Annotated in this window: 42 protein-coding genes; 18 read left to right on the top strand and 24 right to left on the bottom strand. The window is 65.3% G+C overall.

The window, feature by feature from the left end; translation table 11 throughout:
• Window positions 1-660 precede the first annotated feature (660 nt).
• The gene (locus APY03_RS16275; protein WP_068678223.1) at window positions 661-1,014 is read left to right on the top strand and encodes a phosphoglycerate kinase; all 354 of its coding nucleotides are present in this window, start codon (window positions 661-663) and stop codon (window positions 1,012-1,014) included.
• A 38-nt stretch (window positions 1,015-1,052) separates the two neighbouring features.
• Here the strand turns inward: APY03_RS16275 and APY03_RS16270 are convergent, their stop codons facing one another.
• Window positions 1,053-2,369: a hypothetical protein gene (locus tag APY03_RS16270; protein WP_146039404.1), complete on the bottom strand. Its 1,317-nt coding sequence runs from the start codon at window positions 2,367-2,369 to the stop codon at window positions 1,053-1,055.
• Window positions 2,370-2,460: 91 nt separating this feature from the next.
• Here APY03_RS16270 and APY03_RS16265 point away from each other — a divergent pair, with 91 nt between their 5' ends.
• Both APY03_RS16265 and APY03_RS16260 read left to right on the top strand, forming a co-directional pair.
• The gene (locus APY03_RS16265; RefSeq protein WP_232081158.1) at window positions 2,461-3,063 is read left to right on the top strand and encodes a PIN domain-containing protein; all 603 of its coding nucleotides are present in this window, start codon (window positions 2,461-2,463) and stop codon (window positions 3,061-3,063) included.
• Window positions 3,064-3,157: 94 nt separating this feature from the next.
• Window positions 3,158-4,135 (top strand): SIR2 family protein, encoded by a 978-nt coding sequence (locus tag APY03_RS16260; protein ID WP_146039405.1) that lies wholly within the window; start codon window positions 3,158-3,160, stop codon window positions 4,133-4,135.
• A 135-nt stretch (window positions 4,136-4,270) separates the two neighbouring features.
• On the opposite strand, the gene APY03_RS16255 is transcribed toward APY03_RS16260, so the two are convergent.
• Both APY03_RS16255 and APY03_RS41535 read right to left on the bottom strand, forming a co-directional pair.
• Window positions 4,271-4,978 carry a hypothetical protein gene (locus APY03_RS16255; RefSeq protein WP_068678221.1) on the bottom strand — a complete coding sequence of 236 codons (708 nt, stop codon included), beginning with the start codon at window positions 4,976-4,978 and terminating at the stop codon, window positions 4,271-4,273.
• Window positions 4,979-5,293: 315 nt separating this feature from the next.
• Window positions 5,294-5,746: a hypothetical protein gene (locus APY03_RS41535; RefSeq protein WP_157103412.1), complete on the bottom strand. Its 453-nt coding sequence runs from the start codon at window positions 5,744-5,746 to the stop codon at window positions 5,294-5,296.
• A gap of 326 nt (window positions 5,747-6,072) precedes the next feature.
• On the opposite strand from APY03_RS41535, the gene APY03_RS16250 reads away from it, so the two are divergent.
• A complete protein-coding gene (locus APY03_RS16250; protein ID WP_232081159.1) occupies window positions 6,073-7,143 on the top strand; it encodes an ArdC family protein in 1,071 nt (356 codons plus the stop codon).
• Window positions 7,144-7,377: 234 nt separating this feature from the next.
• Here the strand turns inward: APY03_RS16250 and APY03_RS16245 are convergent, their stop codons facing one another.
• Window positions 7,378-7,935, bottom strand: coding sequence for a recombinase family protein (locus APY03_RS16245; protein ID WP_068678219.1), 558 nt, complete (start codon window positions 7,933-7,935; stop codon window positions 7,378-7,380).
• Between the two features lie 218 nt (window positions 7,936-8,153).
• Here APY03_RS16245 and APY03_RS16240 point away from each other — a divergent pair, with 218 nt between their 5' ends.
• Window positions 8,154-8,873 carry a hypothetical protein gene (locus tag APY03_RS16240; protein ID WP_068678218.1) on the top strand — a complete coding sequence of 240 codons (720 nt, stop codon included), beginning with the start codon at window positions 8,154-8,156 and terminating at the stop codon, window positions 8,871-8,873.
• Here APY03_RS16240 and APY03_RS16235 read toward each other — a convergent pair whose 3' ends face one another.
• Window positions 8,874-9,734 (bottom strand): hypothetical protein, encoded by an 861-nt coding sequence (locus tag APY03_RS16235; protein WP_146039407.1) that lies wholly within the window; start codon window positions 9,732-9,734, stop codon window positions 8,874-8,876.
• A gap of 356 nt (window positions 9,735-10,090) precedes the next feature.
• Here APY03_RS16235 and APY03_RS16230 point away from each other — a divergent pair, with 356 nt between their 5' ends.
• From APY03_RS16230 to APY03_RS16220, 3 genes are read left to right on the top strand one after another with little or no spacing between them, the layout of a single operon-like run.
• A complete protein-coding gene (locus tag APY03_RS16230) occupies window positions 10,091-10,357 on the top strand; it encodes a hypothetical protein (RefSeq protein WP_068678216.1) in 267 nt (88 codons plus the stop codon).
• Window positions 10,354-15,849 carry a beta strand repeat-containing protein gene (locus APY03_RS16225; protein WP_083944401.1) on the top strand — a complete coding sequence of 1,832 codons (5,496 nt, stop codon included), beginning with the start codon at window positions 10,354-10,356 and terminating at the stop codon, window positions 15,847-15,849. The genes APY03_RS16230 and APY03_RS16225 overlap by 4 nt, the downstream gene beginning before the upstream one ends.
• Before the next feature lie 33 nt (window positions 15,850-15,882).
• Complete coding sequence (locus APY03_RS16220; protein ID WP_068678214.1) at window positions 15,883-16,062, top strand: hypothetical protein; 180 nt, start codon at window positions 15,883-15,885, stop codon at window positions 16,060-16,062.
• Window positions 16,063-16,102: 40 nt separating this feature from the next.
• Here the strand turns inward: APY03_RS16220 and APY03_RS16215 are convergent, their stop codons facing one another.
• The 3 genes from APY03_RS16215 to APY03_RS16205 are packed head-to-tail and all read right to left on the bottom strand — an operon-like array spanning window position 16,103 to window position 18,089.
• Window positions 16,103-16,681, bottom strand: a complete 579-nt coding sequence (locus APY03_RS16215; RefSeq protein ID WP_146039408.1) for a hypothetical protein — start codon at window positions 16,679-16,681, stop codon at window positions 16,103-16,105.
• On the bottom strand, window positions 16,678-17,403 hold the full coding sequence (locus APY03_RS16210; RefSeq protein WP_068678212.1) for a hypothetical protein: 726 nt from the start codon (window positions 17,401-17,403) through the stop codon (window positions 16,678-16,680). The genes APY03_RS16215 and APY03_RS16210 overlap by 4 nt, the downstream gene beginning before the upstream one ends.
• A complete protein-coding gene (locus APY03_RS16205; protein WP_083944400.1) occupies window positions 17,400-18,089 on the bottom strand; it encodes a hypothetical protein in 690 nt (229 codons plus the stop codon). Before APY03_RS16205 ends, APY03_RS16210 begins: the two co-directional genes overlap by 4 nt.
• 98 nt (window positions 18,090-18,187) lie before the next feature.
• On the opposite strand from APY03_RS16205, the gene APY03_RS41530 reads away from it, so the two are divergent.
• Window positions 18,188-19,366 carry an ankyrin repeat domain-containing protein gene (locus APY03_RS41530; RefSeq protein WP_068678211.1) on the top strand — a complete coding sequence of 393 codons (1,179 nt, stop codon included), beginning with the start codon at window positions 18,188-18,190 and terminating at the stop codon, window positions 19,364-19,366.
• 10 nt (window positions 19,367-19,376) lie between these two features.
• On the opposite strand, the gene APY03_RS16195 is transcribed toward APY03_RS41530, so the two are convergent.
• Window positions 19,377-19,601, bottom strand: coding sequence for a hypothetical protein (locus tag APY03_RS16195; RefSeq protein ID WP_068678210.1), 225 nt, complete (start codon window positions 19,599-19,601; stop codon window positions 19,377-19,379).
• A gap of 69 nt (window positions 19,602-19,670) precedes the next feature.
• A complete protein-coding gene (locus APY03_RS16190; RefSeq protein ID WP_197913154.1) occupies window positions 19,671-21,200 on the bottom strand; it encodes a type IV secretory system conjugative DNA transfer family protein in 1,530 nt (509 codons plus the stop codon).
• A 577-nt stretch (window positions 21,201-21,777) separates the two neighbouring features.
• On the opposite strand from APY03_RS16190, the gene APY03_RS16185 reads away from it, so the two are divergent.
• The 3 genes from APY03_RS16185 (at window position 21,778) to APY03_RS16175 (ending at window position 24,170) form a co-directional block, all read left to right on the top strand.
• Window positions 21,778-22,110: a hypothetical protein gene (locus APY03_RS16185; protein WP_197913155.1), complete on the top strand. Its 333-nt coding sequence runs from the start codon at window positions 21,778-21,780 to the stop codon at window positions 22,108-22,110.
• Window positions 22,107-23,747 (top strand): relaxase/mobilization nuclease domain-containing protein, encoded by a 1,641-nt coding sequence (locus tag APY03_RS16180; RefSeq protein WP_068678209.1) that lies wholly within the window; start codon window positions 22,107-22,109, stop codon window positions 23,745-23,747. Before APY03_RS16185 ends, APY03_RS16180 begins: the two co-directional genes overlap by 4 nt.
• 66 nt (window positions 23,748-23,813) lie before the next feature.
• Complete coding sequence (locus APY03_RS16175; protein ID WP_083944398.1) at window positions 23,814-24,170, top strand: H-NS histone family protein; 357 nt, start codon at window positions 23,814-23,816, stop codon at window positions 24,168-24,170.
• A gap of 132 nt (window positions 24,171-24,302) precedes the next feature.
• On the opposite strand, the gene APY03_RS16170 is transcribed toward APY03_RS16175, so the two are convergent.
• Window positions 24,303-25,820, bottom strand: a complete 1,518-nt coding sequence (locus tag APY03_RS16170; RefSeq protein ID WP_068678208.1) for a Fic family protein — start codon at window positions 25,818-25,820, stop codon at window positions 24,303-24,305.
• Between the two features lie 156 nt (window positions 25,821-25,976).
• Between APY03_RS16170 and APY03_RS16165 the strand changes: the two genes are divergently transcribed.
• A complete protein-coding gene (locus tag APY03_RS16165) occupies window positions 25,977-27,614 on the top strand; it encodes a peptide chain release factor 3 (protein WP_068678207.1) in 1,638 nt (545 codons plus the stop codon).
• Window positions 27,614-28,405, top strand: a complete 792-nt coding sequence (locus tag APY03_RS16160) for an HAD-IIB family hydrolase (protein WP_068678206.1) — start codon at window positions 27,614-27,616, stop codon at window positions 28,403-28,405. The genes APY03_RS16165 and APY03_RS16160 overlap by 1 nt, the downstream gene beginning before the upstream one ends.
• A gap of 73 nt (window positions 28,406-28,478) precedes the next feature.
• Here APY03_RS16160 and trxC read toward each other — a convergent pair whose 3' ends face one another.
• Window positions 28,479-28,916 (bottom strand): thioredoxin TrxC, encoded by a 438-nt coding sequence (gene trxC, locus APY03_RS16155; protein ID WP_068678205.1) that lies wholly within the window; start codon window positions 28,914-28,916, stop codon window positions 28,479-28,481.
• 81 nt (window positions 28,917-28,997) lie between these two features.
• On the opposite strand from trxC, the gene APY03_RS16150 reads away from it, so the two are divergent.
• A complete protein-coding gene (locus APY03_RS16150; protein ID WP_068678204.1) occupies window positions 28,998-29,843 on the top strand; it encodes a GNAT family N-acetyltransferase in 846 nt (281 codons plus the stop codon).
• 101 nt (window positions 29,844-29,944) lie between these two features.
• Window positions 29,945-31,159 carry an NO-inducible flavohemoprotein gene (hmpA, locus tag APY03_RS16145; RefSeq protein ID WP_068678203.1) on the top strand — a complete coding sequence of 405 codons (1,215 nt, stop codon included), beginning with the start codon at window positions 29,945-29,947 and terminating at the stop codon, window positions 31,157-31,159.
• Between the two features lie 62 nt (window positions 31,160-31,221).
• Here hmpA and APY03_RS16140 read toward each other — a convergent pair whose 3' ends face one another.
• The gene (locus APY03_RS16140) at window positions 31,222-32,178 is read right to left on the bottom strand and encodes a tripartite tricarboxylate transporter substrate binding protein (protein ID WP_068678202.1); all 957 of its coding nucleotides are present in this window, start codon (window positions 32,176-32,178) and stop codon (window positions 31,222-31,224) included.
• Window positions 32,179-32,376: 198 nt separating this feature from the next.
• Window positions 32,377-38,436 carry an excinuclease ABC subunit UvrA gene (gene uvrA, locus APY03_RS16135; RefSeq protein ID WP_083944397.1) on the bottom strand — a complete coding sequence of 2,020 codons (6,060 nt, stop codon included), beginning with the start codon at window positions 38,434-38,436 and terminating at the stop codon, window positions 32,377-32,379.
• A gap of 167 nt (window positions 38,437-38,603) precedes the next feature.
• On the opposite strand from uvrA, the gene APY03_RS16130 reads away from it, so the two are divergent.
• Both APY03_RS16130 and APY03_RS41525 read left to right on the top strand, forming a co-directional pair.
• On the top strand, window positions 38,604-39,716 hold the full coding sequence (locus tag APY03_RS16130; RefSeq protein WP_068678201.1) for an ABC transporter substrate-binding protein: 1,113 nt from the start codon (window positions 38,604-38,606) through the stop codon (window positions 39,714-39,716).
• Window positions 39,717-39,887: 171 nt separating this feature from the next.
• Window positions 39,888-40,676, top strand: coding sequence for a hypothetical protein (locus tag APY03_RS41525; protein ID WP_232324294.1), 789 nt, complete (start codon window positions 39,888-39,890; stop codon window positions 40,674-40,676).
• 46 nt (window positions 40,677-40,722) lie between these two features.
• Here APY03_RS41525 and APY03_RS42495 read toward each other — a convergent pair whose 3' ends face one another.
• The 10 genes from APY03_RS42495 to bioD all read right to left on the bottom strand — a co-directional run bounded on the left by APY03_RS42495 (window position 40,723) and on the right by bioD (window position 49,870).
• Entirely contained in the window at window positions 40,723-40,869 is a 147-nt protein-coding gene (locus APY03_RS42495; protein ID WP_174262765.1) for a hypothetical protein, read from the bottom strand.
• 107 nt (window positions 40,870-40,976) lie between these two features.
• A complete protein-coding gene (locus APY03_RS16120; protein ID WP_068678199.1) occupies window positions 40,977-42,671 on the bottom strand; it encodes an MFS transporter in 1,695 nt (564 codons plus the stop codon).
• A 140-nt stretch (window positions 42,672-42,811) separates the two neighbouring features.
• Window positions 42,812-43,456, bottom strand: coding sequence for a 2-hydroxychromene-2-carboxylate isomerase (locus APY03_RS16115; protein WP_068678198.1), 645 nt, complete (start codon window positions 43,454-43,456; stop codon window positions 42,812-42,814).
• Entirely contained in the window at window positions 43,453-43,710 is a 258-nt protein-coding gene (locus APY03_RS16110; RefSeq protein WP_068678197.1) for a DUF1289 domain-containing protein, read from the bottom strand. The genes APY03_RS16115 and APY03_RS16110 overlap by 4 nt, the downstream gene beginning before the upstream one ends.
• Window positions 43,707-44,198, bottom strand: a complete 492-nt coding sequence (locus APY03_RS16105) for a YbaK/EbsC family protein (RefSeq protein ID WP_068678196.1) — start codon at window positions 44,196-44,198, stop codon at window positions 43,707-43,709. The genes APY03_RS16110 and APY03_RS16105 overlap by 4 nt, the downstream gene beginning before the upstream one ends.
• A 39-nt stretch (window positions 44,199-44,237) precedes the next feature.
• On the bottom strand, window positions 44,238-45,158 hold the full coding sequence (locus tag APY03_RS16100) for a hydroxymethylglutaryl-CoA lyase (protein ID WP_068678195.1): 921 nt from the start codon (window positions 45,156-45,158) through the stop codon (window positions 44,238-44,240).
• Between the two features lie 23 nt (window positions 45,159-45,181).
• Window positions 45,182-46,111, bottom strand: coding sequence for a 2-hydroxyacid dehydrogenase (locus tag APY03_RS16095; protein ID WP_068678194.1), 930 nt, complete (start codon window positions 46,109-46,111; stop codon window positions 45,182-45,184).
• 9 nt (window positions 46,112-46,120) lie between these two features.
• Entirely contained in the window at window positions 46,121-48,118 is a 1,998-nt protein-coding gene (locus APY03_RS16090) for an acetyl/propionyl/methylcrotonyl-CoA carboxylase subunit alpha (RefSeq protein ID WP_068678193.1), read from the bottom strand.
• Window positions 48,119-48,151: 33 nt separating this feature from the next.
• On the bottom strand, window positions 48,152-49,153 hold the full coding sequence (gene bioB, locus APY03_RS16085; RefSeq protein WP_083944396.1) for a biotin synthase BioB: 1,002 nt from the start codon (window positions 49,151-49,153) through the stop codon (window positions 48,152-48,154).
• A 24-nt stretch (window positions 49,154-49,177) separates the two neighbouring features.
• Entirely contained in the window at window positions 49,178-49,870 is a 693-nt protein-coding gene (bioD, locus tag APY03_RS16080) for a dethiobiotin synthase (RefSeq protein WP_068678235.1), read from the bottom strand.
• Window positions 49,871-50,053: the final 183 nt, after the last annotated feature.

Raw genomic sequence — 50,053 nt, 5'->3', positions numbered from 1 at the left:
TGGCGGTTCTGCGTGCACACCAGCCACTGGCAGTTCTTGGCCCGCACGGCGTTGAGCACCCACGACTGCGAACCGCCTTCGCGCACGATGCGGTCGGGGCTGCGGGCGGTGAAGACGACGATCGTGTCCTCTTGTGGGGTCATGGCGGGCTCCTTGGCAAATGGGGTAACGCGATCCTATAAAGTATCCAACACGTTGTCAACATGTTCCCGAAAGTATGCTCAAGGTATCGGCGCGTCGGCACCATGCCGATCGGGCTCTATCGCTGACCACGACCGGACGTGATGGTCCCGGCTCATGCGGGTGACGACCCTCGCAAGGAAGACTTGCGTCGGCAGCGGCGGCTCTAGAAAACCAGCACTTGCGGGCCACGGTGATCCCCTCCGGCATCTGGTCCATTGCTATCTCCGGCCTCGCCGGTGGGCGTCAGGTGCAGGCACCTTCGCACCCATCGGTTCTCCCGTTCGTGGGCGGTTTCATGCAGTGCCGCGAAGTTCGACTGGCGCGCGCGACAACGTCAACGGTCTTGCCCGCTCCCTTCGCTTGCCGCTCCCGTGTGGGCCGTAGACCCGCATGCGGGCGACGTTGCCCATGCGCACCAGTCCTTGTTCCTCCGCGTCGATGAAACCCCAACAAAGGAGAACAAGATGGGACTAAGACATGTATGCCTTCAAAACCAGGACACCCGTGGCTGCCGTGGACTTCGCGACGCCGCCGGATGCGACGGAGATCGCGTATTGGCGCAAGCATCCAAACCTGCATGGCTGGATGGAAGCGCTGTACCACGACAAGGGCGGGACACACGAACGATTCAACTGCACACCCGTGAGCCTGACCTCGGAAGACCTCAACGAACTGGAGAGAGCAATCAACGAGAACGGATTGCCGCACACGACCGGTTTCTTCTTCGGCGAGAGCCGCCTGGAAGAGATCGCGATCGACCGAGCCTTCATCGCTGACGCACGTGCCGCCATCGCGGACGGATGCTTCGTCTTCTACGACTCGTGGTGGTAGAGGCCGCGCCCCGCCGCCTGCGCGGCGGGGCGCAGCTTTCAGTGCGGCACGTGGAAAACCAACACGGTCAGGATCAGCTCACGGTTGGCATCGCCGTTCGCGTGCAGCACGTAGCGGAAGCCGCTCTCGTGCGGCCAGTTCACGGCCCGCTTGAAGTTGCCGTGCGCCTTGGCGGTCGCATCGACGCCCGTCAGCACCGTCGAGGTCTCGGTGCCGCGGTTGAACACCAGGATCGCTGTCTTGCCGTCCCGCCAGGTGGCGTAGCTCAAGAGCTGGTCGATTGCTTCGCCGAACGCCTTCGGCCCTTTCCAGAACTTGCACTCGGCGATGAAGACGTTGCGCTCGCCCTCGCGCAGCAGGATGTCGGTCTTTCCTGCCATGTTGAACGTCTCGCCCGTGGCCTTGCCCTCGAACTGACCGTTGAGCTGGACGAGAAAGTGCTGCCGCAGCGCTTCCTCGTTCATCGTCTTGAACGCGTCAGGGCTCCGCTCCATGACCAGGGTCATGTCCTGCATGATCTTCAGCGCCTGCTCGTACTGCTCCATCGCCCAGGCGGGCTCAGGCGTGAACGGTGCGGCGCTCGCGGGCGGAAGTGCCGGTGCCGCCTTTTTGCGTGCGGTTGGGATCGCGTAGGTCTTCGGCGCATCCTCGCGCCGCCTGATCGGGATGCCGAGCGATGCCGCCCGCTGCGACTGCGCCAGCAAGCGACTCCGCCGCTGCTGGATCGCTTGCTCCGCCGCGTTCGAGAGTGCGTTGTTGTGCGCTTCGATCATCGGGCGCTGCCATCCGAGGTGCTGCTCGATGTCGGAAAGGGAGCGATCCACGAGTGCCCGCACGTCGAGAGGCTGGTCCGCAGGCGACGCGAACTGCAGCAACACTTCGTTCTTCTCGATGATCGCCCGCGGCGGGTTCATCGAAAAGGTGTTGGCCTTCGCGTAGAACAGCTCCGCCTCGCCCTCGAACGGGATTCGTACGTCATAGCGTTCACCCGGCACCATCGCCGGACGGCTTCTGTCCTCGATCCATCGCATGGAATCGTGGCGGACATCGACCGGCACGTCCTCGTGGTCGGCATACCACTGCTCTCGCAACAGTGTGATCGGCGTAACGCTGTACTTCTCGACCAGGTACCGCTTGAGGTCATCGGGGACCGTATTGAGCAACCGGTTCTCGTCGAGGGACTCAACCTCCTGCCGCATCTTCTGCATCGTCGATTGCAGAGAATGATCGAGATCGTGGGTGACGAACAGAAGCCCCCTGCTCTTGTCGATACTGCCAAACATGCGCTTTTCAATCCTTCTGCGTTGATTCGAAGACGCGATATAGGGCGAACGTGGCAGCGCGTCAGCCTGCATCTTGTGGCTGCGGCTCTGACCGCCAGCGCCATGCTGGTCGGCATACCGGCCATGGCTATGATGGCTTCTCGCCATCAAACTTGAACCACAAATGGGCCTGCGCATCAACTACGTCCTCATCGATTATGAGAGCGTGCAGCCGGATGCTCTATCTGTCCTCCATGAGGATCATTTCCGGCTGATCGTCTTCGTCGGGGCCACGCAGGCCAAAGTCGCGTTCGAGACCGCCGCGGCGCTACAGCGCATGGGTGAGCGCGCTACCTACGTAAAGATTTCGGGAAGTGGCCCGAACGCGCTCGATTTCCACATCGCCTTCTACATCGGGCAGCTCGCGCTGCAAGAAGGCAGCCCGTACTTCCACATCATCTCGAAGGACACCGGCTTCGATCCGCTGATCCAGCACCTGAAGACGCGAAAGATCCTCGCCGCACGTTGGCGAGACGTGAAGGAAATCCCGCTACTCAAGGTCTCGAATGCGAAATCTCCAGCCGAGAAGCTGGCGATCATCGTCGAGCATCTGAAAGCGCGTGGCGCTGCGCGTCCGCGCAAGGTGAAGACGCTGATGAACACGATCGGCGCATTGTTCCAGAAGCAGGTTCCTGAAGAGGAACTGCTTTCCCTGATCGGCGAACTGCAAGCGCAGGGGCTTGTCGCTATTACCGAGACCAACGTCTCCTACAGCCTTCCAGGCTGAGATTTGCCGGGTCGCTGCCCTCTTGCGCTGCCGAGGCCGATTGACGGCCCGGGACGCGTCGGCCAGACTGGGCCGAGAACCAAATCAAAACAGCGTGCAGGAGCGCGAGGATGATGAGATTGAAAGACAAGGGAGGTCCGCCAGCAATGCCACTCCCGAACCGACTTCAGGGTTGGGGAGGGCGATGGCGACATCTTTGTTGATCGGCAACGGCATCAATCGCGTCACGAATCACGACGCGTCCTGGGAGCACGTCCTCAATGCGCTCGTGCCCGGTACGCTTTCCGGCCAAGCGCTGGAACACATGAAGCACAAGCCCTTCGCGCTTGTCTACGAAGAAATCCTGCTGACGCGCATGTCGAATGACAAGCGCGTAGACGAACCGGCCATGAAGCAGAGGATCGCGGAGCTGGTTGACGGGTTGCAGTTCAACGGGCTCCATCGCCGGGTGATGGATTCTCCCGTCAGGCATGTCATCACGACGAACTACGACTACGGCTTTGAGAAGGCGACAAGACTGAGCTATCCGCGCAGCCACCTCATACGCGAAAGCAAGTACAGCGTCTTCAGGCGTCGCGCGGTCGGAGCCAAGTTCGTCTGGCACATCCACGGTGAAGTCGAAGCGCCCAACACCATCACGCTTGGCTATGACCAGTACAGCGGTTACCTTCAGAAGCTCCGCAACTATGCGACCGCCGATCGCGAGACTAAGAACGGCTCTCCCTTCAAGATGGGGAACATGGATTTCGACACCATCCCAGGCACGGTGTACTCGTGGCTCGACGTGTTCCTGCGGGACGACATTCATATCGTCGGCCTGGGCCTCGACTACACGGAGATCGACCTTTGGTGGGCCGTGACATACAAGGCCCGCAAGAAGGCGCAGGGTTTCCACGTCGGCAGAACCTTCTATCACGACTGGTACACAAGAGAGGTGGAAGAGCAAGTGCTGGCGCGACGCTCATTACTGAGAGCTCTGTCGGTCGAGGTCATGCCGAGGGACTGCGTGAATGGCTATGAGACCGCCTACGACACGTTCATCACCGACCACCTCGAAAAGCTGAACGACTGAACAAGGCGCGCCCGCCGGGGCTGCAACCAGCGGACCGGGCTCTATGCGCTCTTGCGCGCACCGGGCATGTAGTCCCGGCCATCCGGTAACGATCCATCGCGCGAAGGCGGCGGGGAACAGTCTGGCGCTGTGGTTTCAGCAGGGGCCGATCGGTCTGATCTGGCCGCCGAAAGAGGAGCGAATCGCACTGATCTTGGCCGCGCGTTCTTGCGCCGCCAAGATCAGTTGCGCCGCCAGATATGCCTCGATTTCTTCGGCGCGCAGTTCCTTGATCAGTTTGCCGTCCTTCCAGTGCACCGCCCTGATCAGCACGCCGCTGTCATTGAATTGCTGGAAGGCGGGCTCGCCATTGGGGCCGTCGGTGCGCTTGCTGTCCTTGCAGCGCTCTGTCTCGATCAGCACGCCGCTGTCATTGAATTGCTGGACGGCGGGCTCGCCGCGGGGGCCGTCATTGAGTTTACCGCCCTTGCAGCGCTCGGCCCTGATTAGCATGCCGCTGCCATTGAATTGCTGGACGGCGGGCTCGCCCCGGGGGCCGTCATTGAGTTTGCCGCCCTTGCAGCGCTCGGCCCTGATCAGCATGCCGCTGTCGCTGAATTTCTGGAAGGCGGGCTCACCGTTGGGGCCGTCCTTGCGCTCGTCGCCCCTGTAGTGCTCTGCGCTGATGATCTTTCCGTTTGAAATCATCAGCAGCGCCGCAACCAGCGCTCCGCCTTGCTTGCCGGTGATATGGGGGTTCTTCGCGGCCTCAACAAAGACATCGAGGCTTTTGCCCGTCAGAACCACCTTGTGCTCCCGACGATCCTGTGGGCAGGTGATCTCCACTTGGTATTTCTGTGTCATTTCCGTCCTCTCCTGTTCTTGTTGTTCTCCCGATCGAATAGCACAGCCCGCAAACCATTTGCCAGAAAAAAAGGGGCGCGCCACCCCCGTGTTGCACACCAGGGCGACCGGGCTCTATCGCTGATCGCGACCGGGCCACCTGGAAAGGCATAGGGCGTCCCGGCCCATACGGGTAACGATCCCTTTCGCGGATACCAGTCCGATTTAATGAGCAGTTCGCTTTCGCGCCCTGTTTTCTTTTCATTGAATGACGAGGGCTAAGGGGCCTGCCCCTGGCGCTCTCCGTGGTGAAGGCTTCTCCCAATCTCTTGCCGTCTACGGCTTGAGCGCACAGCCTGGCGGCAGGATGAGATGAAACACATTGCCGCCTTTCCCAACCACGCGGGTCTGCGCATCCGCGCATTTGCCTTCGACCGTCAGCGTGTTTGCCGGAGCAGCGGCAAGAGGTTCGGCGGGTAATTCGGCGGGCGGCGCGCCAACGTGATAAGCCGCGAAAGCAATCGCTGCGCAGGAGGTCAGACCGCCCACGACCGCCGACCGGGGCTTAAATTCAGCACCAGCAATTACAGCACCAACACTAGCAAAACCAACACCAACACTAACAGCAGTAACAGCAGTAGTAGCAAGAGCAGCACCAGCAAGAGCAGCACCAGCAACAGCAGCACCAGCACCAGCACTAGCACCAGCACCAAACGACGTGACGTGACCCTTTACTGTCATTTCAAAACCCTCTTTCTTGTTGTTCTGCTCTACGCATAGCACGGCCATCGAATTAATTTCCAGAAAAAAGTGAAGGGCGAGCTGCCTTCGTGTTGCACACCAAGGCAACCGGGCTCTATGCGCTTCTCGCGCACCGGGCCTGTAGTCCCGGCCATCCGGTAACGATCCCTCTCGCGAAGTCCGGAATCAGCAGCGTCAGGCCTTCGGCCACACGCTTAAGCATTTGATGCGCCGGGCGCGGCCCGGAAGTTGTTGCTTCTTCAAATTGCTAAGGGGCCAGCCCCTCGCGCTCTCCGTGGTGAAGGCTTCGCCCAGCCAGGCCGGTATCCCCATGCTTCGCAAAGCTGCAGCACGGCTTCGCCGCCCTTGGCAGGGTGGGTGATCCCCCTCCGGCCCGTCTGCCACTCCGTTTACGTCCCCGGTTTCGCCAACGGGCAGGGGTGATGCGCAACAGACCGCATCAACCCCAAGCCCTAGAAGGAGTGAAGACCGTGAAGACCACCAAGACCTCTTGCACCAAGACCGATGTTTATGCCCGCGTCACCGACCGCATCGTTTCCGACCTCGAAAAGGGTGTCCGCCCGTGGATGAAGCCGTGGAGCGCTGATCACGCAAGCGACCGGCTGCCATCACTGCCCCTGCGTCACAACGGCACGCCTTACCGCGGTGTCAATGTCCTGCTGCTGTGGGGCGAGATGGTCGAGAAGGGCTACGACAACCCGCTATGGATGACCTACAAGCAGGCTGAAGCCTTGGGCGCAAACGTGCGCAAAGGCGAGCATGGTTCCCTCGTCGTCTACGCCGACACGTATGCCAAGACCGAGGAGAACGACAAGGGCGAGGAGATCGAGCGCGCCATTCCCTTCATGAAGGGCTATACCGTGTTCAACGTGGCGCAGATTGAAGGACTGCCCGCGCACTACTACCACCCGACCGCGCCGCGCGATCATGGCCGCACCATCGAGCTGATCGAAGAAGCCGAAGCATTCTTCAATGCTACCGGGGCTGCATTCCGTCATGGTGGCAACCGCGCTTTCTATGCGCCCTCTGCCGACTTCATCCAGCTACCGCCCGCGGCTGCCTTCCGCGACGCCGAAAGCTACGCTGGCACCAAGGCGCACGAGCTGGTGCACTGGACCGGCAATGAAAAGCGCATGGCCCGTGAATTCGGCAAGCGCTTCGGGGACAAGGCCTATGCTTTCGAGGAACTGGTCGCCGAACTGGGAGCTGCGTTTCTCTGCGCTGATCTCGGCATCACGCCCGAGGTCCGCGAGGATCATGCCGCGTACCTTGCGCATTGGCTCGAAGTCCTCAAGGACGACAAGCGCGCCATCTTCTCCGCCGCCGCGCATGCGCAGCGCGCCCTCGACTTCCTGCACAACCTGCAGCGCACCGAGGCAGGAGGAAGCGCTCGCCGCCTGAATACAAGCGTCTGTGCCGCTTGAGCTGCGGCACCTCGTCGTGCTATCGACAGAGCCGGAGGCATTTCCATGCCTCTCGGCCTTGGCGGCTCCCACTATGCAGTGTTCCCCGGAGCCGCCAGGCCGCTTGCACATTGCGGCCCTCGCTTGCGCGACCCCCGCACCCCGCCCGGACTACAGCTACCCGCCCCGCGGGCAGCGTGCCGAGAAGGCAGCGGCGATTTCCTGTCTCGCTACCTGTTGGCCTCGGTCCGTGCATCAGGCCTCGTGATTCCTGATCGCGCGCCAGACCGTTGTGCGTCCCACGTTCAGCTTGCGCGCGATGTCGCCAGGGGAGAGGTTCTCTTCGTATCGCAGACGCCTCGCCTGCCGCACTTGATGGGGTCGCAGCCGTCGCGGCCTTCCGAGGTGCTGCCCTTTGCGGCGTGCATCCTCCATCCCCAGCCGCGTGCGTTCGGCGATCAGGCTGGCCTCAAACTCGGCAATCGCCCCCAGAAGATGAAACATCAACCGCCCTGATGGCGTCCCCGTGTCGATGCCGTCCGAGATCGAGCAGAAGCGCACGCCGCGCGCCTCCAGCTCCTGCAGGGTATCGACGAGGTTCTTAACCGACCGTCCGAGCCGATCGAGCTTCCACACCACCAAGGTGTCGCCTGCCTTGAGCGATGCCAATGCCCGGATCAGCGCCGGGCGGTTTCTGGTCCGGCCTGTCAGCTTCTCGCTGAACACACGCGCGCAGCCAACCAGCCGCAACTGCGCGCGCTGGGCGTCAAGGCTCTGGTCTTCGGTGGACACGCGCGCATAGCCGATCTTCATGTTGTGGCTTGCGCCTCCCGCCGCGTTCGTGCGCCGGGTGCACCGCGGTCTGCTGGTTGAGCGTTCCGAAAGGGAACCTTTTTGGAATCGTACGGAAGTGGCTACCAGAGTCAAGAGTGAAGCAAGCACAGTGCACGAATCTGCACCTCAGTCACCCTCGTTTCAGAAGCGTTCCATTCTGAAACGTCACGCCTCCGGCGTGGAGCACGGGGTCTTTTATGCAGCCGCTATCGATACTTGTCACCGCCCTCCTCGGGCTCGTCCTCGCTGCCCCGGCAGCGTTCGCCCTCGACCAAGGCGACTGCGGTACGCCCGAGGCGATGACCGCCAAACTCAAGGCCGAGGGCCAACGATCCGCCGCTATGGCGGATCGGGTAACTTCGGGAAAGAAGCCGCATGCCGTCATCTTCGCCACCAACCGGGACGGCTCGGTTGGTTACGTCCTGGCCTCCGACATGATGAGCGATGAACGGGCCACACGTTTTTGCGTGGAGGAGCGCTTGACCGACCTGCGCTGGCATGACGCGCGCAAGGAGGGAATCCCTCCAACAGCGAAGCTCAGGAGTTCGGACGCCGAGGCCGAGAAGCGCTGTGCCGAACTGGAGAAGACAGGCAAGATCAAGATCATCAAAGAGGGCACAAAGAAGGCCTGTGGGCCGCTGAACGTCCTGCTGGAAGAGCGGGGGAAGCTCGCTATCCGGCCCATGATGCAAGGCTTCATCGTGGCAAAGGCCCCGGATGGCACGTACGGGCGCACCGGGACGCTACTGACTGTTCTCGGCGACGTGAGGGCTGAGATCACTGGAGGCGAGAAATGGGTAGGCACTGCCGGGGGCATGGTTTACAGCTCGCTGCCCGACGGGGCATCCATGATCGGGGAGGTACTGGTGCTCCCCAGGTACACCGAGTACGGGCTGACCCTGTTGCCGCAGCAGTGATTAGATATCAAGGCCGGTGGCCCTGACTTGGCGAGAAGGTGCGACCGGAGCAGGGACCGCACCAGGTGCCGCCTCTGGTTCCGAATCCACCGCTGTCGGGCTGGCAGCCTGCGCGAAAGCCTTTTGCGCCACCGGTGTGCTCTGGAATATGTCGCGCGCGGTGGGGAGCGCTTCACTGCGGGCAACCGATGACTCCCGTGTAAAGGTTGCTTTGGCATCGGCTGCGATGCCTGCTCCTGTATGTATGTTTGCCGTGGCCGTGTCGACCGCACGCCCCATGGGAGACTTGTTGAGATCGGCCAGCTCGCGGCTCTCAGCAGCAGTGGCAACGCCGCGCCCGGTGCGGTCTTCCAGCTCGCATTTCCGGCGCATGGTGCGCTTGAGTTCGTCTTGCTCGCCGTCGCGTATCAGTCCGCGCTGCACCGCACGCTCGGCGTACTCATCTTCGTTTTCGATGAACTTGCGGCGGGCCTCCTGAGCCTGTGCGTTGGTCATCTGCACGCCGCCGATGGTCACGACTTTCGCGTTCCATTCTGCGAGCCGCTGCATCTCGCGGCTGTATGCCTCATCGGCTTTGCGCCGCTTCTCGTCAGCTTGCAGGCTCAGGGTTCTAGGGTCGGGGCGGTTCCCCGCGAACGCTGCTGCGTTGAGCTGCCGGGTGCCCATGGCGATGCGGGTGGGATCGTTCAGGAATTCTTGTTCCAGTCGTCGCGACCCGGCAGCGGGGTCAGCCTCGCGCTCCTGCGATGCAGAGCCGCCTGCGGACTGCGGAACTCTCCGTTCCGCGGTCGATGCGTTTGACCCGTCCAACGCATCCTTTGCCCTGTGCTCGTCCTGTCCCTGCGCCAACTTGTTTCCCATAAGGCTCGCCAGTCACCGGCTGCCATCTATCAATGAACCAGTAGGAACAGCTTATGGGAACTTGGTTAATAACCGGTTAATGCAGCGCTCCCTGTTTGTTGATTGATTGTTAAGCCATCTCTGATACCTTGGAGTTGATCGGCTTCGGCTGATTCGGGGCGTCGAATCCCCGCAGATGTAGCGGTCGACATCAACCGCAATGATGTCGCTTCTCGGCCATGGCCGGGGGGCGGCACTGTATGTCCAAGCCTTGCGGCCAAAGAGTGCCGCGCCGTATCTACATCGCGGTTTCGAACCTCCGGCCACCAGGGCACTCCCTGTGTGGTTCCACGTCGAGCACGGGGAGGTTGTGCCGCATGAACAGAACAACAGCAATCACGCTTGCAACGGGCGCACTGATCGGCCTCGCTGTGGCGCAACTTTTCCCCACAGCGCAAGCGCAGTCGCCCGAAACACTCATCATCACGTCCGACGACGGCGTGATTGTCTTCATCGTGGACGGCCAGGAGAAAGCGCGCATCGATGCCGCAGGGCTTCACGTCAACGGCGATATCGCCTACTCGGGCGCCATCACCGATACAGTCGTCTATGAGCCTCGCTCTGCGACGGAGCCTCCACGATGAGAAAGCTTCTGCCGCTCGTCGCCGTGCTCATGCTAATGCCCTCCTCCGTCCGCGCGCAGATGGACGGCGATTTCTCGATTGGCGGCGCGATTCGTGTCGGCACATCGGCCACGGCCTGCGACGCTGCCGCCGCTGGCGGCATTCGCTACAACTCTGTGAGCACCGTCATCGAATTCTGTAACGGCACGCTCTGGCAAACGGTCGGCGCCGGGGCTAGTGCTTCAGCAGCCTCTCCCAATCGTGGCATCCAGTTCAACAGCGGCGGTAGCCTCGCGGCGGATGCCGGGCTGACGTTCAGTTCGACGGGCATGCTAGGTATAGGCGTGTCAACACCGTCACATCACCTGACGATCGTCGGTGATAACAGCTATGACCCGCTCATATCGCTTATGAATTCCAATTCCACAGGCGTCAGCGGTATGCAGTTCTACGATGAGTTCGGAGCCTTCAGAGGAACCCTGGGACATTATAACTTCAGCTACGGAGGCACAAACTTCGCAGTCAATGATCCGCTGGCTATTGTTTCCAATACTCAGGATATTGCGTTCATTACCGGCGATACAGGAATTGCCCCGGGTACGGTGCGCATGATTATCAGCGCGACCAACGGCAATATCGGAATTGGCACCAGTACCGTCACACCGCAGGCCGACCTGGATGTTGGCGGTACAGGTGCCGTACTGCTGGCGCGCGGCACCGCCGCACAGCGCCCGTCATCACCCGTCAATGGCATGCTTCGCTACAACTCGCAGACCGGCAAGTTCGAGGGCTATCAGGCAGGCGCGTGGGTGGACATGATTGGCGGCGGTTCAGCCGCATCACCCGATCGCGGTATTCAGTTCAACAGCGGCGGCAGCTTCGCGGCGGATGCGGGGCTGACGTTCAGTTCGACCGGCGGCCTGATGGTGTCAGGTACCTACACCGGCACGGCCAGCGCACCGGCATCGGGCGCGGGCACGCGCATGTTCTTCGACGTGCAGAAGGCAGCATTCCGGGCAGGCACAGTCAATGGCACGCAGTGGGATAACGCCAGCATCGGCAATTACAGCGTGGCGATGGGGTACGGCACTATCGCCAGCGGCGCCTACAGCACGGCGATGGGGTACGGCGCTATCGCCAGCAGCGACTACAGCACGGCGATGGGGAGCAGCACCGCCAGCGGCTTTTACAGCACGGCGCTGGGGTGGGGCACCGCCAGCGGCAACTACAGCACGGCGCTGGGCCGTTCTGTTGTGGCCGGAAATGGAACGGCAGGCAGCGGTTTTGGTGATGGCTCAATAGCCCTGGGTTTGATTGACAATGCCGTGACCATCACCACGCGCTCGCAGGTCACCGGCATCCAGTCCATGGGCATCTTCATGGGCGATCAGGACGGCCTCGTCGTCTCCGCCAACAACCAGATGAGCCTGTTGGGCGGCAAGATGGTCATCGATCCAAAGGTGCCCGCGACAAATCTGGCCGCTGACACGGCGTTGGAAGTGGACGGTACTTTGAAGATCGCGAGCGGCGCAGAAACCTGCGATGCCGCGCGTGAAGGTTCTCTGCGTTACCTTTCATCCTCCGACGCGTTCGAGGCCTGCGCGACGGCAGGAAGCTGGACGGCGCTCGGCGGCGGCGCATCCGTCGCATCGCCCGATCGCGGCATCCAGTTCAACAGCGGTGGCGGCTTCGCGGCGGATGCGGGGCTGACGTTCAGTTCGACCGGCGACCTGATGGTGTCAGGTACCTACACCGGCACGGCCAGCGTACCGGCATCGGGCGCGGGCACGCGCACGTTCTTCGACGTGCAGAAGGCAGCATTCCGGGCAGGCGCAGTCAATGGCACGCAGTGGGATAACGCCAACATCGGCAATTACAGCGTAGCGATAGGGGAAAGCACGACCGCCAGCGGCGGCAACAGCACGGCGATGGGGGCCTATACGACCGCCAGCGGGACCTGGAGCACGGCGATGGGGACCGACGTGATCGCCAATGGCGACATCAGCACGGCGATGGGGGCCAACACGACCGCCAGTGGTGCCGTCAGCACGGCGATGGGGGACTTCACGACCGCCGGTGGCGTCGCCAGCACGGCGATGGGAAGTAGCACCACTGCCAGTGGCGACTACAGCACGACGATGGGTTACGGCACGACCGCCAGCTACGACTACAGCACGGCGATGGGCTACGGCACGACCGCCAGCGGAGCCGTCAGCACGGCGATGGGCCGTCGTGTGACCGCCGGGAACGGCACTGCGGGCAGCGGCTCTGGTGACGGTTCGATGGCGCTGGGCTTGATTGATGATGCTGTGGTGATTACAACCCCGTCGCAGGTCACCGGCATCCAGTCCATGGGTATCTTCATGGGCGATCAGGATGGCCTCGTCGTTTCCGCCAACAACCAGATGAGCCTCCTGGGCGGCAAGATGGTGATCGACCCGAAGGTGCCCGCGACAAATCTGGCCGCCGACACGGCGCTCGAAATCGATGGCACCTTGAAGATCGCGAGCGGCGCAGAGTCCTGCGATGCCGCGCGTGAAGGTTCTCTGCGTTACCTCTCCTCTTCCGACACGTTCGAGGTCTGCGCGACGGCGGGGAACTGGACGGTGCTCGGCGGCGGCGGATCGATTGATGACCTGTCCGATGCGCGCACCATGTACAGCTCGGGCAACATGTTCCTCGGGCATGAGGCCACGGCGCTGACCACAGCTGTGCAGAACACGGCTGTGGGCGCGGCAGCGCTCGATTCGGCAACCACAGGCGGATACAACACCGCCATGGGGTTCGAGGCGCTGACCGGCGTGACGACCGGGCAAGGAAACGTCGGGGTTGGCCTTTCCGCAGGCGCGGGGATCACATCGGGCGCCAACAACATCTACATCGGCTGGCAGTCTGGTTACATCAACAACAAGACTGGTGACGGCAATATTGGCATTGGCACCAACGTTTTGTTCGAGACGCGCGACGGCGCGCAAAACATCGCCATCGGTGAACACGCCTTGCGCGAGAACTGGTCAGGAAATCAGTCTGTGGCCATTGGCTACGAGGCCATGCGCTACGCCAACAGTTCCAGCACGGCCTTCACCACCTACAACACCGCCGTCGGCTACCATGCGCTGATGGGCAGTGCCGCGCCCGCGAACAACACCGGGATCAGGAACACAGCGCTCGGCTACGCGGCCTTGACCAATATCACTGGCGGGTCGAACAACACCGCAATCGGAGCGGAGGCGGCGGAGCGGATGCGTCCCGCCGGAAACAGCGCTAATACCGCCCTGGGCCATCAGGCCCTGCGCGGATCGACCACGGTCGCGGACAACACCGGGATAAGCAACGTCGCCATCGGTGACAGCGTGATGGAAGACATCACCAGCGGCAGCGGCAACACGGCGGTCGGAACCTCGGCGCTGGCAAACGTGACCAGTGGCAGTGCCAACACAGTTTTCGGTCAGTCGGCAGCATACGAGCTAACCACCGCGTCCGACAACGTTCTGATCGGCGTGAACAGCGCCTATAACACTACCATCGGCGCGCGCAACACGACCCTTGGCCTGTACACGCTGAACAGCAATGTTGCGGGCAGCCAATCTGTGGCGGTCGGGTACGAAGCGATGCGCTACGCCAACAGCTCTGGCACCGCCTTCGATACGCTCAATACCGCCGTCGGCTATCAGGCACTGAGGGGCTCCCCCATGCCCTCAGCCAACATAGGATTCAGGAACACGGCAGTCGGCTATCAGGTCCTGATGAACAACACCACCGGCAGCTTCAACCAAGGTTTTGGCACGAGAACCCTCTTCAACAACACGACTGGCTCCGACAACTATGCCTTTGGCGAGCACGTTCTCTACAGCAACACCGCCGGCGGCCTGAACGTGGCCTTCGGTGATTATGTGCTCTACGACAACACCATCGGGTCGGAAAACATGGCGTTCGGGGTCAGCACGCTGTCGACGAACGTTGCTGGCAGTCGCAGCACCGCCTTCGGCTATGAGGCGATGCGCTACGCCAACGACTCTGGCTCCAGCTTCGATACCTACAACACGGCGGTCGGCTATCAGGCCCTGATGGGTTCGACATCGCCCAGCGCTAACACGGGTATCAGCAACACGGCATTGGGGTATCAGGCCTTGACCGCGGCCGAGAGCGGTAGCGACAACGTTGCTGTCGGCGCGGGCGCGGGCAGCAACATCACGACGGGCAGCTGGAATATCGTTCTTGGCGCGGGCACGCAGGTTCCCTCTGCGACGGGCAGCGCCCAGCTCAACATCGGCGACGCGATCTACGGCGATCTCACGAATGACCGTGTCCGCATCGGCGGCGCTGGCGCTGTTAGTGCTTTCTCCGATCTTGAACTTGCCGGATCGCTTGCCGTGAAGATTTCATCGGGAACGACAGCGCAGCGTCCGGGAACGCCCGCCAACGGCATGCTTCGCTACAACGCGACCACAAACAAGTTTGAGGGCTATCAGGCAGGAGCCTGGACCGACATGATCGGCGGCGCTGGCGGCGCGATTGATGACTTGTCCGACGCGATCACCCAGTATTCTTCCAGCAGCATGTTCCTCGGCACTGGAGCGGGCACGGCGAACACAGCGGAGGGCGGTACGGCCCTGGGCGTGAATGCGATGGGGGCAAACACAATAGGGGAAGGCAATACCGCCGTGGGCCTGCAGGCGCTTGGCGCAAACACAGATGGTTCCTCTAATACCGCAATAGGCAGCTACGCCCTGATGCAGGTCGAAGGCGGTCACAACACGGCAATGGGCAACATTGCGTTGTGGGCGATAACCAGCGGCAACAACAACGTCGCCATCGGCGGTGCTGCGGGCGGAAGTCTTACAAGCTCCGAAGGGACTGTGGTTATTGGTCAAGATGCGATGGGTGGCGGCGTCAGCAGTTCGGATAGCAACACAGTGATTGGGGCCGGGGCGGTCATGACCGGCTCGGGATCCATTAGTAACAATACTGTGATGGGATGGAGTGCCGGTCTTAATTTGCAGTCGAATGACAATGTGCTGATTGGCTATAGCGCTGGCTCCACCACGACGACCGGCAGCGGCAATATCTTGATTGGCAATAGCGTCACCGCGCCTGCCGCCACCACCAGCAACGCTCTGAACGTCGGCAATACCATCTACGGCGATCTTGCGACTGACTCCATCACGGTCGGCACTACAGCAGGGCAGGTGCGTGCGCTCCCACCTGCAGCGGAAGTCATCGGTGCAGGCGCGACCGTGACGGCGAATGCCTGCGGCACGGTCAAGCGCATCAGCGCGACGGCGGCGCGCACCACCAGCACGACCAACACGTTCACGGCACCGGCTGCCGCCAATGCCGGTTGCTGTATGGACGTGATCAATACCAGCGCCAACAACATCACCCTGGACGCCAATACCAACTTCCGCACCATTGGCGCGGCGGATCAGGTGGTGGGTCAATACGACGCCATTCGCGTCTGCTCGGACGGTGCAAGCTGGTATCAGGTAAGCGCCGTCGCGGGCAACCAATAGAGTTCAGCGGCAGTGCTGCGAGGAGGGGTAGGGATGGAACGGAAGACGGAAACACCGGGGGAGCTACTCCACAACGACGACCTTGCTGCGATCCGCGAGGCTGCGGATGTCATTGCGAACCCGTGTGCATGTAACGGCCACGCGAACCGCTTCAAGGCACTGGCTGATCGGCTGCACAACATTGTGCGTCGCCTGCAGACCCGCGACTCGTGACCGGAGGCGAATCGCGGCCCTTTCCGGGTCGCGCTGATGTTCACTTCAGGCGCAGCGCGTCCACTGGCGGCTTTAAGCACGGCGCCGCGCCAGCCGACGACCGGGCACCCTGCTGATCCCTGAATCTTGCCGCCCGCGAGGCAACTTCGGCCCCCGTAACCTTGTCCGCGTCCTCAAGCGCACCGCGTGCGCCACATGACGCCCGGCAGGAGAAGACAGGGGCCATGCCGTGATAGGTCTTCGTTCGTCCACCGCAGATCGTGTCTCCGCAGCGCCCGCATGAGATGGTGATGCCTCCGGTGGCGCAGTGTGGACAGCGCCAACCTGTGGTGTCGATCTCGCGGGCAGGGAGCTCGCGCCTTTTTGTTTGCTCGCTTGCCTGCACCGTGCCGTCTCCTTCGCCATCCCGGTAGATGCCTGAAATGACAAATGGCTGCGTGGGATCAGTGCGCTCATACACGACAGCGAAGCCTCTGTCGTGCACTGCGCAGGCACAGCGCGTAACGAACCGTTCCGTGCGGCCCGTGGCCGCACGGAACGCGCCCAGCCTCTGCGCGAAGTCGTCCTTCATGTCGCTCACGGTCGCCGGAGCCTTCGGCTGCCAGATCGTTATCTTCATGTCCATCCTTTCATGTGCTTGATGACATCGCGTGCGGCATTGAGGGTCGCCGCTCGCTGCACGTCGCCACCCCTGTCGGGATGGGCTGCGCTGATGAGTACGCGGTAACGTGCGTTGAGCAACTGCGGCGTGAACTCTCCCGACTCTGGCACGCCGAGCAGGCGGCAGGCCGCGATGAAGGCCTGCCGCTTCGGGTCAGGCGGCGGCGCTGGAGGAGGTGGCGATGACGGACGAGGGCCAGGCTGTGGCGGCGCATCGTCGAAGCGCGGTTCTTGCCGCTCGTCCGCGCGCGGCTTGCCGCCGCGCGCGAAGGCATCAAGAAATGCCGCGAAGGTGGGGTACTGGTCGCGGTACTCGTTCGCCCACACGCGGCGCAGCGCGGCCCGTTGCCGCAGCTCTTCGAGCTTGACCGCGAATGGGGCCAGAGCGCGCGCACCTGTGCGCGCCCACGCATCGCGGGCCATCCACCAGAAGGCGCGGGCCGCGGTCGGCAGTGCCGCGACCGTCATCGAGACCGCGCCCAGCGCGAGCTGGATCAACATATCGGAGAGCCATATGGTCAGGCGCTGCGCGCCCTCCCCTGCCACTTGTGCTCCCGCGAGAAGCAGGATCGCCACCGCTCTCAGAGCCGCAAGGCCGACGATCAGGATGACCGCGAGCATCGCCAGCGTGACCGCGATGCGCAGCCACTCCGGCACCCCAGGAAACGCGGCGGCACTCATGCCACGTCTCCCGGCGCGTCATGCCACTCATCTCCAGGCTGCTCGGGCACGCCGCTGCCGATCTTGATCGCCGCGTCCAGCAAGCGGTCGAGATATTGCAGGCGCGCTAGCACGGCAGCAGCTTCCTGCGGGCCGTAGACGGTGAGCAGGTCATAACGATGGCCCGCCAGTTCGAGCGCGACGTGGAACGAGTCGGCGTAGTAGTACGACATGCGCGCGACCTGGCGGTCCATGCTTGCCGCCTGCCGCTCCACGTCGTTCTCGCGCTCCTCCCAGCGCGCGCGGTCGTGCACCTTGTGCGCGAAGCGATGCTCGATACGGCGCGGAAACCAGACCCAGCACTTGCCGCGCCGGACGCCGACCTTCTCCGTCGTCATTTCGATCTCGGTCGTGGCGCGGAACAGCCGGGCGACGTTGCGGCGCACCAGCGCGTTACCCGCCAAGACAACCCCTAGCCAAGCACCCGCGTGTATCAGCGCACTGGCGGCGCTATAGAAGGTCAGGAAGCCATAGCCACAGCCCACGAACAGCGCAAGCCGCAAGATGTCGGCGCAGGTGTCGGCGGCGCGGGCGCGCTCCGGGGTCAGCACGTCGGGGCTGACACGGAAAGCGGACAGACCATCCGGCGTCTTGAACTCCGCCGTCTGCGGCCAGGCCGAAAGCGGCTTGATGTGGGTGTCCGACATGAAAGGCCTCCTTGTCTCAACGGCGTTGAGAGAAGGCTAGGCCGCGTCAGGCCGCGACCTCCTCGCGCGTTCCTCGCGGATGGGAAAATGGCGGCACCATGAACTTCACGCCCTGGCAGATCGACGAGCTCGCGCGCGGGCTGAACACATACCGTGCGCTGAAGACAGTCAATGGACGATCGCCGCCATGGAAGACAGTCCTTGACCACTTGTTGCTGTCGCCTGCAACAGCCCATAGCTATCTGGAATCCGGAGAGCCGCCGACCTTCAAGGAGGAGGCTTTGCGCCGGTTCGCCGAGGGTGGCAGCACGCTTCAACCCGACAAGCTGGAAGACGTGCGCCGCTTTCTCGTGGCCCAGCGACTTCTGCGCGAGGACGAGTTCACGGGCGAGGACGACGACCTTCGTCACATACTGAGCGCCAGCAGCTTTCTGGCCGCGCGCGCATCCGAATCGCTGAAAAGCCTGGAATTGCTCAGTGGGCCCTACATTGCGCGGCCCCAGGACAGCCAGACGGCAAGGGAGATCACGCTGCGCTTCTCACGCGCGCCGACGGACTGGTTCGTGCGCGTTACCGAGGAGACAGCGCCACCCGGCAACGCCGCTCGTTCTGTGAAAGGCAGGACTCGCCGAGGTTACGGCTTCGTGTGCACACCGCTCAATCTCCTGCACATCTTCCTCGTTGGCTCGACGGAGGAGGTCGAGATCACCTACATCCAGCTTGCTGACGACTACACAGGGCCACCCAAGCTCACGCTTGCACGGGTCGGCGAGGGGACAGAGGCGACCGGCGTGTATGCCCTCGACCCCAACCCCGAACACGAGTTGTCCTGGCCGCACAGCGTTCACGCTTTCTTCCATGAGAAGTTTCCCATGCTCGCCCGCGGACCCCAATGGGGGCCTCCGCACAGGGACAACTGGAAGGGCCCGCCGCAGCGCGTGCCCATCGTCAACGCTTTGCCATTGATCGAGTATGCGAAGGTAGGTGATGCAAATTCACTTCGTGCGGCACTCGCCGCGGGCGCTGCCGTTAACGCACAAGACGATCGCGGCATGACGGCACTGCATCACGCTGCAGCCAGGGGTGAACGCCCGTGCATTCGCCTCCTGATCGGAACGGGTCAGTGCGACCACCTTCTCCGCGACAACAAGGGGCGCTATGCGTTTGAACTTGCGATCCAGTGGGCGCGGGATTACGGTGTAGCTCGCCTTCTCATGAAGAAACAGGCGCAGCAGGCACACGCACAGGGTGTGCCTGCCTATGTGCAGCGCGCCTGAGCTGCACTGGTCAGAAGTTCGGCTTCTGCGTCCACAGCCCCTTGGTAAGGGCCTGTTCCGCCTGATCGCGCTTGCGCCAGTATTCGCAGCTCTCGCGTGTAAATGGCGCGCCTTCTTCATTGTGCGTGCCGATATAAAAGCCTGCTGCGCTCTTGCAGACCTCCAGCGGGAAGGCTTTTCCCGCCGCTGCCGCCAGCATGCCCTTGGGCGGCAGGGTCGATCCTGGTTCCGTCATGAAAACCACCTCCTTGTCTGTTCTTCGTTCAGGATCGCCCGACTCTGCTTAAGGTCGCGTAAACGGCAGTCAAAGAAAGGGCGCAAGCGGCCCCTGGCGGTCGTAGTACACGACGCGCTGGATCATCAGCGGGTGATGTCCGGCCCACATGACGAGCTGCCGCTTGAGCCGGTCGTCGCGTGAGAACTGCCGCGACACTTCATCGGGCGTGAGCAGGTCGTACAGCTCGACCGACTCTGAACGCCCCGACAAGCCTTTGGCGGTCTGGTCTTGCGCGACTTCGCCGACGCGCGCCACTTCCACCTGCGTCCGCCCCAGCCGCTTGGAGATGTATTCGGTTGTGGTGAGGTCGTTGTTGCCGAAGCACTGCATGACGCCCGCGTTTCCGGCGAACGTTTCCCAACGCTCACCGTAAAGGGCCTTGCCCTGGTTCCAGTCCTGCAGAACCACCCACAGCTTGACCCCGAAAGACGCGATCAGGCCCGCCGCCGTTTCGAGCTGCTTCATATAGCCCAGCACGGGGAATTCGTCGAGGCACACAAGCACGGGCGCAGTAGGCCGCGTGTGCTCCCGCTCCATCGCGTCGAGCAGTTGATTCACAAAGATGCGCATCCAACGCTTGGATAGGTCGGCGCGCGTCGCCGGGAAGCACAGATAGACGCTCACCCCTTCAGGCTTTGCCTTCAGGTCCGAGAGCTTGAAATCGCTGCTTTGCAGCACCTTCTTCAAGGCCGTGTAATCGAGGAACTGCGTGTGCCGATCGACCGTCGATTGCACGCTCGCCAGTTCCTTGTCGGCCTTGCTGTAGAAACCTTCCGCCGACCCCGTCACGAACTCCCCGAGGTCTTCCGTTTCGGGGTCGGCTTCGAGCCGGTCGGCGTTGCCGACCATCTCGTAGTAAAGCACCGGCTTCGTGCCTTGGGCTGCGTCGCCGTCCTCTTGAATCCAAAGCGCGCGCTGCAAGAGCTTGCGCACGGTGACCAGATTGCGTCTACCTTCATAGTCGGGCGCGGTCGCCACATGCACGATCACGCCCGCGATGAAGCCTTGCGCGCAGTCGTCAAAGTGGGGGTCCTTGTCGTTCGCAGCGCGGACGACCATAGCCTCGGCGATGAGCGCCGCATCTTCAAGAATCGTGGGGCTATCCAGCGCCAGCATATCCATCGGGTTGTACGAAGCCCGCCAGGCTGCGACCGATTTTCCGGCGACACCGAACGGGTCAAGCACATGGATGCGCTGACCCATCCTGGCGCGGCGGTCCGCAGTAAGTATCGCCAGCTCACCCTTGGGATCGGTGGCGAGCACGCTGCCCCGGTAGAACATCAGGTTGCTGATAAGGCCGACCGACTTGCCCGACCGCGAGCCCGCCACGGTCATCATATGGCGGTCGTCTTCAAGGCCGAGAAGCTTCATGCCTAGCGCACCGATCAGCACTTTGGCACCAGGGTTGAGCGGGTCGTAGGCGAGCGCCGTGCTCCTGGCAATGTCGGTGAGCTTCATCCACCGTGCCTGAGGCGGGCGTTGCTGCGAAAGAAAGCGCATCGCGTCACCACGCGCCACGTCCTTCATGAAGTCCTTGGCAAAAGCTTCCATATCCATGATCGGGCTCCTTCTTAATGGCCGCTTCATGTTGGTAGGAAGCGCCTCTGTTCCTCCTCGCGCTTTCCTCGCACGTTAAAGCGTGCTACATCCGAAAAACTTCGCGGGGCTTTTCGAGTCCCGCGTCAATGCTTCCTTTACCAGTCGCGCCGTAGACTGGGATAAGGAGCCCATGCGACCGAAGGGAGCACAAGGTGTGCGTGGTAGTACCACGCCCACCTTGCCAGGGGGACCGTCCCGTCCCCCGTGGACCCCCTCGGGGCAACCCTTCGCTGTAAGGCTTCCGGGTTGGCAACGTCATCGCCGTTGCATCGCGACCAGAGGAGCTTTCGCGCTCCTCGTGGACACCATCGAGCAAAGGGCACTTCGTAGCCCCTTGCAACCTTGACCAGGCGGCCTTCGTGCCCCTGGACCCAGACCGGGGTTTCGTCCCCGGCGACGACCAAAGAGGAGATGTCGGCTCTCCCTTTGGAAACCCATCGACCCTTAAGCGCAGGGGACGCATTGCGCATTGCGGGTCATGCCGCGCGGGGAACGCGCGAGGAAGGGAGGCGGGCCGACCGCCTACGGTGCAGGCATGGCTCGGAAGAAGCGCGCACCACCGATCTCTTTTCGCCCGCCCGCCAACATGCGGGACGAGTTCGCTGCGCGCGTCCGCAATTCCGGCCTTTCCGTGAACGGCTTTATCACGCGCGCTGTCTTCGCGGGAGAAGCCCCTCGCGCACGGCCCAAACCTCGCCTTGACGGCGCGACAGCGGCAACGCTGCTGGCACAGGCTGCGGCCATCGCCGACCGGCTGGCCGCCATGCCGGACGACACGCCGACGCGCGAAGAGACTTTGCGTGCCTGCCGCGAGGAGCTGCTCCTCATTCGCACGTTCCTCATGCAGCTTGCGGGGAGGGAGCCGTGATCCCCTTTGCTTCCCAGCGCGGCGGCGGGCAAGACCTCGCCACCCACTTGATGAATGCCTACGACAACGAGGTCACAGAGCTTGCTCATCTGCGCGGCGCCATTGCCTCTGACCTGCACGGCGCGTTCAAGGAATGGCAGGTGCAGGCGGAGGACCTGACGCGCTGTGCGAAGTACCTCTACAGCCTTTCGATCAACCCCGATTCTCGGCAGGGGCGACTCACCCGCGAGCAGTACATGGACTACATCGCGCGGACGGAAGCGTCCCTTGGCCTGGGCAACCAGCCCCGCGCCATCGTCTTCCACGAGAAGTACGGTCGCGAGCACTGCCATGTCGTCTGGTCGCGTATCGACGCCATGCACGGCAAAGCCGTGCACCTAGCCTTCGATCACGAGAAGCTGATGCGCGTCACGCGGGCATTCGCCCGCGATCACGGCCTGCGGCTTCCCCCGGGTTATGAGAAGTCGCGAGATAGGGGGCAGGAGACCCTCTACGACCGCGAGAAGAAGCGACAGACCGGGCTTTCCAAAGAAGACCACATGCGCGCCGTCACGCAAGCCTGGCAGCAAAGCGACTCTGCCCGTGCCTTCGTGCAGGCGTTGAGCGCACAGGGCTACTTACTCGCGACGGGAAATCGCCCTTATGTGCTCGTCGATCTCTATGGTGGCACGCACGCGCTCGCCCGCCTGATCGACGACAAGGCGGTCAAGACCGCCGACTTGCGCGCCTTTCTGAGCAAGGACTTTCCGCCTGAAAGCCTGCCTAGCGTCGAGGAGGCCGTTGCCCTTGTCGGAGAGCATCGCGTGTCCATCGACAAAGAGGCCTTAGAAGAGGAGCGCGCAACGGCATTGGCGGGCTTGCGCCAGGAACAGCAGGTCCGAAGGTCGGCGCTGCTTCACGAGCGGGATGCAATCGAGGCACGGCAGCGCGCAGCCATCGTTGCATTGGCAGGGCATCAGCGCGCCATGCGCGATGCCCTCCGACATAGTCATCTTGAACAGAGGCGACTGGTCGCACGGCAGCGCACCAAAAGCCGTCCGACGGGACTTGCCGCCTTCCTCGGCCGCATCTCAGGTGTCGAGGCCTTGCGCAATCTTCTGCACAAGCGCCAGGACGCGCAGCGACTCAAAGCCTACGGCCAGCAGCTTCTGGCGATGAAGGTGGCACAAATACGTGACCGCATCAATCAGGAGCGGCAGCACCATGCCCAGGCTTTGGAGCAAGCACGTCGCGAGAAAGCGCTCACGCGTGTTGATCGGCGCGAGATCGTTGCCTTGCTACAGGATCTTCGCGCTCGCCAGCGCATGGTCGTGCGCGCAGACAGTGATGGCCGGATGCCTTCCCTTGAGGGGGTTGTCCGTCGGGACAAGCGCACCAAGGCGCGCGCACCGAGCCTAGCCCCGACGCAGCGCCCTGGAGAGACCCGGAACGCCTTCGAGGATGCCGCGACGCGCTCACCGACAGAGCCGCCGAACCTGCTCGCCGCTTTTGCGCGGGCAACGCAGCAGCGGCGCACGCGTGAGAAGGCCGATGACAAAGCACCGACCCTTGACCGCATGACGCGTCCCGCAAGGGATCGTGAACAACCGACCTCCCCTATTGAGCGCGGTCCCGAGCCTGGCCGCGATCGCGACTGAACCTTGCGCCTTCATTCATTTCCCCAACCGGGCTACGCGCCCTCACCCACGAAAGGAGTCTTTGCTATGGAGAACCAGACCAACAAGCCCGCTCAAGCGGCAATCACGCCCGCGCTTGAGCGCCGCATTGCCGACCTGCGACACGAGCTTTCACTGCTGGAAGCGGAGCAGCGCGCGCAGGAGCGCCAACACAGGGCCGATGTCTTGCGCGCCATGAGAGAGCTGTTGCTTCAACACGGCTTCAAGCCCGCCGAGTTGATCGGTGCGCGCCCGGCCAAGAGCACAGGAAAGAGCGGGGGCGGACGCACACAGGTTGCGCCGCTCTACCGTGACCCCGCCTCCGGGGCAACCTGGTCGGGGCGCGGCACCGAACCGGCCTGGATCAAGGGGCGTGACCGGCAGGCGTTCAAGGTCGCCTCTTAGCGGATCGTGAGGGCAGGCGCGGGGCCTTGTCTCCCTGCGCTCTTGCTCTCACGACTGTCGCCGCGGGACGCTCTCAAGGGCGCACTTCGCGAAGTGATGCGGTGATCGATGCTGACACTGCCGACAATCGCGCTAGCGCTGGGCGACCAGCTCGGCGAGCAGCTCCGCGAAAGGCCGTATGTCTCGGCTAACGCTGGCGGCCTCCAGTGCCGTCATGTAGCGCGTGCGTTGCGCGAGTGGAATCACTGTCCACGGATAGCCGCCTGAGGCGAGCATCGCGTTCATGAGGAAGCGCCCCATACGTCCATTGCCGTCAAAGTACGGGTGAATATTCACGAAGAAGAAATGGCCGAGCACAACGCGCACAGAAGCCTCCGGTTCCTCACGCAAGAGGTCGAAGAAGGCGGGCATTAGCTCGCGCACCGCTTCGCTGCGCGGCGGCACATGCACGGACTGACGAATGAACACGGGTCCGCTGCGATAGCCCGCGAGATCGGCAGGCTTCAAGATGCCCGCCGCGACGCTGGGGCCAAACATCTCTCTGTACCAGGTGCCATGATCGGCTTGCGCGGCCTCTCCCGCGTTCGCCCCTTGAATGACCCGGCTTACTGTGTCCCTGACCTTCTGAAAGGCTTGCCAGTAGCCGCGCGCAGCGAGCGCGTCCTGATGCTCGCGGTCTGCTCCGTTTTCCGGGTTCCAGTTTCCCGAGCGCACGCGCTCGATCAGCTCGGCGCTGACCCTGTAGCCCTCGATGGAGAGTGAGTTGTAGGCGTCAGTCGCGTATACATCTTCGACCTGATGCAGATACGCCCCGACATCGGCAGGCAGGCCGGGCGGAGGGGGAAAGCGTTCGAGCACTGCGCCACGCATCTCCGCCCAGGACATGCGCAGCCGGTTGACGGCAGGTGAAGTCTCGCGCTGCCCGATGGCAACGGGCGGGTGATCGTTGAAGGGATCGCTTTCGTTGACCGTATAGCCCGCCGTCCGCATGGTCGCCATAATCGTGTCCGCGACCTGGTCCCGTCCGATGTTGCGGAAGGCTCCGGCAAGTCGCCCCGCAATGCTGCTGTGGCCGCCATCGAGCAGGCGCGCCAGAACGTCAGAGGCATCGGCAATCATGGCGAGTGCTGCCCGCATCTCGACCGCGTGTGCCGCGAAGTGTCCGGGCGCGCAGGCAACGAGTGCCGCGGGCAAGCGCATGAGGCGCAGGCCGTCCACAACCTGGATGTCTTGGGAAGCGGGAACTTCAAGGCGCAGGTCGAATATCGACGTGTCGTGCAGTAGGCCGGTCGGCTTGTTGCCACCGCGTGCCGCGCGCACGAGAAGCTGACGGGGGACGTTCCAGTTACCGGTGTGCAGAGCAATGGAATGCTCTGCCCCGAGACACCAGTCCTCTCCGAATCGCTCCGTCAGGTACGCTGCACAGAAGGGCCAGAACGAGGCATACCAGTCCGTGCTCTCCCCTGCCGGGCCGTCGGGCCGGACCGGGATGTACCAGCCCTTCATCACTTCACGGATAAAGCCATTCTTGAGCAAGCGCTCACGATGGACACGCGTAAGGTCGGACGCCCGAATGGCGACTGCCTTCGCGTCCTGAAGAGCTTTCAAGGCGGCGAGGGACTGGGCGAGCTTGTCTGCGGGCGTTGCCATTATTAGGGAATTCTGCCTTGCGATATCTAGGTTTTATTGTTGTACGAGTTCTAGGGTTTGATGTCAAGCCGTTTTTAGGTTATTATGCAAACACGCTCTGAGGAGCGGCTTTGGAAACGCGTACATATTTGTGTACATAGGACAAGAAAGTGATCAATGGCTAACGGTCTATTCACTGATGAAGTCAGGCGTAGAAGGACGTTTGCCATCATTTCTCACCCCGACGCCGGCAAGACCACGCTGACGGAGAAGCTGCTGCTGTTCTCCGGCGCGATCCAGATCGCCGGCTCGGTGAAGGCGCGCAAGGCCTCGCGCCATGCCACCTCCGACTGGATGGAGATCGAGAAGCAGCGCGGCATCTCCGTGGCCAGCTCGGTGATGCAGATGGTCTACCGCGAGCACGTGATCAATCTGCTCGATACGCCCGGCCACAAGGACTTCTCCGAAGACACCTACCGCGTGCTCACGGCCGTCGACTCGGCCCTGATGGTGATCGACGCGGCCAACGGCGTGGAGGCGCAGACCCGGCGCCTGATCGAGGTCTGCCGCCAGCGCGACACGCCCATCATCACCTTCGTCAACAAGATGGACCGCGAGGTGCGCGAGCCGCTCGACATCCTCGACGAGGTGGAGCGCGAGCTCGGCATGCCCTGCGTGCCGATGACCTGGCCCGTTGGCCAGGGCAAGACCTTCCGCGGCATCATGAACCTGCGCACGCACGCCATGACGGTGTTCGAGTCGGGCAGCGAGCGGCTGCCGCAGGACTTCGAGACCATTGCGCTGACCGAACGTGACACGCTGACCCGGCGCTTCGGTGCCGACTTCGAGAGCGCCATGGAAAGCATGGAGCTGGCCACCGGCGCCTCGCCCACCTGGGACCGAGAGGCCTTCCTGGCGGGCAAGCAGACGCCCGTGTTCTTCGGTTCCGGCGTGAACAACTTCGGCGTGATGGAAGTGCTCGACGCGCTGGTCGACCTGGCGCCCTCGCCGCGCTCGCGCACCAGCACCACCATGGTCAACCGCCAGCCGGTGGTGAAAGAGATCCAGCCCGACGACAAGGACTTCGCCGGCGTGGTGTTCAAGGTGCAGGCCAACATGGACGCCAACCACCGCGACCGCATCGCCTTCGTGCGCATGGCCTCGGGGAAGTACACGCCCGGCATGAAGCTCAAGGTGCAGCGTACCGGCAAGGAGCTGCGCCCGACCAGCGTGGTCACCTTCATGAGCCAGCGGCGCGAGGCGGTGGAGGAGGCCTATGCGGGCGACATCGTCGGCTTCACCACGCACGGCGGCGTGCAGCTGGGCGACACCATCACCGACGGCGCCTCGCTGCAGTTCACCGGCCTGCCCTTCTTCGCGCCCGAGCTCTTCATGACCGTGATCCTCAGGAACCCGCTGCGCACCAAGCAGCTGCAGCAGGGCCTGGCCCAGCTGGGCGAGGAGGGCGCGATCCAGGTCTTCCGGCCCGAGGTGGGCGGCCCGATGCTGCTGGGCGCTGTGGGACAGCTGCAGTTCGAGGTCGTGCAGCACCGCCTGAAGACCGAGTACGACGCCGACGTGCGGTTGGAAGGCTGCCAATACACCGGTGCACGCTGGATCACCGCCGACACGCCGGCAGAGCTGCGCGCCTTCACCGACGCCTACCCGGCGCGCATGGCGCGCGATGCAGCCGACACGCTGGCCTACCTGTGCACCTCGCCCTACGACGTGCGGCTGGCGCAGGAGCGTTTTCCGAAGATCCACTTCCATCCGCTGCGCGAGCATGCGGGCCTGGCCCTGCAGAGCGCAGGCTGATGCTGCCGCTCGACGCCTGGCCGATCGAGGCGCGCGCGCAGCTCGTCGGCGTGTTCACCGACATCGACGACACGCTGACCACAGAGGGCGCAGTCACGCCGGATGCGCTGGACGCCATGGGCGCGCTGCGGGGTGCCGGGCTGAACCTCGTGGCCGTGACAGGCCGGCCAGTCGGCTGGAGCGAGCCCTTCGCGAGCGTGTGGCCCGTCGATGCGATCGTGGCGGAGAACGGCGCCGTGGCGCTCGTCCGAACCGCAGCAGGCCGCATTGAAAAGCGCTACCAGCAGGATGCCGCGACCCGGGCGCGCAACTTCGAGCGCATGCAGGCCGTGCTCGGGCGCATCGAGCGCGAGATCCCCGGCGCGCACCGGGCCGCCGACTCTGCCGGCCGCGAGTGCGACATTGCCATCGACCACAGCGAATTCACCCGGCTCGACGACGCCACCATCGCGCAGGTGGCCGGCCTGATGCGCAGCGAAGGCATGCACGCCACCGTGAGCAGCATCCACATCAACGGCTGGTATGGCGAGCACAACAAGCTGGAAGGCGCCCGCTGGATCGTGCGCGAGCTCTGGGCCCGCCCGCTCGACGAGGAGATGCAGCGCTGGGCCTACGTGGGCGACTCGACCAACGACGCGCTGATGTTCGAGCATTTCGCCCACAGCGTGGGCGTTGCCAACGTGCGGCGCTTCGAGACCGCGCTGGCCCACCTGCCGCGCTATGTGGCGCCCGGCGAGCGCGGGGCGGGCTTTGCCGAGGTCGCTTCCGCCATCCTGCAGGCACGCGGCTGAAGGCGCCCTGCCGCGTCCTCGGGGCGCGACCGTGAAGCTCGCGCGGCTCGCGCAAGCGTCCGGGGCCGACGGCTCAACCCAGTTGCGCTCGCGCCCAGCGCACGATATCCGCGGGGCCCATGGCGCCGGCCTGGCGCGCGATCTCGCGGCCGCCGCGGAACAGGGCGAGGGTCGGGATGCTGCGGATGTTGAAGCGCGCGGCCAGCGCCGGCACGGCCTCGGTGTCGACCTTGGCCAGCCGCAGCTGCGGCTCCAGCTGCGCCGCCGCCTGCTCGAAGCCGGGCGCCATTTGCCGGCACGGACCGCACCAGGGCGCCCAGAAGTCCACCAGCACCGGGATCTCATTGCGGCCGATGTGGCGCTCGAAAGCCGCCTGGTCCAGCGCGGTCGAATGGCCCGTGAAGAGCGGGCGATGGCAGTTGCCGCAGTCGGGCGCGCTGCCCAGCTGCGCCTGGCGCACACGGTTGGTGGTGTGGCAATGCGGGCAGACGACGTGCAGTGATTCGTTCATCGGAAACTCCGGCAAGGTTATTCACGGGAACTGGGGCCGGCCGAGGCGAATGCAAGCCAGCGAGCGCGCGACAATGCCCGCATGGAATGCACCGTCCGCACCATGCGCCAGGGCGAAGTCGCGATCGCGATCGAATGGGCCGCGCGAGAGGGTTGGAATCCTGGCCTGCACGACGCCGCCTGCTTCCACGCTGCCGACCCCGGCGGCTTCCTGCTCGCCGAATACGGCGACGAGCCGGTGGGCTGCATCTCCGCCGTCTCCTATGCCGGTCGCTTCGGCTTTGTCGGCCTGTACATCGTGCGGCCGGAGTGGCGCGGACGCGGCATCGGGCTTCGTCTCTGGACGGAGGGCATGAAGCGGCTGTCCGGCCAGGTGATCGGCCTCGACGGCGTGCCCGCGCAGCAGGACAACTATCGCCGAAGCGGCTTCGCGCTCGCGTGGAACAACGCGCGCTTTGCGGGGCCGGCCGGCTCCGCCGCGCCCGCGCCGGCTTCGCAGATCGTGCCGCTTCGCAGCGTCGACCTTGCCATGCTGTGCGCCGACGACGGTCGGGTCTTCCCCGCCCCGCGAGAAGCCTTCCTGCGCTGCTGGCGCTCCATGCCCGGTGCCACTGGCCTGGCCTGGGTGGCCGACGGGGAGCTCGCCGGCTGGGGACTGATCCGGCGTTGCCGCGAGGGCCACAAGATCGGCCCGCTGGTCGCCGACGCGCCGGAGATCGCGAGCGCCCTGTATGCGGCACTGTCCGCCAGCGTGCCGGCCGGCGACACCGTTTATCTCGATGTGCCCCTGCCCAATGCCGCCGCCGTGGCGCTGGCCCAGGCCCATCGCCTGCGCATCGTCTTCGAGACCGCTCGCATGTACGCGGGCTCGCCCCCCGCTTGCGACCTCCAGCGGGTCTATGGCATCACGAGCCTCGAGCTCGGCTAGGTGGCTGTAACAGCCCCTTTCGAGAACGTCCAGCGCGCGTGTTGACTCGACGGCCCACGCGTTCTATACCGAACCGATACGCACTTGAGAAGGAGAAAGCGATGCTGACGCCATCCACCATGGCAATCGTCAAAGCCACGGCGCCCGTCCTTGCCGAACATGGCTTCACCATCATCCAGCGCTTCTACGAGCACCTGTTCCAGGCGCATCCCGAGTTGAAGAACCTGTTCAACATGCGCCACCAGGAGCGCGGCGAGCAGCAGCGTGCGCTGGCCGCCGCGGTGCTCGCCTACGCGGCGAACATCGACAACCTGCAGGCGCTCGGTCCCGCGGTCGCCCGCATCACGAACAAGCACGCGAGCCTGAATGTGGTGCCCGAGCAATATGCCGTGGTGGGGCATCACTTGCTCGAAGCCATCAAGGAGGTGCTTGGCGACGCGGCAACCGAACCCATCCTGGAAGCCTGGGCGCTGGCCTACCAGGCACTCGCCGACCTCATGATCGGCGCAGAGGCCGCGCTCTACGACGAGGCGGCTGCACGTCCGGGTGGCTGGCGGGGCTGGCGCAACTTCGTGGTTCGTCACAAGCGGGTCGAAAGCGACGTGATCACCTCCTTCTTTCTCGAGCCGGAAGACGGCCTGGAGCTCGCCGACTTCGAGCCAGGCCAATACATCAGCATCGTCGTCGACGTGCCGCGCCTCGATCTGCAGCAGGTGCGCCAATACAGCCTCTCGGACGCGCCGAACGGCAAGAACTATCGAATTTCGGTGAAGCGCGAGAGCGATGGCGACGCGCAGGCAGCAGGCTACGTGTCGAACCTGCTGCACGACTTCGTGAACAAAGGGGACGTCGTCAGGATCACGCCGCCCTTCGGAGACTTTCATGTCGACATGAAGGCCAACACGCCGGTCGTGCTCGTCAGTGGCGGCGTCGGGCTCACGCCGCTGGTGAGCATCATGAAGGCCGTGCTGAAGAACACCGACCGCGAGGTGGTGTTCGTGCACGGCGCGCGCAACGGCCGTGTGCACGCGATGAAGGATCGGGTCAGGGCATCCGCCGAGACGAACCCGAAGCTGACGAGCATCGTTTTCTACGATGCTCCGCTGGAAAGCGACGTGCAGGGCTACGACCACGACCATGTGGGGATGGTCGACCTGCGCCGGGTCTCGGACGCGGTTCTCAAGCGGGATGCGGACTACTACATCTGCGGCCCGCTGCCTTTCATGCGGCAGCAGGTGGAAACACTGAAGGCCCTCGGCGTCGACGAGGCCAGGGTGCACTACGAGGTGTTCGGCACCGACGTATTCGAGGAATAGGCCGGGCATCGCGAGCGTTCGGCGGAGGCTGGGTTGGCTGCGCGATCCCAGCCAGCCAGGGCTTACTGCGGCTTGGCCAGGCCCAGCTTCTCGATGAGCGCCTTTTCGCGCGCGAAGGTGGCCTGGGCGAACTTCGTGTAGTCGGCCGAGCTCATGTAGTTGGGCAGCATGTCGTAGCGGCCCAGCGCGGCCACGTAGCTGGGCTCCTCCATCGCTTGCTTGAAGGCGTCGTGCAGCTTCTTCACCACCTCCGGCGGCGTGCCCTTGGGCGCGCCGATTCCGAAGGGCGAGCTTTGCACGATGTCGTAGCCCAGCTCCTTCAGCGTCGGCGCATCCGGGAACTTGGCCAGCCGCTTCTCACCCCAGGTGTTGAGCACGCGCAGCTTGCCGGCCTCCACCTGCGGCGCGAAGCCGGTACTGTCGGCCGCGGCCATCAGCTGCCCGCTGAGCACCGCAAGCATCAGGTCGGCGCTGCCCTTGTAGGGCACGTGCTGCAGCTCGATGCCGGCCTTCTGCGCGACCAGCTCCGTGGTGAGGTGGGGGCTGGTCAGGTTGCCGGTCGAGCCGTAGGTCAGCTTGCCGGGGTTGGCCTTGGCATAGGCCACGAAGTCCTTCCAGGTCTTGAAGGGACTGTCGGCCGGGACGACGATGCCGAAGGCGTAGCCGGTGACGTTGATCACGTAGCTGATGTCCTTCACCGGGTCCCACGTGATCTTCGTGGTGTAGGGCAGGCGGAACACGCCCAGCGGGGTCTGGGCGACGGTATATCCGTCCGGCTGCGCGGTCTGAAGCGCCTGCGCAGGCAGCGTGCCGCCGGCACCGGGCTTGTTCTCGACCACGATCGGCTGGCCGAGGACCTTCGAGGCGTTTTCGGCCAGCTGGCGCATCGTGATGTCGGTCGGGCCGCCGGCCGGGAAGGCAACCAGCAGCTTGATCGGCTTGGCGGGGAAGGTCTGGGCGTGAGCAGCGGCGGCAGCGGCCAGGCCGAGGGCGGCGCACAGGAGGGAACGGCGAAACATGGGTCAGCTCCAGAACAGAAAGGCCCGCCATTTGGCCGCGATGCCGGGCTCCGGGCAATCGGGGCTGACCCCCGGCCTGTCGCCGGGGCGTCAAGCCGCCTGCTGCACGTCCACGCGCTCGCAGGAGATGGCCTGCATGCCGTTGCCGTTGCCGTGGTCGTGGCAGTCGATGTCGGGCATCGCCCGGAAGGTCCGCATTCAGGCTTCTCGCCGCATCGGCATCGGCACGGCCTGAACCGGCAGCCGCACTATTTCGTGCCGCCCCGCGCCGCGCGCCAGCACCGGCCCCAGCGCAACGCCCGTGTGCGTGCGCAGCCGCACCACCTCCTCCGGCGGCGCCGCTGCCACCACCCGCCCCCCGCCATCGCCACCCTCGGGGCCGAGATCGATCAGCCAGTCGGCCTCGGCGATCACGTCGAGGTCGTGCTCGATCACCACCACGCTGTGGCCACCGTTCACAAGCCGGTGCAGCACATGGATCAGCTTCTCGACATCGGCCATGTGCAGCCCGACCGTCGGCTCGTCGAGCACGTAGAGCGTGTGCGGCATCCTGTTGCCGCGCCGCGTGACATCGTCGCGCACCTTGCTGAGTTCGGTCACCAGCTTGATGCGTTGCGCTTCGCCGCCCGAGAGGGTGGGCGAAGGTTGGCCCAGGGTGAGGTAGCCCAGGCCGACGTCCTTGAGCAGCTGCAGCGGGTGGCTGATGTTGGGCATGGAGGCGAAGAACTCGACCGCTTCGTCGACCTCCATCTGCAGCACGTCGCCGATGCTCTTGCCGCGCCAGCTCACGGCCAGCGTCTCGGGATTGAAGCGCGCGCCATGGCAGACCTCGCAGGGGACCTTGACGTCGGGGAGGAAGCTCATCTCGATGGTGCGCACGCCGGCGCCCTCGCAACCCGGGCAGCGGCCCTCGCCGGTGTTGAAGCTGAAGCGGCCGGGGCCATAACCCCGCGCCTTGGCCTCCAGCGTGTCGGCGAAGAGCTTGCGGATGGTGTCCCAGAAGCCGATGTAGGTGGCGGGGCAGCTGCGCGGCGTCTTCCCGATGGGCGTCTGGTCCACCTCGAGCACCCGGTCGATGGGCTCGTAGCCTTCGATCGCCGCGCAGCCGGACCAGGCGGGACGCTTGCCGGCGGCGTCGGCGTCGCGGCCGGCCTTGGTCATGCGCTGCACGACGATGGCATGCACGTTGGCGAGCAGCACGTCGCGCGCCAGGGTGGACTTGCCCGAGCCGCTGACGCCGGTGACGGCGACCAGGCGGTTGAGAGGCAAGGTCACGGTGACTTCCTGCAGGTTGTGCAGGTCGGCACCACGCACGGTCAACCAGCGCAAGGCTCCCTCCCCTTCCTGGGGAGAGAGAAGGACAGCGCGGCGCGGCTGAAGCAGGTGCTTGATGGCATCGCGCAGGTAGCGCCCGGTCTGCGATTCGCGGGCTGCTTCCAGATCGGCCACGCTGCCTTCGGCCACCAGCCGCCCGCCGCGCTTGCCCGCGCTGGGCCCGATGTCGATGATGTGGTCGGCCCGGCGGATGGTGTCTTCGTCATGCTCCACCACCACCAGCGTGTTGCCCTTCTCGCCCAGCTTGTGCAGCGCGTCCAGCAGGATCTGGTTGTCGCGCGCATGCAGGCCGATGGTGGGCTCGTCCAGCACGTAGCACACGCCCTGCAGGTTGCTGCCCAGCTGTGCCGCGAGGCGGATGCGCTGGGCCTCTCCGCCCGAGAGCGTGGGAGCACCGCGGTCGAGGGTGAGGTAGCCGAGGCCGACCTCCTCGAGGAATTCGAGGCGGCTCCTGATCTCCGGGACGAGGTCGCGCGCGATCTCGGCCTGCCTTCCGATCAACGCGATATGGTCGAACCACCTGCGAATATCGGTCACGCTCATCCTCGCGAGCTGCGTGATGGCGATGCCGCCCTCACCCCATCCCTCTCCTGCAGGCGGGAGAGGGAGCGAGGCGGCGTCTGCCAACGGGCCCGCGTCGGGGCTTGCCCGCTTCTCCCCTGCGGCATCCCCGCCGAACAACACCGCCCGGGCGGTCCGGTTCAAACGCGTGCCCTGGCACGCCGGGCACGCCACCTCTCCCACGTCTTCCGCCTCGGGCTCCGCGAATGTCTGCTCCCGGCCGCGGTTGTCCGCCGCCATCGTCGAGTCGTCGTAGACCTTGCGCTGCTCTTTCGTGAGCTTGACCCCCGTGCCGACGCAGTCCGGGCACCACCCATGCTTGCTGTTGTACGAGAACAGCCGCGGGTCCAGCTCGCCGTAGCTGGTGCTGCACACCGGGCAGGCGCGCAGCGTGGAGAACACATGGACGCGGCCGATGCCCGCGGTGGGCACGCCCGCCATCATGGCGCCGCGCAGGCCGGCGAGCTCGCTCAGCACATGCACCACGCCCTTGCCGTGCTCCAGCGCGCGCGCGAGCGCCTCGCGCAGCTCGGCCTCCTTCGCCGGTTCGACGTCGAGGCTGGCCACCGGCAGCTCGATGCTGTGCTCCTTGAAGCGGTCGATGCGCGGGAATCCGGTGGTGGGCAGGAACTCGCCGTCCACCCGCAGGTGCGTGAAGCCGCGCGGCCGCGCCCAGTCCGCCAGCTCGGTGTAGACGCCCTTGCGGTTGCTCACCAGCGGCGCCAGCAGGCCGATGTGCTGGCCGCGGAAGTTCTTCAGCAGCTGCGCCGCGATGCTGTCCGGCGTCTGCGGCTGCACCGCCGCGCCGTCGTGGATGCAGTGCTGGATGCCCAGCTTGACGTAGAGCAGGCGCAGGAAATGCCAGACCTCGGTGGTCGTGCCCACCGTGCTCTTGCGCCCGCCGCGCGACAGCCGCTGCTCGATGGCGACGGTGGGCGGGATGCCGTAGACCGCGTCCACCTCCGGCCGGCCCGCCGGCTGCACGATGCTGCGCGCGTAGGCATTGAGCGACTCGAGGTACCGCCGCTGCCCCTCGTTGAACAGGATGTCGAAGGCCAGCGTCGACTTGCCCGAGCCGCTGACGCCGGTCACCACGCTGAACTTGCCGCGCGGAATGTCGACCGACAGGTTCTTGAGGTTGTGCTCGCGCGCATGGACGATCTGGATCGCGTCGCGGCCCGCCGCCTGCTGCTGCCGCGCACGCGCCGCATAAGCGCGTGCGGCGCGCTCCGCCACCTTGTAGGCGCCGGGGCCGATGGCCAGGTCGTAGTCGACCAGCGCCGCGCCGGTGAGCGAGGCGCTGTTCTCGCGCACCTGCTCGGGCGTGCCCACCGCCACCACCTGGCCGCCGCCCTCGCCGCCCTCCGGGCCGAGGTCGATCAGCCAGTCGCTGGCGCGGATCACGTCGAGGTTGTGCTCGATCACCACCAGCGAATGGCCGGCGTCGAGCAGCTTGCGCAGCGCGCGCATCAGGCGTGCGATGTCGTCGAAGTGCAGGCCGGTGGTCGGCTCGTCGAACAGGAACAGCGTGCCCTTGCGCGCCAGCGGCTGCTTGCTGGCACTGCCGGTCTTGGCCGCCTCGGCCAGGAAGCCCGCGAGCTTGAGGCGCTGGGCCTCGCCGCCCGAGAGCGTGGGCACCGGCTGGCCCAGCTTCACGTAGTCCAGGCCCACGTCGACGATGGGCTGCAGCACGCGCAGTACCTCGCGGTCGCCGGCAAAGAGTGCCGTCGCCTCGGCCACCGTGAGCTCGAGGATGTCGGCCACATTGTGGCTGCGGCCGCCGCGCTCGATCTTCACCTCGAGAATCTCGGGCCGGTAGCGCTTGCCGTCGCAGTCGGGGCAGCGCAGGTAGACGTCGGAGAGGAACTGCATCTCCACATGCTCGAAGCCGGAGCCGCCGCAGGTCGGGCAGCGCCCGTCGCCACTGTTGAAGCTGAACTTCGACGCCGTGTAGCCGCGCTGCCGCGCCAGCGCCGCGGTGGCGAAGATCTCGCGGATCGCGTCCCACGCGCCCACGTAGCTCGCGGGATTGGAGCGTGCCGTCTTCCCGATGGGCGACTGGTCGACGAAGACCACTTCGCTCAGTTGCTCGGCACCGAGCAGCCGGTCGTGCGCGCCGGGCGTCTCGGTTGCCCTGCCGAAGTGGCGCATCAGCGCGGGCGCCAGCACGTCCTGGATCAGCGTCGACTTGCCCGAGCCGCTGACGCCGGTCACGCAGACCAGCCGCGCCAGCGGGAACTCGACCGTGATGTTGCGCAGGTTGTGCTCGCGCACGCCTTCGAGGATGAGGCGCGGCGTGTTGTCGCTCACCATGCGCCTGAAGCTCATGCCGATCTGCTTGCGACCGCCCAGGTACTCGCCGGTGAGCGTATCGGCATGGCGCAATTCGGCGGGGCCGCCGTCGAACACGATGCGTCCGCCGCGCACGCCGGGGCCGGGGCCCATGTCGATCACCCGGTCGGCAGCGAGCATCACCGCCGGGTCGTGCTCCACCACCACGAGCGTGTTGCCGGCGTCGCGCAGGCGCAGCATGGCTTCGGTGATGCGGTTCATGTCGCGCGGGTGCAGGCCGATGCTGGGCTCGTCGAGCACGAACAGCGTGTTGACCAGCGACGTGCCCAAGGCCGTCGTCAGGTTGATGCGCTGCACCTCGCCGCCGCTGAGCGTGCGGCTCTGCCGGTCGAGGGTGAGATAGCCGATGCCGACGTCGTGCAGGTAGCGCAGGCGCGTGGTGATTTCATCGAAGAGGAGCTTCAAAGCCTGGGTCTCGCCCTGCCTTGCTCCCTCCACCTCCGGGGGAGGGTTGGGGTGGGGGCCCGCTGCACCTCCTGCGCGCGCCTGCCCCCACCCCTGCCCTCCCCCGGAGGGGGACGTAGCCATGCCATCGAAGAACTGCCTCAATCTCTCGATCGGCAGCAGCATCAGGTCGTGCAGGCACAAGCCCGGCAGCGCCTCCAGTTGCTCGCGCGACCACTTCACTCCCACCGGCATGACGCGCTTCGAAGGCGCCAGCACTGCATCCGCGTCCTGCTTGCTCCCGATGCGCCAGAGCAGGCTCTCCAGCTTGAGCCTCGCGCCCCCGCAAGCCGGGCATGGCGTATAGCTGCGGTACTTGGACAAGAGCACGCGGATGTGCATCTTGTAGGCCTTGCTCTCCAGGTAGCCGAAGAAGCGGCGCACGCCGTACCACTGCTGGTTCCACTTGCCGTTCCAGTGCGGCGAGCCCTCGATCACCCAGGCCTGCTGCTCGGGCGTGAGCTTGTTCCAGGGCGTGTCGCGCGGGATGCCGGCTGCCTCGGCGTGGCGCATCAGGTCGTCCTGCGCTTCCTTCCAGGCCGGCGTCTGGATGGTCTTGATGGCGCCGGCTCGCAGCGTCAGCTTGTCGTTGGGGATCACCAGGCCCAGGTCGACCCCGATCACCCGGCCGAAGCCGCGGCAGGTCTCGCAGGCGCCCACGGCCGAGTTGAAGGAGAACATCGAGGGAATCGGGTCGGCGTAGCGGATGTCCGTATCGGGGCAATGCAGCCCTGTCGAAAACTTCCACACCTCTGGGGAGGAAGCCCCCACGCTCCCCACTTCGTGTGATTCGCTGCCCCCCGAGGGGGCTGCCCCGCCTTGGGGCGGCCCGGCGGCGGGGCGGCCGCCTTCATCCGCCGGCAGCGCATGCGCGGTGAGCCGCCCGCTGCCACGCTTGAGCGCCACCTCGATCGCCTCGATCACCCGCGCGCGCTCGGCGTTCGCCATGCGGAAGCGGTCCGCCACCACGTCGAGCACCTTTCGCGGACCCGTGGGAGTGGCGATCTCACGCTCGCCCTGAACCCGCGTAAAGCCGCTGGCCGACAGCCATTGCGCGATCTCGTCGTTGCTGGTGCCAGCGGGGAGCTCGACAGGAAAGGTCAGCACGACGCGCGGATCACCCGCGGCAGCCGCCCGCGCCACCAGCTCGGCATAGATCGAGTCGGGCGAATCGTGCCGCACCGGCAGCGCCGTCTCCCGGTCGAAGAGCTGCGCGGCGCGCGCGTACAGCAGCTTCAGGTGGTCGTTGAGCTCGGTCATCGTGCCGACGGTCGAGCGCGAGGAGCGCACCGGGTTGGTCTGGTCGATGGCGATGGCCGGCGGCACCCCTTCCACCTTGTCGACCGCCGGCTTGTCCATGCGATCGAGGAACTGCCGCGCATAGGCCGAGAACGTCTCGACGTAGCGCCGCTGGCCCTCGGCATAGAGCGTGTCGAACACGAGGCTCGACTTGCCCGAGCCGCTCGGGCCGGTGACCACCGTCATCTCGCCGGTGCGGATGTCGAGGTCGAGATTCTGGAGGTTGTGCTGACGCGCACCGCGTATCCGGATGGAGCCCTGTGTCATGAGTGCCTTGGGGGTGGGGCAGACATTCTAGAAACCGGTGCGCGACAACGTGCAAAGCGTCACATGGCCGGCGGCTCGGCAGGGGTTTAGGCGGAGCAAACCGGTGCCGGGCGTGACTCAATGGACGGCACCTTTGCCTACATCGAACGTACTCAGGAGAAGTTTCCATGCAAATGCGCCTGCTTTGCGCAACCGTCCTGCTGGCGCTCGCCAGCGTCCAAGCCGCGGCCCAGATCCTCGTCGGGCAGACGGCCGGCATCACAGGCTCCGCCGCCTCGGGCGTCAACGAAACCAACTTCGGCGCGCAGCTCGCGATCGATGCCGCGAACGCGCAGGGCGGCATCCACGGCGAAAAGATCGAGATGCTGCGCATGGACGACGGCTTCGACGTCAAGCGCGCCGGCGAGAACGCCCGCGTGCTGATCGAGGAAAAGAAGGTGGTGGCCCTCTTCATGAGCCGCGGCACCCCACACTCGCAGGCCGTCATCCCCTGGCTCGACCGGTACGGCGTGGCACTGATCGGTCCCTCCACTGGCGCCATGGTGCTGCACCGGCCGCTGCAGAAGCATGTCTTCAATGTGCGCCCCACTTACCAGAGCGAGGCCGAGAAGGCGGTGGCGCATCTGCTGACCATCAACGTCGCCCGGATCGCGGTGGTGCATGTCGCCGATACCTTCGGGCAGGACGGGCTGCAGGGTGCGATGAACGGCTTCAACAAGGCTGGGGCCAACCCGGCGGCGGTGATTGCGACCGACCGCGACAAGCCCGACTACGCGACCATCGTGCCGAAGATCGAGGCCGCCCAGGCCCAAGCCGTGGTGTGGATCGCCTCCAGCACCGCGGTGGCGGATGGCGTCAAGGCGCTGCGCGCAGCGGGTTCGGCGGCCCAGGTGGTCACGCTGTCCAACAACGCCTCCTCGGGCTTCATCAAGCAGTTGGGCGACAAGAGCCGCGGCGTGATCGTGGCTCAGGTCTTTCCCAGCGAGCGCTCGATCGGCCACCCGATGGTCAAGGAGGCGCTGGCGCTGGTGCGCGCCAAGGGGGGCCAGCAGGAACTCTCGCCGGCGGCGCTCGAAGGCTACGCCTCGGCCAAGGTGCTGGTCGAGGCGCTTCGCCGTGCCGGCCCCAAGCCGAACCGGGCCCGGGTCCTTGCGGCCCTGGAGAACCTGCGCAACTTCGACCTCGGCGGCGGCCTGGAGGTGAGCTACTCGCCGCAGGACCACTCGGGCATCGACTTCGCCGATCTTTCGATCATCAGCGACGGAAAGTTCAAGCGTTGAAGGGCGAGGCGGACATCCTGGTGCAGACGCCCAATGCAGGACGGCGTGAAGCAAAGCACATCCGGGCCAAGTACATCAGGCGGTAAGGAACCGCTGCGCACAGCCGCGTTACCGAAAGTTGAGCTCGCATTCGCGTGCGCCGACTACTTGACACCCGTACTGGAGAAGACTATGAGGCCTACTACGCCGACAAATCAAGCCAATTTCCTCCTCAGTTCCCAGACCGGGAGGTCTGGCCCTGCCGCCAAGGCAATACTGGCCGGAAACAAATTCCCCAAGCCAATTTACCTGTTTGATGTCAAAGACGAAGAGGACAGAAAAAACTTGCGAACAGTCCGCGATGTGCTCGTGAGCATGGCCGAGCCGCTCGGTCGCGATGTGACCTTGTATCACTGGTCAACGACACAGGAAGGCGCGCAAGGAATAGTCGATGTCGGCACCGGACCAGGCATGAAACAGGGGCTTGGTCAGGGAATGTGCGGACGTGGGTTCTATGTGAGCGTCGCCGAGGCAGGGGACGCGCCGCCGCAACCGATGGGCGTGGCCAGCACGCATGAGAACCGTGCGCTGCTGCGGATCACTCAGGCGGCGCACGGGGCCAAAATTCTGAACAGCAACAACCTGAAGGTGCAAGACTGGTTCGTCCAAAGTGGTCTCTCGGGAGACGATCCCCATGGCGCGGATGACATCCAGGACGCCTTCACCATGATCGACAAGGTCTGTCCGGAAATCGATGACCTGCCCTCGCTGATCGTCGTGATGCGGGGGAAGTACGAGTGCCAAGAACATGATCCACGCCCTGGTGACTCATGCGTGATCAAGTACCCCATCGTCAATGGCGAAGCGGGCTGCTCCATCACGGTCGTCGACAACCCGGCGCCACCGCCGCAGCCCGAAACGCCGGACTCGCCGAGGGACGGCGAAGGTCAGCTGTTGAGCCAGGGATGGAGCCAGGTCTGATACGAAGGCCGCCCTTCAGGGGTGGCCCGCCTTCCCGCCTCGAGCGCTACTTCGGGGCTGCCGGTGGCTCCGGCACGTGCGTGACGTCCCCGCCATGCTTCTCGCCCGACATGTCGACCTTGTCCCCCGCCTGCATGATCACGAAGAGCGAGATGGCGGCGAAGATGACGAAGCCGATGGCCAATTTCCACATGGTCTGAATCTCCTGGATGTTCAACGAAAAAGCCTCGCGCCATGGACACGGCACGAGGCCTCTTTGTTGAACAAAGGGCCGGGGCCCTTTGCTCGGGTCAGGCTGGGCTAGTCGTTCGCGTAGATGTCGACATCCTTGGTCTCGCGGATGAACAGCGTGCCGACGACCAGCGTCATGCCCGCGATGATGATCGGGTACCAGAGGCCGTTGTACATGTTGCCCGTCGAGGCCACGATCGCGAAGGCGGTGGTCGGCAGCAGGCCGCCGAACCAGCCGTTACCGATGTGGTACGGCAGGCTCATCGAGGTGTAGCGAATGCGCGTCGGGAACAGTTCGACCAGCATGGCGGCGATCGGACCGTAGACCATCGTGACCAGGAGCACCAGGTAGAACAGCAGAAGCACCACCATCACCTTGTTCATCTTGGCCGGGTCGGCCTTGGCCGGGTAGCCCGCGGCCTTCAGGTCGTCGGCCACGCCCTTCTTGAAGGCGGCGATCTCCTTGACCGAGGCCTCGTCGAACTTGTGGTTGGCCACATTGCCGGTCGGCGCCTCGATCGTCTTGTTGCCGATCTTGACCACGGCCTTGGAGCCGGGCGGGCCTTCGACGTTGTCGTAGCTCACCGAGTTCTGCACCAGGTAGCGCTTGGCGATGTCGCAGGAGCTCTTGAAGTCGATCTCGCGCGCCACCGGGTTGCCCTGGAAGGAGCAGGACTTGGGATCGGCCGTCACTGTCACGCCGGCAGTGGCCTGGGCCTTGGCCAAGTCGGGGTTGGCATACTCGGTCAGCATCTTGAAGACCGGGAAGTAGGTGACCACGGCCAGCAGGCAGCCGGCCATGATGATCGGCTTGCGCCCGATCTTGTCCGACAGCGTGCCGAAGACCACGAAGAAGGGCGTGCCGATCAGCAGCGCGGCAGCGATCATCAGATTGGCGGTGGTCGCATCGACCTTGAGCTGCTGCGTGAGGAAGAAGAGCGCATAGAACTGGCCCGAGTACCAGACCACGGCCTGGCCGGCGGTCAGGCCGATCAACGCCAGGATCACGATCTTGAGATTCTTCCACTCGCCGAAGGACTCGGACAGAGGCGCCTTGGAGGTCTTGCCCTCGGCCTTCATCTTCTGGAAGGCCGGCGACTCGGACAGCGACAGCCGGATCCACACCGAGATCGCCAGCAGCGCGATCGAGACCAGGAAAGGCACGCGCCAGCCCCACGCCCCGAAAGCCTCCTCGCCGAGCCAGGTGCGCACGCCGAGGATCACGATCAGGCTCAGGAAAAGGCCCAGGGTGGCCGTGGTCTGGATCCACGAGGTGTAGGCACCGCGTTTGCCGTGCGGCGAATGCTCGGCCACATAGGTGGCGGCACCGCCGTACTCGCCGCCGAGCGCCAGGCCCTGCAGCATGCGTAGCGCGATCAGGATCACCGGCGCCGCGACGCCGATGGTCGCGTAGCTGGGCAGCAGGCCTACGATGAAGGTCGACAGGCCCATGATCAGGATGGTGACCAGGAAGGTGTACTTGCGTCCGATCATGTCGCCCAGGCGGCCGAACACGATGGCACCGAAGGGCCGCACCAGGAAGCCGGCGGCGAAGGCCAGCAGCGCGAAGATGAAAGCCGCGCCCGCATCCAGGCCGCTGAAGAACTGCTTGGCGATGATCGCCGCGAGCGAACCGTAGAGATAGAAGTCGTACCACTCGAACACGGTGCCGAGCGAGGAGGCGAAGATGACCTTCTTCTCCTCCGCGGACATGGGTCGGGATACAGGCATCGGCCTTCCCCGCGAATCAAGTGTGGCTGCCATTGCGTCGTCTCCTGTGTATTCCCACGGCGTGGGGCGTGACGGATTCTTGAGGCGACGACTGACCCAGGGCTTTCGCCAAACTGAATCGATGCTGACGAATTAGGGTGAAACCCGCAGCGCGCGTTTCAGGCTGTAGAAATTCAGCGATTGCTGCTGCGCAGCAGCGCGGGGCGCCGCGGGGCGCCTTCCCAGTCCGGGCCTTCGAACCAGGCGTTCCCGCGCAAGTAGTCGCGCAGCATGGCCAGGCCGTCGAAGCCCCAGAACTGGCGGCCATCGACTTCGCAGGTGGGCACGCCGAACACGCCGCGCGCGATGGCCTCGTCGGTGTTGGCCTTGAGTTGCGCCTTGGCCTCCTCGCCCCCGGCATCGCGCTGCAGCCGCAGGCGCGCCGTGAGCGCCGCCAGCCGCCCGGCGTCGCCGGCCTCGCCGCCGCCTTGCCAGACATCGCGAAAGATCGTCTCGGCCACGTGGCGGTTGATGTCGCCGTCCGTCGTGGTGGCGAGCGCAAGCCGAAGATGCGGGAGCGGGTTGTAGGGATGCGAGGCCGGCACCTCGATCGCGATGCCATGCGCCTGGCCGAGCCACAGCACGTGGCGGTACGTCCAGGCCCGCTTCGCCGGAATCTCGGCGGGCCCGAGTTGGCCGTGCTGCTTGAGCAGCGCGCCCAGCAATACCGGCCGGTAGGCCACGCTGTAGCTCAGCCCTTCGAGCGCCTGCGGCAGATGCTCGAAGGCCAGGTAGGCGTAGGGCGAAATGAAGTCGAGATGAAAAGTGATGTGCTTCATGGCCGGTCTTCTCCCGCAGAGCTCAGGAAACCTGCATCTGCGCGCAGCTCGATGGCCCGCCACACGCGGCGCTTGGTCGCGTCGTCCATGCCGCTCCACGCCGCGATCTCGTCGATGGTGCGCAGGCAGCCCTCGCAAAAGCCGCTGGCCGGGTCCATGCGGCAGACGGAGATACAGGGCGAGGGTATGTCGCGTGCCGTGTTGCGCGCGGCAACGGCGCGATCGGCCAGCGGATGGAGCGCATCGCCGTTCACACCACGTCCGAGACCGGCGCGCCGGTCAGCGCCTCGAGCTCCTGCGGCCGCAGTTGCACCACCGCATGCGGGTGCCCGGCCGCTGCCCAGACTTCGTCGAAGCGAAACAGCTCGCGGTCGATCAACATCACCGGCGCCGCGGCATGGGCGAAGGGCGAGACACCGCCGATCGAGAAGCCGGTCGCGCGCTTGACGAACTCGGCATCGGCACGGCCCAGCTTGCCGCCGACGAGCGCTTCGACCTTGTTCTCGTCGACCCGCTTGTCGCCGGAGGTCACGACCAGCACCGCCGCCTCGTCGCTCTTGCGGCGAAACACAATGCTCTTGGCGATCTGCGCGACCGAGATGCCCAGCGCATCGGCCGCCTGCTGCGCGGTGCGGCAGGCGTCGTCGAGCATCCGCGGCGAATGGGGATGACCAAGCGCCTGCAGCAGCCGCGCCACGCGCTGCACGCCTTCGGGGAGCGATGTCAGTTCAGCGCCGCACATGATTTCCTTCAAGTCTTCTTTCGTCCGTCTTCATCGACGTCAAGCGGACCGCTTCGTCCGGAGCGCCTTCGACACCCGCGAGTTCGGCTCGCGGCCGAGGGCCTGGTTGATATAGACGCCGGCGTCGATCAGCTGGTCGAGGTCGATGCCGGTCTCGATGCCCATGCCGTGCAGCATGTAGACGACGTCCTCGGTCGCCACATTGCCGGTCGCGCCCTTCGCGAAGGGGCAGCCGCCCAGCCCGCCGACCGAGGTGTCGAACTGCCACACGCCCAGCTCCAGGCTGGCGAGCGTGTTGGAGAGCGCCTGGCCGTAGGTGTCGTGGTAGTGGCCGGAGATGTCGTCGATTCCGTAGTGCTCGAGCGTGGCCTCGATCGCTCGCCGCACCTTCAGCGGCGTGCCCACGCCGATGGTGTCGGCCACGCCGACGTGCTGCACGCCGATGTCCTTCATCAGCCTGGCCAGCATGCCCACCCGCTCGGGCGCGATCTCCCCTTCGTAGGGGCAGCCCACGGCGCAGGACATGGCGCCGCGCACATGGATCCCCTTCTCGCGCGCCGCCGCCACCACCGGGCGGAAGCGCTCGATGCTCTCGGCGATCGAGCAGTTGATGTTCTTCTGGCTGAAGGCCTCGCTGGCGGCGCCGAAGACCACGATCTCGTCGGGCCACTCCTCGCGTGGCGCCGCGATCGCCGCCTCGAAGCCTTTCATGTTGGGTGTGAGCACCGAATAGCGCACACCGGGCCGGCGGCGGATGCCCTGCATGACCTGCGCGTTGTCGGCCATCTGCGGCACCCACTTGGGGCTGACGAAGCTTGTGACCTCGATGTCCTTCAGCCCGGCCTCCTGCAGGCGATGGACCAGGCCGATCTTGACCTCGGCGGGTACGGCCTGCTTTTCGTTCTGCAGGCCGTCGCGCGGGCCGACGTCGACGAGCTTGACTTGGGGGGGGAGCTTCATGGGTTGCGCCTTGTTCAATGCTTTCAGTATCCCCGCTCGCGCTCGACCACGCCAGCCACAGGCTCACCGCGCTCGATCGCCATGATCTTGCCGGCGATCTGGGCGATGGTGGCTGCGCGCACGGTCCGCGCGGAACCGTGCGGCGTGACCGTGATCTTCGGATGGCGCCAGAAAGGGTGGTCGGCCGGCAGCGGCTCGACCTCGAACACGTCGAGGGTGGCGCCGGCGAGCTGACCGCTGTCGAGCAGCGGGACCAGGTCGGCCTCCACCAGGTGCGCGCCGCGCGCAACGTTGATCAGGTAGCCGCCGGGCTGGCCGCCGTTCAGGCGCGACAGCGTCGTGCGGTTGAGGATGCCGCGCGTGGCCTCGGTCAGCGGCAACAGGTTGACCAGAACGCGGGTGGCGCGCAGGAATGCGTCGAATTCCGCCTCGCCCGCGAAGGAGCGCAGGCCCTCGATCGCCTTGGGCGAGCGGCTCCAGCCGTTGACCGGGAACTCGAACTGCGCGACCGCTTTCGCCACGCGCTCGCCCAGCACGCCCAGACCCATCACGCCGACGGGGAAGTCCTTGCGCTCGCGCGGCTTGCGAAAGGCCCAGCGGCCTGCGCGCGCCTCGGCCTCGTAGAAGTCCAACTCGCGGAAATGGCGGATCAGCGCATGGCACACGTACTCGGCCATCTGCACCGACATGCCGGCATCGTCCAGGCGCACCACCATCGCCTCGGGCGGCAGGCGCAGCTTGAGCAGCGCATCGACGCCGGCACCGATGTTGAAGATTCCGCGCAGCCCGGGCTGCTCGTCGATGAACAATTGCGGCGGTGCCCAGACCACGGCGTGGTCGGCCTGCGGCGCGCCGGGTTGCCAGTTCTGGACGTCGGCGCCCGGCAGTGCGGCGCGCAGGCCCTCGATCCAGGCGTCCGGGCGGGTGTCGGTGAGGCAGACGGTGACTCGCATACCGTGAGCTTACGCGGCGATCCGCAGCAGCTCCGCGCCTTCGGCCACCTGGTCGCCGGGAAGATAGAGCAGTTCCTCGACCGTGCCATCGGCCGGCGCCGCGATCGTGTGCTCCATCTTCATCGCCTCCATCACTGCCAGCGCCTGGCCGCGGCTGACCTTGTCGCCGGCCTTGACGGCGAAGGACACCACCTTCCCCGGCATCGGCGCGGTGAGGCGGCCCGCGTCGGCATGCGTGTCGCCGGCATGGGCCATCGGATCCAGGGTCACGATGCGGCTCGCGCCCTCCGGGGCGAAGACATGGGTCGTGGCGCCCTCCTCGTAGACGTTGAGCGTGCGCCGCAGGCCGTTGAACTGCAGCTCGACCTCCCCGGCCGGAAACTGTCCGATCGCGAGCGCACCTTCGACGCCGCCGACCTGCAGCCACAGGCTGCCGTCACGCCGGTAAGTCAGGAGCGCCTGCTGCGCCTCGCCGCGGAACTCGAAGTCGAAGCGGCGCTGGTACTGGCCGAAGCCGCGCCAGCCGTCGCGGCGCGCGAAGGGCTCCGAGGGCGCAGCCTGGGCCCGCTCCGCCAGCAGTGTCCGCACGACGGCAGCGGCAGCCGCCAAGGGCAGGCCCAGCGGCTCCTGGTCGAAGAGCACGGCGCGCTCGCGCTCGATGAGCGCGGTGTCCAGCTTCGCGTGGGCGAAGGAATCGGTGCGCAGCACGCCGCGCAGGAACTGCACATTGGTCGCCACGCCGACGATGTGGGTCTGTGCCAGCGCCGCGTCCAGCCGCGCCAGCGCCTCCTCGCGGGTTGCGCCATGCACGATCAGCTTGGCGATCATCGAGTCGTAGAAGGGCGAGATCGCGTCGCCTTCGCGAACGCCATCGTCGATGCGCACGCGGCTGCGCTGGAACGCCGTGGCGCTGGGCTTGCGGTAGACGCGCAGCGTGCCGGTGGCAGGCAGGAAATTGTTGTCGGGGTTCTCGGCGCAGATGCGCGCCTCGATGGCATGGCCATTGATCTGCAGTTGCTCCTGCTTCAAGGGGAGCGGCTCGCCGGAGGCCACACGGAGCTGCCACTCCACCAGGTCCAGCCCGGTGATCGCCTCCGTCACCGGGTGCTCGACCTGCAGGCGCGTGTTCATCTCCATGAAGAAGAAGTTCATGGCGCCGTCGTTGCGCTGCTCCACGATGAACTCCACCGTGCCCGCGCCCACGTAGTTCACCGCACGCGCTGCCGCCACAGCGGCCTCGCCCATCTCGCGCCGCATGGCCTCGGTCATGCCCGGCGCCGGCGCTTCCTCCAGCACCTTCTGGTGGCGCCGCTGCACCGAGCAGTCGCGCTCGAACAGGTAGACGTAGTTCCCATGCGTATCGCCGAAGACCTGGATCTCGATATGGCGCGGGCGCTGCACGTACTTCTCGACCAGCACCGCATCGTCGCCGAAGCTGTTGATGGCCTCGCGCTGGCAGGAGGCAAGCGCAGCGGCGAAGTCGGCGTGCTTCTCGACCACCCGCATGCCCTTGCCGCCGCCGCCTGCGCTGGCCTTGATCAGCACCGGGTAGCCGATGCGCTCGGCCTCGCGTGCCAGCAGTGCCGGGTCCTGGTCCTTGCCGTGGTAGCCGGGCACCAGCGGCACGCCGGCCTTCTCCATCAACTGCTTGGATTCGGCCTTCAGCCCCATGGCCTGGATGGCGGAAGGCGGCGGCCCGATGAAGACCAGGCCGGCCTCGGCGCAGGCGCGGGCGAAGTCCTCGTTCTCGCTCAGGAAGCCGTAGCCCGGATGCACCGCCTGGGCGCCGGTGGCCTTGGCGGCCGCCAGGATCCTTTCCCATCGCAGGTAGCTGTCCTTGGGCGCACTGCCACCCAGGTGCACCGACTCGTCGCAGGCACGCACGTGGTTGGCATGCGCGTCCGCATCGGAGTAGACGGCGACCGTGCGGATGGCCATCCGGCGCGCGGTGGCGGCAACGCGGCAGGCAATCTCCCCGCGGTTGGCGATCAGGATCTTCTGGAACATGAGGAGGGCTTCCTTGTGAATGGGGACGGTTGTTCAGGCGTCGCTGCGCATGCCCAGCCGCGCCAGCAGCGCGCGGTCCTTCGCGGCCTGTGGGTTGGCAGTGGTCAGCAGGCGATCACCGTAGAAGATCGAATTGGCGCCGGCGAGGAAGCACAGCGACTGCAGCGCCTCGTCCATCTGCTCGCGCCCGGCCGACAGCCGCACCATGCTCTTCGGCATGGTGATGCGGGCGACGGCGATGGTGCGCACGAACTCGAACGGGTCGAGCGGCTCCGTGCCGGCCAGCGGCGTGCCCTCGACCTGCACCAGGTTGTTGATCGGCACCGATTCGGGACAGGGGTCGAGGTTGGCCAACTGCGCGATCAGGCCGGCACGCTCCAGGCGCGATTCGCCCATGCCGACGATGCCGCCGCAACACACATGCAGGCCGGCGTCGCGCACGTGGCCGAGGGTATCGAGTCGGTCCTGGTGGGTCCGGGTCGTGATGATCTTGTCGTAGAACTCGGGGGCGCTGTCGAGGTTGTGGTTGTAGTAGTCGAGCCCCGCGTCCGCCAGCCGCTGCGCCTGCTCCGCCTCGAGCATGCCGAGGGTGACGCAGGTCTCCAGGCCGAGTGCCTTGACGCCGCGCACCATCTCGATGACGGGCTCCAGGTGCCGCTCCTTCGGGTTGCGCCAGGCCGCGCCCATGCAGAAGCGGGTGGCCCCATGGTCCTTCGCGGCCTGGGCAGCGGCCAGCACCTCGTCGAGCGCCATCAGCTTGCTGGCCTTCAGGCCGGTGTCGTGGTGCGCGCTCTGCGGGCAGTAGCCGCAGTCCTCCTCGCAGCCGCCGGTCTTGATCGACAGCAGGGTCGAGAGCTGCACGGTGTTGGCGTCGAAGTTGCCGCGATGCACTTGCTGCGCGCGGAACAGCAGGTCGTTGAAGGGCAGTTCGAAGAGGGCCGCGACGCTGTCGATGGTCCACGCAGCGTCGGCGGGGATGGCGTGCTGTTGCGAGGCGGTCGCCTTGCGGTCGATGAAGCTGATGCTGTGTTCCATGAATGAAGAGTTCCTGTATGGGTCTCAGGCGGCCAGTGCCGCGGTGCCGCGCAACGCGCGAAGGTCGAGATGGGGGGCGGCGCGCGCCGCCTCGGGCACGGCCAGGTGCGGCACCACGCCGAGCAGCGGTGCATCCAGGCGCGCGCCCAGTGTTTCGATGTTGGCCTCGAGGGCCAGCATCCGCGGATCGATGACGCTGCCGACCCAGCCGGCGAGAACCAGGCCGCGGGCGCGGATCGCCTCGGCGGTGAGCAGTGCGTGGTTGAGGCAGCCGAGACGCAACCCCACGACGAGCACCACCTGCAGCCCCAGCGCCACGGCGAGATCCGCGCTGTCGAAGCCATCGGCCAGCGGCACGCGGAAGCCGCCGACGCCTTCGACGATCACGGCGTCGGCCTGCCGTGCCAATTGCTCGTAGGCCGACAGCAGGTGTTGCGGCGCGATGCGCACGTCCTCCTCCTGCGCTGCCAGATGCGGCGATATCGGCGCACGCAGCAGGTAGGGGCAGCGGAGCGCGAGCTGGGCATCGACGTTGCCGGCTGCCTTCAACTGCTCGACGTCTTCGTTGCGCCAGGCGCCGTCGATGAAGTCCAGGCCGGCCGCCACCGGCTTCATGCCGACCGCCTGCAGGCCCGATGCGGCCAGCGACGACAGCATGGCGCTGCTGACCAGCGTCTTGCCGACGCCGGTGTCGGTGCCGGTGACGAAGCAGTGCACCTTCACCGGAGAACCTCCGCGCCACGCGCTGCGGTGACCGCCTTCGGGGGATTTCTCTCTGGGAGATGCGGACTTGCCCTCTTTTTGCTTGGGGGAAGGATCGGGTGGGTGCACCCGTTCGCTTGTTTCGACCGTGTGCCTGGGTTGAGGCTGGGGCCGGGATTTCGCCCCGGCGGGCGAGTC

Source organism: Variovorax sp. WDL1 (assembly GCF_001541225.1).
Lineage (GTDB): Bacteria > Pseudomonadota > Gammaproteobacteria > Burkholderiales > Burkholderiaceae_C > Variovorax.
Note: the sequence above shows the minus strand (reverse complement) of the source record. Positions and strands in the feature narration are given on the sequence as shown.

What these genes read in the sequence shown, in the direction of transcription:
- APY03_RS16275 (WP_068678223.1), top strand. Translation starts at nt 661, where the DNA reads ATGTATGCCTTCAAAACCAGGACACCCGTGGCTGCCGTGGACTTCGCG.
- APY03_RS16270 (WP_146039404.1), bottom strand. Translation starts at nt 2,369, where the DNA reads ATGCAGGCTGACGCGCTGCCACGTTCGCCCTATATCGCGTCTTCGAAT.
- APY03_RS16265 (WP_232081158.1), top strand. Translation starts at nt 2,461, where the DNA reads ATGGGCCTGCGCATCAACTACGTCCTCATCGATTATGAGAGCGTGCAG.
- APY03_RS16255 (WP_068678221.1), bottom strand. Translation starts at nt 4,978, where the DNA reads ATGACACAGAAATACCAAGTGGAGATCACCTGCCCACAGGATCGTCGG.
- APY03_RS41535 (WP_157103412.1), bottom strand. Translation starts at nt 5,746, where the DNA reads ATGGCCGTGCTATGCGTAGAGCAGAACAACAAGAAAGAGGGTTTTGAA.
- APY03_RS16245 (WP_068678219.1), bottom strand. Translation starts at nt 7,935, where the DNA reads ATGAAGATCGGCTATGCGCGCGTGTCCACCGAAGACCAGAGCCTTGAC.
- APY03_RS16240 (WP_068678218.1), top strand. Translation starts at nt 8,154, where the DNA reads ATGCAGCCGCTATCGATACTTGTCACCGCCCTCCTCGGGCTCGTCCTC.
- APY03_RS16235 (WP_146039407.1), bottom strand. Translation starts at nt 9,734, where the DNA reads ATGGGAAACAAGTTGGCGCAGGGACAGGACGAGCACAGGGCAAAGGAT.
- APY03_RS16230 (WP_068678216.1), top strand. Translation starts at nt 10,091, where the DNA reads ATGAACAGAACAACAGCAATCACGCTTGCAACGGGCGCACTGATCGGC.
- APY03_RS16225 (WP_083944401.1), top strand. Translation starts at nt 10,354, where the DNA reads ATGAGAAAGCTTCTGCCGCTCGTCGCCGTGCTCATGCTAATGCCCTCC.
- APY03_RS16220 (WP_068678214.1), top strand. Translation starts at nt 15,883, where the DNA reads ATGGAACGGAAGACGGAAACACCGGGGGAGCTACTCCACAACGACGAC.
- APY03_RS16215 (WP_146039408.1), bottom strand. Translation starts at nt 16,681, where the DNA reads ATGAAGATAACGATCTGGCAGCCGAAGGCTCCGGCGACCGTGAGCGAC.
- APY03_RS16210 (WP_068678212.1), bottom strand. Translation starts at nt 17,403, where the DNA reads ATGAGTGCCGCCGCGTTTCCTGGGGTGCCGGAGTGGCTGCGCATCGCG.
- APY03_RS16205 (WP_083944400.1), bottom strand. Translation starts at nt 18,089, where the DNA reads ATGTCGGACACCCACATCAAGCCGCTTTCGGCCTGGCCGCAGACGGCG.
- APY03_RS41530 (WP_068678211.1), top strand. Translation starts at nt 18,188, where the DNA reads ATGAACTTCACGCCCTGGCAGATCGACGAGCTCGCGCGCGGGCTGAAC.
- APY03_RS16195 (WP_068678210.1), bottom strand. Translation starts at nt 19,601, where the DNA reads ATGACGGAACCAGGATCGACCCTGCCGCCCAAGGGCATGCTGGCGGCA.
- APY03_RS16190 (WP_197913154.1), bottom strand. Translation starts at nt 21,200, where the DNA reads ATGGATATGGAAGCTTTTGCCAAGGACTTCATGAAGGACGTGGCGCGT.
- APY03_RS16185 (WP_197913155.1), top strand. Translation starts at nt 21,778, where the DNA reads ATGGCTCGGAAGAAGCGCGCACCACCGATCTCTTTTCGCCCGCCCGCC.
- APY03_RS16175 (WP_083944398.1), top strand. Translation starts at nt 23,814, where the DNA reads ATGGAGAACCAGACCAACAAGCCCGCTCAAGCGGCAATCACGCCCGCG.
- APY03_RS16170 (WP_068678208.1), bottom strand. Translation starts at nt 25,820, where the DNA reads ATGGCAACGCCCGCAGACAAGCTCGCCCAGTCCCTCGCCGCCTTGAAA.
- APY03_RS16165 (WP_068678207.1), top strand. Translation starts at nt 25,977, where the DNA reads ATGGCTAACGGTCTATTCACTGATGAAGTCAGGCGTAGAAGGACGTTT.
- APY03_RS16160 (WP_068678206.1), top strand. Translation starts at nt 27,614, where the DNA reads ATGCTGCCGCTCGACGCCTGGCCGATCGAGGCGCGCGCGCAGCTCGTC.
- trxC (WP_068678205.1), bottom strand. Translation starts at nt 28,916, where the DNA reads ATGAACGAATCACTGCACGTCGTCTGCCCGCATTGCCACACCACCAAC.
- APY03_RS16150 (WP_068678204.1), top strand. Translation starts at nt 28,998, where the DNA reads ATGGAATGCACCGTCCGCACCATGCGCCAGGGCGAAGTCGCGATCGCG.
- hmpA (WP_068678203.1), top strand. Translation starts at nt 29,945, where the DNA reads ATGCTGACGCCATCCACCATGGCAATCGTCAAAGCCACGGCGCCCGTC.
- APY03_RS16140 (WP_068678202.1), bottom strand. Translation starts at nt 32,178, where the DNA reads ATGTTTCGCCGTTCCCTCCTGTGCGCCGCCCTCGGCCTGGCCGCTGCC.
- uvrA (WP_083944397.1), bottom strand. Translation starts at nt 38,436, where the DNA reads ATGACACAGGGCTCCATCCGGATACGCGGTGCGCGTCAGCACAACCTC.
- APY03_RS16130 (WP_068678201.1), top strand. Translation starts at nt 38,604, where the DNA reads ATGCAAATGCGCCTGCTTTGCGCAACCGTCCTGCTGGCGCTCGCCAGC.
- APY03_RS41525 (WP_232324294.1), top strand. Translation starts at nt 39,888, where the DNA reads ATGAGGCCTACTACGCCGACAAATCAAGCCAATTTCCTCCTCAGTTCC.
- APY03_RS42495 (WP_174262765.1), bottom strand. Translation starts at nt 40,869, where the DNA reads ATGTGGAAATTGGCCATCGGCTTCGTCATCTTCGCCGCCATCTCGCTC.
- APY03_RS16120 (WP_068678199.1), bottom strand. Translation starts at nt 42,671, where the DNA reads ATGGCAGCCACACTTGATTCGCGGGGAAGGCCGATGCCTGTATCCCGA.
- APY03_RS16115 (WP_068678198.1), bottom strand. Translation starts at nt 43,456, where the DNA reads ATGAAGCACATCACTTTTCATCTCGACTTCATTTCGCCCTACGCCTAC.
- APY03_RS16105 (WP_068678196.1), bottom strand. Translation starts at nt 44,198, where the DNA reads ATGTGCGGCGCTGAACTGACATCGCTCCCCGAAGGCGTGCAGCGCGTG.
- APY03_RS16100 (WP_068678195.1), bottom strand. Translation starts at nt 45,158, where the DNA reads ATGAAGCTCCCCCCCCAAGTCAAGCTCGTCGACGTCGGCCCGCGCGAC.
- APY03_RS16095 (WP_068678194.1), bottom strand. Translation starts at nt 46,111, where the DNA reads ATGCGAGTCACCGTCTGCCTCACCGACACCCGCCCGGACGCCTGGATC.
- APY03_RS16090 (WP_068678193.1), bottom strand. Translation starts at nt 48,118, where the DNA reads ATGTTCCAGAAGATCCTGATCGCCAACCGCGGGGAGATTGCCTGCCGC.
- bioB (WP_083944396.1), bottom strand. Translation starts at nt 49,153, where the DNA reads ATGGAACACAGCATCAGCTTCATCGACCGCAAGGCGACCGCCTCGCAA.